At 40.0% G+C, this 51,224-nt stretch carries 39 protein-coding genes and 2 riboswitches; of the genes, 10 read left to right on the forward strand and 29 right to left on the reverse strand.

What is annotated here, in order from left to right; all coding sequences use genetic code 11:
• Window positions 1-257: 257 nt before the first annotated feature.
• Complete coding sequence (locus ACFFHF_RS16010) at window positions 258-902, reverse strand: FMN-dependent NADH-azoreductase (RefSeq protein ID WP_377058568.1); 645 nt, start codon at window positions 900-902, stop codon at window positions 258-260.
• A 190-nt stretch (window positions 903-1,092) separates the two neighbouring features.
• Between ACFFHF_RS16010 and ACFFHF_RS16015 the strand changes: the two genes are divergently transcribed.
• Window positions 1,093-1,434: a winged helix-turn-helix transcriptional regulator gene (locus tag ACFFHF_RS16015; protein WP_377058569.1), complete on the forward strand. Its 342-nt coding sequence runs from the start codon at window positions 1,093-1,095 to the stop codon at window positions 1,432-1,434.
• A 44-nt stretch (window positions 1,435-1,478) separates the two neighbouring features.
• Here ACFFHF_RS16015 and ACFFHF_RS16020 read toward each other — a convergent pair whose 3' ends face one another.
• Together ACFFHF_RS16020 and ACFFHF_RS16025 are read right to left on the reverse strand one after the other, a co-directional pair.
• The gene (locus ACFFHF_RS16020; RefSeq protein WP_377058570.1) at window positions 1,479-2,162 is read right to left on the reverse strand and encodes a helix-turn-helix domain-containing protein; all 684 of its coding nucleotides are present in this window, start codon (window positions 2,160-2,162) and stop codon (window positions 1,479-1,481) included.
• Window positions 2,163-2,443: 281 nt separating this feature from the next.
• Window positions 2,444-5,902, reverse strand: coding sequence for a glycoside hydrolase family 3 protein (locus tag ACFFHF_RS16025; protein WP_377058571.1), 3,459 nt, complete (start codon window positions 5,900-5,902; stop codon window positions 2,444-2,446).
• Between the two features lie 265 nt (window positions 5,903-6,167).
• Here ACFFHF_RS16025 and ACFFHF_RS16030 point away from each other — a divergent pair, with 265 nt between their 5' ends.
• The gene (locus tag ACFFHF_RS16030) at window positions 6,168-7,319 is read left to right on the forward strand and encodes an MFS transporter (protein WP_377058572.1); all 1,152 of its coding nucleotides are present in this window, start codon (window positions 6,168-6,170) and stop codon (window positions 7,317-7,319) included.
• A gap of 1,043 nt (window positions 7,320-8,362) precedes the next feature.
• Complete coding sequence (locus tag ACFFHF_RS16035) at window positions 8,363-10,747, forward strand: beta-glucosidase (RefSeq protein ID WP_377058573.1); 2,385 nt, start codon at window positions 8,363-8,365, stop codon at window positions 10,745-10,747.
• A gap of 134 nt (window positions 10,748-10,881) precedes the next feature.
• Here the strand turns inward: ACFFHF_RS16035 and ACFFHF_RS16040 are convergent, their stop codons facing one another.
• The 8 genes from ACFFHF_RS16040 to ACFFHF_RS16075 all read right to left on the reverse strand — a co-directional run bounded on the left by ACFFHF_RS16040 (window position 10,882) and on the right by ACFFHF_RS16075 (window position 23,363).
• Window positions 10,882-11,778, reverse strand: coding sequence for a carbohydrate kinase family protein (locus tag ACFFHF_RS16040; RefSeq protein ID WP_340905119.1), 897 nt, complete (start codon window positions 11,776-11,778; stop codon window positions 10,882-10,884).
• 124 nt (window positions 11,779-11,902) lie between these two features.
• On the reverse strand, window positions 11,903-13,591 hold the full coding sequence (locus tag ACFFHF_RS16045; RefSeq protein ID WP_377058574.1) for a methyl-accepting chemotaxis protein: 1,689 nt from the start codon (window positions 13,589-13,591) through the stop codon (window positions 11,903-11,905).
• Between the two features lie 131 nt (window positions 13,592-13,722).
• Entirely contained in the window at window positions 13,723-15,465 is a 1,743-nt protein-coding gene (atzF, locus tag ACFFHF_RS16050; RefSeq protein WP_377058575.1) for an allophanate hydrolase, read from the reverse strand.
• Window positions 15,425-19,069, reverse strand: a complete 3,645-nt coding sequence (gene uca / locus ACFFHF_RS16055) for an urea carboxylase (RefSeq protein ID WP_377058576.1) — start codon at window positions 19,067-19,069, stop codon at window positions 15,425-15,427. The genes atzF and uca overlap by 41 nt, the downstream gene beginning before the upstream one ends.
• Window positions 19,070-19,089: 20 nt before the next feature.
• Window positions 19,090-19,740 carry an urea amidolyase associated protein UAAP2 gene (locus ACFFHF_RS16060; protein WP_340905124.1) on the reverse strand — a complete coding sequence of 217 codons (651 nt, stop codon included), beginning with the start codon at window positions 19,738-19,740 and terminating at the stop codon, window positions 19,090-19,092.
• On the reverse strand, window positions 19,740-20,468 hold the full coding sequence (locus tag ACFFHF_RS16065; protein ID WP_340905126.1) for an urea amidolyase associated protein UAAP1: 729 nt from the start codon (window positions 20,466-20,468) through the stop codon (window positions 19,740-19,742). The genes ACFFHF_RS16060 and ACFFHF_RS16065 overlap by 1 nt, the downstream gene beginning before the upstream one ends.
• A gap of 50 nt (window positions 20,469-20,518) precedes the next feature.
• A riboswitch (guanidine-I (ykkC/yxkD leader) is annotated at window positions 20,519-20,613 on the reverse strand.
• An 83-nt stretch (window positions 20,614-20,696) separates the two neighbouring features.
• Window positions 20,697-22,064, reverse strand: a complete 1,368-nt coding sequence (locus ACFFHF_RS16070; RefSeq protein ID WP_340905128.1) for an APC family permease — start codon at window positions 22,062-22,064, stop codon at window positions 20,697-20,699.
• Window positions 22,065-22,134: 70 nt separating this feature from the next.
• Window positions 22,135-22,229: riboswitch (guanidine-I (ykkC/yxkD leader) on the reverse strand.
• Between the two features lie 141 nt (window positions 22,230-22,370).
• Window positions 22,371-23,363, reverse strand: a complete 993-nt coding sequence (locus ACFFHF_RS16075) for a hypothetical protein (RefSeq protein WP_340905129.1) — start codon at window positions 23,361-23,363, stop codon at window positions 22,371-22,373.
• A 191-nt stretch (window positions 23,364-23,554) separates the two neighbouring features.
• On the opposite strand from ACFFHF_RS16075, the gene ACFFHF_RS16080 reads away from it, so the two are divergent.
• Window positions 23,555-25,249, forward strand: coding sequence for a transglutaminase domain-containing protein (locus ACFFHF_RS16080; protein ID WP_340905131.1), 1,695 nt, complete (start codon window positions 23,555-23,557; stop codon window positions 25,247-25,249).
• Window positions 25,250-25,285: 36 nt separating this feature from the next.
• Here ACFFHF_RS16080 and ACFFHF_RS16085 read toward each other — a convergent pair whose 3' ends face one another.
• The 10 genes from ACFFHF_RS16085 to ACFFHF_RS16130 form a co-directional block, all read right to left on the reverse strand.
• On the reverse strand, window positions 25,286-25,636 hold the full coding sequence (locus ACFFHF_RS16085; RefSeq protein ID WP_340905133.1) for a VOC family protein: 351 nt from the start codon (window positions 25,634-25,636) through the stop codon (window positions 25,286-25,288).
• 630 nt (window positions 25,637-26,266) lie between these two features.
• Window positions 26,267-27,475 (reverse strand): glycosyltransferase family 4 protein, encoded by a 1,209-nt coding sequence (locus tag ACFFHF_RS16090; RefSeq protein WP_377058578.1) that lies wholly within the window; start codon window positions 27,473-27,475, stop codon window positions 26,267-26,269.
• Window positions 27,476-27,647: 172 nt separating this feature from the next.
• Complete coding sequence (locus tag ACFFHF_RS16095) at window positions 27,648-28,151, reverse strand: 2Fe-2S iron-sulfur cluster-binding protein (RefSeq protein WP_160549664.1); 504 nt, start codon at window positions 28,149-28,151, stop codon at window positions 27,648-27,650.
• Window positions 28,148-30,406 carry a xanthine dehydrogenase subunit D gene (gene pucD / locus ACFFHF_RS16100; RefSeq protein ID WP_377058579.1) on the reverse strand — a complete coding sequence of 753 codons (2,259 nt, stop codon included), beginning with the start codon at window positions 30,404-30,406 and terminating at the stop codon, window positions 28,148-28,150. The genes ACFFHF_RS16095 and pucD overlap by 4 nt, the downstream gene beginning before the upstream one ends.
• A gap of 24 nt (window positions 30,407-30,430) precedes the next feature.
• On the reverse strand, window positions 30,431-31,282 hold the full coding sequence (locus ACFFHF_RS16105; RefSeq protein WP_377058581.1) for an FAD binding domain-containing protein: 852 nt from the start codon (window positions 31,280-31,282) through the stop codon (window positions 30,431-30,433).
• Window positions 31,279-31,896 (reverse strand): nucleotidyltransferase family protein, encoded by a 618-nt coding sequence (locus tag ACFFHF_RS16110; RefSeq protein ID WP_377058582.1) that lies wholly within the window; start codon window positions 31,894-31,896, stop codon window positions 31,279-31,281. The genes ACFFHF_RS16105 and ACFFHF_RS16110 overlap by 4 nt, the downstream gene beginning before the upstream one ends.
• Window positions 31,856-32,932, reverse strand: coding sequence for an XdhC family protein (locus ACFFHF_RS16115; RefSeq protein WP_377058583.1), 1,077 nt, complete (start codon window positions 32,930-32,932; stop codon window positions 31,856-31,858). Before ACFFHF_RS16115 ends, ACFFHF_RS16110 begins: the two co-directional genes overlap by 41 nt.
• Window positions 32,933-33,667: 735 nt before the next feature.
• Window positions 33,668-34,891, reverse strand: coding sequence for an MFS transporter (locus ACFFHF_RS16120; RefSeq protein ID WP_377058584.1), 1,224 nt, complete (start codon window positions 34,889-34,891; stop codon window positions 33,668-33,670).
• Between the two features lie 15 nt (window positions 34,892-34,906).
• Complete coding sequence (locus ACFFHF_RS16125; RefSeq protein ID WP_377058585.1) at window positions 34,907-35,320, reverse strand: MarR family winged helix-turn-helix transcriptional regulator; 414 nt, start codon at window positions 35,318-35,320, stop codon at window positions 34,907-34,909.
• Between the two features lie 120 nt (window positions 35,321-35,440).
• A complete protein-coding gene (locus ACFFHF_RS16130; protein WP_377058586.1) occupies window positions 35,441-36,259 on the reverse strand; it encodes a methyl-accepting chemotaxis protein in 819 nt (272 codons plus the stop codon).
• 158 nt (window positions 36,260-36,417) lie between these two features.
• Between ACFFHF_RS16130 and ACFFHF_RS16135 the strand changes: the two genes are divergently transcribed.
• A complete protein-coding gene (locus ACFFHF_RS16135) occupies window positions 36,418-37,332 on the forward strand; it encodes an ABC transporter ATP-binding protein (protein WP_377058587.1) in 915 nt (304 codons plus the stop codon).
• The gene (locus tag ACFFHF_RS16140) at window positions 37,319-38,155 is read left to right on the forward strand and encodes an ABC transporter permease subunit (protein ID WP_377058588.1); all 837 of its coding nucleotides are present in this window, start codon (window positions 37,319-37,321) and stop codon (window positions 38,153-38,155) included. Before ACFFHF_RS16135 ends, ACFFHF_RS16140 begins: the two co-directional genes overlap by 14 nt.
• A 35-nt stretch (window positions 38,156-38,190) precedes the next feature.
• Here ACFFHF_RS16140 and ACFFHF_RS16145 read toward each other — a convergent pair whose 3' ends face one another.
• From ACFFHF_RS16145 to ACFFHF_RS16165, 5 genes are all read right to left on the reverse strand, one after another.
• Window positions 38,191-39,252 carry a Ger(x)C family spore germination protein gene (locus ACFFHF_RS16145; protein WP_377058589.1) on the reverse strand — a complete coding sequence of 354 codons (1,062 nt, stop codon included), beginning with the start codon at window positions 39,250-39,252 and terminating at the stop codon, window positions 38,191-38,193.
• Complete coding sequence (locus tag ACFFHF_RS16150) at window positions 39,249-40,343, reverse strand: GerAB/ArcD/ProY family transporter (RefSeq protein ID WP_377058590.1); 1,095 nt, start codon at window positions 40,341-40,343, stop codon at window positions 39,249-39,251. The genes ACFFHF_RS16145 and ACFFHF_RS16150 overlap by 4 nt, the downstream gene beginning before the upstream one ends.
• A gap of 24 nt (window positions 40,344-40,367) precedes the next feature.
• Window positions 40,368-41,855 carry a spore germination protein gene (locus tag ACFFHF_RS16155; protein ID WP_377058591.1) on the reverse strand — a complete coding sequence of 496 codons (1,488 nt, stop codon included), beginning with the start codon at window positions 41,853-41,855 and terminating at the stop codon, window positions 40,368-40,370.
• Window positions 41,856-41,979: 124 nt separating this feature from the next.
• Window positions 41,980-42,978 carry a F510_1955 family glycosylhydrolase gene (locus ACFFHF_RS16160; protein WP_377058592.1) on the reverse strand — a complete coding sequence of 333 codons (999 nt, stop codon included), beginning with the start codon at window positions 42,976-42,978 and terminating at the stop codon, window positions 41,980-41,982.
• 21 nt (window positions 42,979-42,999) lie between these two features.
• Window positions 43,000-44,208, reverse strand: coding sequence for a cell wall-binding repeat-containing protein (locus tag ACFFHF_RS16165; RefSeq protein WP_377058593.1), 1,209 nt, complete (start codon window positions 44,206-44,208; stop codon window positions 43,000-43,002).
• Window positions 44,209-44,405: 197 nt separating this feature from the next.
• Here ACFFHF_RS16165 and ACFFHF_RS16170 point away from each other — a divergent pair, with 197 nt between their 5' ends.
• The 3 genes from ACFFHF_RS16170 to ACFFHF_RS16180 are packed head-to-tail and all read left to right on the forward strand — an operon-like array spanning window position 44,406 to window position 47,048.
• Window positions 44,406-45,806: a sensor histidine kinase gene (locus tag ACFFHF_RS16170; RefSeq protein ID WP_377058594.1), complete on the forward strand. Its 1,401-nt coding sequence runs from the start codon at window positions 44,406-44,408 to the stop codon at window positions 45,804-45,806.
• Window positions 45,778-46,452: a response regulator transcription factor gene (locus ACFFHF_RS16175; RefSeq protein ID WP_377058599.1), complete on the forward strand. Its 675-nt coding sequence runs from the start codon at window positions 45,778-45,780 to the stop codon at window positions 46,450-46,452. Before ACFFHF_RS16170 ends, ACFFHF_RS16175 begins: the two co-directional genes overlap by 29 nt.
• On the forward strand, window positions 46,437-47,048 hold the full coding sequence (locus tag ACFFHF_RS16180) for a TVP38/TMEM64 family protein (RefSeq protein ID WP_377058595.1): 612 nt from the start codon (window positions 46,437-46,439) through the stop codon (window positions 47,046-47,048). Before ACFFHF_RS16175 ends, ACFFHF_RS16180 begins: the two co-directional genes overlap by 16 nt.
• A gap of 56 nt (window positions 47,049-47,104) precedes the next feature.
• Here ACFFHF_RS16180 and tnpA read toward each other — a convergent pair whose 3' ends face one another.
• Both tnpA and ACFFHF_RS16190 read right to left on the reverse strand, forming a co-directional pair.
• Window positions 47,105-47,587 carry an IS200/IS605 family transposase gene (gene tnpA / locus ACFFHF_RS16185; protein WP_160549971.1) on the reverse strand — a complete coding sequence of 161 codons (483 nt, stop codon included), beginning with the start codon at window positions 47,585-47,587 and terminating at the stop codon, window positions 47,105-47,107.
• A 146-nt stretch (window positions 47,588-47,733) separates the two neighbouring features.
• Window positions 47,734-48,573 carry a dimethylarginine dimethylaminohydrolase family protein gene (locus ACFFHF_RS16190; protein ID WP_377058596.1) on the reverse strand — a complete coding sequence of 280 codons (840 nt, stop codon included), beginning with the start codon at window positions 48,571-48,573 and terminating at the stop codon, window positions 47,734-47,736.
• A 217-nt stretch (window positions 48,574-48,790) separates the two neighbouring features.
• On the opposite strand from ACFFHF_RS16190, the gene ACFFHF_RS16195 reads away from it, so the two are divergent.
• The gene (locus ACFFHF_RS16195) at window positions 48,791-49,729 is read left to right on the forward strand and encodes an SDR family NAD(P)-dependent oxidoreductase (protein ID WP_377058597.1); all 939 of its coding nucleotides are present in this window, start codon (window positions 48,791-48,793) and stop codon (window positions 49,727-49,729) included.
• Window positions 49,730-49,770: 41 nt separating this feature from the next.
• Here the strand turns inward: ACFFHF_RS16195 and ACFFHF_RS16200 are convergent, their stop codons facing one another.
• The gene (locus tag ACFFHF_RS16200; RefSeq protein ID WP_377058598.1) at window positions 49,771-51,036 is read right to left on the reverse strand and encodes an L-lactate MFS transporter; all 1,266 of its coding nucleotides are present in this window, start codon (window positions 51,034-51,036) and stop codon (window positions 49,771-49,773) included.
• Window positions 51,037-51,224: the final 188 nt, after the last annotated feature.

Here is a 51,224-nt window from a genome sequence, read left to right on the forward strand (position 1 = left end):
AAAAGTTAAAAAAGATATTCGAGATACCATAAATTTAGGTACCTCTGCTTTCCTATTGCAAAAATTGCATTAATAATATCATTAACACAACTGATCTTGTTTAAACCCATATTTATTTTCACAGAAAAGAATTAATATTCTTTGTTGTCATTAAGAGGGGTTTTCTATTGATAGATTAAGTATTTATACAAAATAAAAGTTTTTTCCATATTAAAAAACCCTTGCATGATTGCAAGGGTCTATGACTTCAACTCTATTTATGCTTTTACCGCTAATTCAACTACACGACGTGCAGATGCTTTTACTTCTTCTAAACCAGCAGCAATGATTTCTTGTGCTTTATCTGGCATTGCATTATGTCCTTCAATAACCACTTCATCAATGATTTGCATTCCGAACACTCCACCGAAAACATTACGCATGTAGTTCACAGCCATTTCCATCGGTGCTGCTTCAGGAGCTGAATAAACTCCTCCTCGTGCATTTAAGAAAATTGCTTTCTTTTCTGGCATTAAGCTTACAAGGTTTCCAGATGCATCATATTTAAATGCAAAACCAGCTGCGTATACATAATCAATAAACGTTTGTAATTTTGCAGGGATCGTTAAATTCCATAATGGAAATGCAAATACAACCACATCTGCGCTTGAAAGTACATCCATTGCTTTTTGTTTCGCAGCTAACAAACGTGATTCAACGTCAGTTAGTTCTCCACCATTTTGAACCTTACCAAATGCATCAAAAAGTTCCTGTCCAAAATATGGTGTATCCTCTTCAAACACATCATATGTAGTAACGTTTACGTCTTTCCCTTCTAATTCGGCCATAAACGTTTCATACATCTTACTAGAAATCGCCTCAGAAGCAGGGCGGTTATTTGCTTTTACTACTAAAACATTCATTAATATTCTCTCCTCTATTTCCTTCTTTGTTAGGCTAGCTACACTAACTACCTAACTATAATTATTATAATCAGAGTCAAATGATTGTTAAGTACGCACTTAAAAGTGGTATAGTATCAAAATGTATACTATTGCTTTAGCGCTCACCTTCACATAGCCAGTTAATTTTTACCTAAAGGAGGAATTGAGATTGGAAATAAAGCCTGAGTTATGTCGTGTCGACGATGCTTTAGGAATTTTAACGGGGAAATGGAAACCCATTATCTTATTACATCTTCTAACAAAAGGAACTCAACGATTTAGTGAGTTAAAGAGAAATATGCCTGGAATCACCCAGAAGATGCTAACAAATCAGTTACGTGATTTAGAAGAAGAAGACATCGTACAACGTGTCGTTTATCCACAAGTCCCCCCAAAGGTGGAGTATTCGATGACGGACTACGGGAAAAGCTTAGAGCCCATATTGAGAGCTATGCATGATTGGGGCGCGAAACACAGTGTGCATAAGAAACAAAAAATGGTTAGTGAATAAATATAACGAGCTGCCACTATAGGTAGCTCTGCTTTTTCTAATCACTAAGCATGTGATTGTCTATCTCGATAATGCCCTGGTGTCATTCCCACATGTCTTTTAAATAACTCCGAGAAGTGGCGATAATTATAATAACCTACTTTTTCACTAACTTCGTTTACCTTCGCTCCGTTCATTAGCAATTTCTTTGCATGTTCAATTCTCAATTTTGTGACATACTTTATGTATGACTCGCCCATTTGTTCCTTAAATAACACACTAAAATAGGTGCTACTCATATTTGAATGATCAGAAACTTCTTGGAGACTAAGCTCTTTATCGTAATTGGATTGAATAAAACGAAGTGCACGCTCAATAGCGATATGTTTAGGCTCGACCTGATTATTCTTCACGCATTGAAAAATTTGTTCCATTTGCTGTTGAAACCAATAACATAAATCGACCGTGGAGTGTAGGTTGGCAACTTCCATATGCGGCAAATATCCTTTATTCCAAAGACTTTCTTTAGCCACTTCCATACTTAGGTAAATAAGTCTAAGCATTTTTCCTTTTACTACTTCAGGATCTAATTTCTGTTCTATCATCGAACAATTAAATTCCTCTATTTTTTGAAAAAAAGTCTCACGTTCAAGCATGCGGAGACTACGTAGAAGTGATTGTTTTCTTTGTGTAAGTTCCTTTTCCGTTAATACCTTACACTCAAGTTCGAAAGCGGATGCCTTAACCATTACATTTTTCAACTCCTTATCCATAGAATTTTACAGAGATTGAATAAAAACGGGTTAAATCGATTTCTGGAATAGTCAAAATCATTTTGGAGGATAACTACTAGATGTTTATTAAAGAAGAACAGTAGGAGATAGATTTCATTTTTCTATACTTTCATTTTACTAAGTTTTTCAAAATTATGAAAACGCTATCTTTTTGGTTGATGTCTGCTTTTTTTAGGACGAAACAAAAAAAGAGACCACAACCGTCTAATCGACAGGCTGTGATCCCTTCTTGTGATTTATTTCTTATTGGGTTTACCACCTTCAAAAGATAAACGATCCATTCGAAGATCTGGTGAATGGAACACGACATATACTGTGTTTGGCCCCTTCGGCAATTTTCCTTCTAGATCAACAGTCACATCTGTGTAGCCCAACTCATTTACAGGAACCCCTGCATTCTCGATGGTGTATGAGTTCTTTCCTGTTTTCGGTACTTCAAATTCTGCAAAAGGTTCGCTAGTAACAGATCCCGAGTGCAAAGTGATTTTTCCTCCTGTCACATCGGAAGCAACACTAGCCGTTACTTGTTTTGAACCTGTTAATACTACTTTTGGTAGAGCTATCCATGAACCATTTTGTTTCGATCGAACGGCATGATATTCTCCAACAACCTTTTCTGCCTTTAAACTTTCAGCTGTTCTTGCTTTGGAGACTTCATGATAAACAACTTCATTTGATGCAAAGGAGTGGTCGAACACATTAAAAGGCTTATTGGTTGGCAAAGCCGCAAGTGACTCCCCATCAATGGCAATTGTACTTTCTGCTTTTACATCTTCAGAAGAAGATCCTATCATCAATAGATAGTTTCCTTCCTCTACAAGGAAATCCCCTGCATTTACATCCCAAACAGCTAAGTCCTGAGGATCGACCTTGAGTGTAACTTTCTTTGTCTCACCAGCTTGCAAGGACACTTTCTCAAAAGCTACGAGTTGTTTTTGAGGAGCATATTCCCCGTAAGCAGATTTTTTATTTTTGGCGTACAACTGAACAACCTCAGAAGTATTTACTTTGCCTTCATTTTTCACCTGTACGGATACCTCAAAAGAAGACTTTTCACTAGCCTTTTTCGGTGCTTTAAAGCCACTATACGTAAAGTTACTATATGATAATCCGTAACCAAATGGGTATGTGACCGGAGCTTTTGTATACATATAGGTTAATTCTTGTTCAATTGGATCGGCGTTTGTCATATCCAATGTAAATCTTGGATCAATATCCTCCAATGTTATGCTTGTATTTCCTTCTGGAATGGAATACTTACTGATTTCTGGGAAGCTAGCCATATCTGCATACCATGTTGAAGAAAGACGACCTGTTGGAGCATAGTCCCCGTATAGTACTTGAGCCAATGCATGTGAATCATACTGACCTCCATATGGTTGATAAACAATGGCTGATACGTTCGGGTTATTTTGAATAGGTTCCATTCCTACTGGGAAGCTAGACTTTACAACAACAACCGTCTTTTTCCCTTCCGCAGCAAAAGCAGCCGACACTTTCTCAACCAACTCGTAATCCGCATCTCCCATATTTAAGTCAGAGCGGTCATTTCCTTCTCCCGCACTATGGCGTGGAATGGCACCTACAAACACAACAGCATAGTCATCCGTTTTCGCACGGTTTACCGCTTCAGCTCCTACTTCTTTTACGACGGTTTGTTCAAACTTCACATCATCATTTCGATTGGTTACATTTTCAGCGTTTCCAATGGTTGATGCTGCAGTTTTTAATTTTCCATCAGTGTCTGTTGTAATCACTCTTCCATTTGAATAATACCAGTTGGTGAAATCACCTGAGAATCCTGTTCTGTATCCACTTGCCACAAGGGATACGGTCTGATCTGCATTTTCCTCCACTCGGATGGTTGGTGGAATCGCACTTGTATTTCCTAACATTTGGGCAAGATCCCAGTCATTATTGGTTAAGTTTAATGCCGTTGCATTTGTATTTTCAACAGATGCATTAGCAGCTGTAGGTGACGTTAACCATTTTCCGTTTAATACCGAACGTAGGCTATACCCTTTTTGGCCCCAATCATACACTTCAAATAATTGAGCAGGGTTATTCCTATCTAATGGTTCAGTTGTAGTTACAAGCTGAGAGCCCTTTGTTATATCAGCTGCACTCTCGTCGGCTGTAACTGTCTGTCCGTTAAGCTTTGATTTTAATGACACTACTTCTACCGCTGGGTCGTATGAAACATTATTGGAACCATTCGCCTTGATAATGGCTAATAGTGGTGAGATTCCAGAGTTGTCAATGTTTGGTGTTGTTCTTGCTGAGTAGGTGGTTTTAAACCTTGAATCTGCATACACACCTGAAACGGACGCTTTCTTGTTTTTCTCGAGAGGCAGTACTCCATCATTCTTTAGAAGAACGATACTTTCTTGAGCAGCCCTTAACGCAACTTCTTGATGTTCAGGATCACTATATGTAGCTAGTTCTTCCCTAACATCTTTCGCCTCTTCGGCAAACGGATAGTTCTTCGGAATTCCGTTTTCATCTACTTCATTAAAAATACCCACTCGAACCATTTGATTCACATGCGGTCGAGCTGCATCGATTAAATCCTCTTTTGTTACACCGTATTTCCCTTCTTCAACTGCGTCAACTACAGCGGCCACATCGTCTAATGCATTTTGAGGATTTGGCCCAGGACGTCCGGCATTCGCATCAGCTAAAATCATTAAGATGGTTGCAGCTGTTCGATCTGTTGCATATTGAGTGTCATAACCATTTCCTTGCGCATTTGCTCCAAAAACGTGGGCATCTCCATTAAAATCTGGAGAGCTGTACACACCGTATTTAGAATGATTATTAGCATGAATTTGATAAGGTGAAAGGATATTCGGGATTCCATTCGTACGTCCAAATGAAGTCATGACCCCTGCAACCGAACCAGAGCTTAGTGCTTTCAAAGGACTTTTCGTCTGATATTCGAAAATAGATCTAGCACCAGCACTATTATTAGCCGTTTGACGGAACCACTGTGCATTATATACGGAGTAATGCTTCGTCCCAACAGCTGCACGCATCCAAAATCCATCTTCACTCTTTTCTTGATCTGTTCCACTCAGACCTGCAGCCATATTATCGATCATCGTAGAAGCCATGTGAACATCTTCAGAAAACCCTTCATCAAAACGACCGCTTAACGGATGAATACGCATATCGCTCACAACCGTAAAGGCAACAGTCGCAGAAGGATCTGTTCCACCGTGAATATTTGACTCCCCTTGCTTCACTTTTAAGGTACTAATTTTTTCACTTCCTACTACTTTACCAATATCCGTAAGAAGTTCTTTGTTCCAGGTTTGTCCCATTCCTACTAACGCAGGGAAATCAGTTGATACCCCCTGAACATTATCTGCAGCTGATAGAGCACCAGGGATCACCTTGCCTTTATTGGCTCCACGCTGTAAGGTGTAATGGTTTCTTGAACCAGTTGCATAAACGGCCGGTCCTTCTAGACCGGTGTATTCAAAATAAGCATCAACATATTCTTCTAGGTGGTCTGGAACTCCGTCAAACAGCGGCATCCCATCAAATACCCCACCCACTTGATGTTTAAATACGATTTTCTCTTCTGCTTGTTTTTCTGGAGCTTTAAACCCAACCATACTCGCGGTTAACGAAGTAATAAGCAATACGGACAGCGACTTTCTCCCAATTCTGGAAAGACGGGATTTTTTCAACACAGCACATCCTCTCAGATATTTTTAAGCGCTTTCACACTTGAAGGGACCGGTCTCCTATAAAAATAGTTTAATCTCTATCTACCATTCAACGATAGTGAGTGATTTTTACGATTGTGTACACATTTTTAAGACAGAGTAAAGTGGATTCATTTTATTTATCATCCTTGATAGGATTTTCCTAATTTTTACTCTGTTAAATGAACAGTATACTTAAAGTATGTCTTTGACCGTAGTGATGTTTTTTTAGATCGAGGTGATTTGGTTGGTTTTAAAAATTGTATTTATCATTACTTTAGGATTTCAGACCGTTATTAATATGACGAGACCTGTCATCACGTTATATGCCTCAGAGCTTGGAGCTTCTCCCCTTGAAATAGGTATCCTTACGGCAGCCTTTGCCTTGTTTCCGCTCCTATTTGCGATTCAAGCTGGTAAACTAGCGGATAAACTCGGAGATCGCATTCCTGTTTTTATCGGATTATTTTCCATTATTGTGGGGATGGCTATTCCATTCTCTTTTCCTAGCATGTGGGCCTTGTTTGTGAGCCAGTTTTTTGTAGGCATCGGAAGTGTATTTATCCCTGTTTCCTTACAGAATGTTCTTGGAAATAGTGCAACAAAGGAGAATCGGGACCACTACTTTAGTATGCTTGGCATGGCAGTAGCAACTGGTGCATTAATCGGACCTATCATCGGGGGATTTGTTACGGAGCATATATCTTATTCGTTTTCTTTTCTGCTTTCCATGCTTATTGGAATCGTCCCAGTGATTTTCACTTTTTTCCTGCCAGTCATGAAAAGGCAAGGTTCTGCTAATCATTATGGAATGCTTTCTTCTATCAAGCTATTACAAAATCCATTATTACAAAAAGCCCTATTTTCAAGTGCGCTAGTATTGTACTCAAGAGATATTTTTGTTGCGTATTTTCCTTTGTATGCGAAAAGCTTCCATATGTCTGACTCGACCATCGGAATCATTATAGCTGTCCAAGGATTAGCGATGATTATTGTGCGCGTATTTTTACCGAAATTAATAGATGTGTTGGGTAGAGACAGGGTCCTGCTTATCTCTATCATTGTTGCTGGAACCTCATTTCTTCTTATGCCTTTTTCAGAGAATATGATTTTTATGGGCATTTTGAGCTCTCTTATGGGATTGGGCTTGGGTTGTGGTCAACCTCTATCCATGACTACGACGTATAATGCGTCGCCTAAATCAAGGACCGGAGAAGTTCTCGGACTACGATTAACAACGAATCGCCTATCACAGCTGATTGCTCCTCTATTATTTGGAGTGATTGGTGCCTCGGCTGGTATCATGTCGGTATTTTTAGTTAGTGGCGTTTTCTTAGTTTCGGGGACATTTTGGATTCGACAGGAGAAGGTAAAGCTTTCAGAGGTAAAAGAAAATTAAACAGATAAAGCAGACACTGTATTGTTAAAGAGTTCCGTTTTGAAGTGCTTTTCTTAAAATATGTACGAAATGACAGAATGGTATCTAATATTTACGAGGCAGATCATAATTGGTGAGTTTCTTTATTATGAATACAAAAACAAAATTTATTTAAAACCTCACTTACCTGTGATACGGTTCACCCTAATGCATCAAAATGAGGTTTTTCGTGGATTTTTAGATTAAACTCACACCTTTATAAAGTAAGATGTTTTGTCCCTTAATCGAGTAACAGCAAAAGTAAACTAAGCGGAGAATTTCCGGTTAGTTGCAGAATGGAGCCTTGTTTTGGGGTAAATAAGGGGAGTTTTTCCGCTAAAGCAAAGCAAAATCTCCTATTTTCGTATTTTTCGAGCCAATAGGCGGAATCTCTCCGTCTATTTAAGCCTTTTTTAAAAAGAATTTCTAATTAAGCGGAATTTCTCCGTCTATTGATCAGCTCGAATTCTTAATCTGATCCCCAACCGATAAGTGCGGGACCCTCTTGAACCTAGATGTGGAAAACAGCAACTTTTTATCGACCGCTTATCAAGATCAATAAAATCGGTACTCAAAACGGCACTGCAAATGACATAAGTTTTGACCCTCTTTTTAATTGTACAATACTTATTGTCCGCCTTAATAATGAGTCAATTGCTAGGTCAATTGTAGAAACGCTAATAAATATAAGAAAGACGTATCCCAATTCTTGTATATTTTAATTAGAGAGTACCCGAAAACGGAACCCTTTACTGTATTGTGCTCTGCTTATTTTCATTTACTTGAAACTCAAAAAGAAATTCCCCATATTATCTTAGTTTTCGGTAAAAATAAGACGATGACTCTGTCGATAAAAAGTGAACGTTGTCGTATGGCCATTTTCAGTAGTTTTTGCCTTGAAAAATTACTAGTAATACTAAAATAATCCTTTTTAAAATCTCTGAAAATTCACACTTTAATTGGTAAAATCGTTTACGGAAGCGTTACCAAAAATGATTTAGCGCCATTTTATGGGGGGATAAAAGATGTTAAAAAAGATGAGGAAACGAAGAAGACAATTAACTTCCATTGCACTAGCAACAGGTATTGCTTTATCCGGATTAAGTTTTCAAACAGGCGTATTTGCTGCAGAGCAAGGAGCTCCGAAGACGGAACAAATAAACCAAAACGAGGTGCCACAATTAGTAGACAAAGCCTCCATTGATGCTGTTATCGCGGCTATGACCGTAGAGGAAAAAGCTAAACTTGTCGTAGGGGTGGGCATGCCTGGAATGACAATACCGAAACTTCCGGTTCAAGGTGCGGTTGGAGGAACACCTGCGATTGAAAGATTAGGAATTCCTGCTATGTATTATGCAGATGGACCGGCTGGGTTGAGAATTAGTCCCACTCGTCCAGGAGAGTCAAAAACGTATTACACTACTGCCTTTCCAATTGCTACCTCGTTAGCATCGACCTGGGATACGAATGTGGTGAATAAGGTTGGGCAAGCGCAAGGGAATGAAGTAAAGGAATATGGTGTCGATGTCTTGCTAGCACCTGCTCTAAACCTTCACCGTAACATATTAACCGGAAGAAACTTTGAATATTTTTCTGAGGATCCGTTGATTTCTGGTAAGATGACTGCTGCTTTGGTTAATGGTGTCCAATCAAATGGTGTTGGTGCTACCATCAAACACTATGCAGCCAATAATCAGGAAACCAATCGTTTTACCATTGATACAATCGTCTCAGAAAGAGCTTTAAGAGAGTTATATTTGAAAGGCTTTGAGATTGCTGTAAAGGAATCTCATCCGAAAGCGGTCATGAGCTCTTATAATCTGCTAAATGGGACACCAGCATCTCAAAACTCAGAATTGCTGACAACTGTCTTAAGAGGAGACTGGGGCTACGATGGCTATGTGATGACTGACTGGTTTGCTGGAACTGATCCTGTTGCCCAGATGAGAGCAGGAAATGATCAAATTATGCCTGGTTTCCCTCAAAGCTCCGAACGAATTGCTAATGCTGTAAAAGACGGAAGCTTAGACGAAAAGCTATTGGATCGAAATGTGAAGAATATCTTAAACTTCGTCGTCGAATCTCCTAGCTTTAAAAACTATAACCATTCTGACAATCCAGACCTGCAAGCCCATGCCGCAGTGGCTCGTCAGGCGGCAGCAGATGGAATGGTTTTATTAAAGAATGATCAAAAGGCACTTCCACTTAAGAAAGAAAACAAAGTGGCGCTATTTGGTACCGCACAGATTGAAACGGTGAAAGGTGGAACGGGTAGTGGAGATGTAAACGCAGCCTATACCGTGTCTATTATAGACGGATTAAAGCATGCAGGATATTCACTCCACGAAGACCTTGTGAATCAATATAGCAACTATATTAGTGTGTTAAGACAAATGGAACAATACAAAATTAAGCCGAGTCCATGGGGTGAGGACTTTGGAAAAGAAATACCTGTCATTCCTGAGATGGTGTTAGATACGAACCAGATTAAAACAATCGAGGATGAATCCGATATTGGTGTCATTGTGATTGGAAGAAATTCTGGTGAAGGTGTGGATCGTCAAAATGTAAAAGGTGATTACCTTCTAACAGATACGGAAAAAGCGATGATTCAAAACGTCTCAAAAGCATATCATGATGCTGGAAAGAAAGTGGCAGTTGTTCTGAATATTGGTGGACCTGTTGAAATAGCAAGTTGGAGAGATCAAGTAGATTCCATCCTTCTAGCATGGCAACCAGGACAGGAAGCAGGAGATGCGGTAGCCGATGTATTAACTGGAGCGGTGAATCCTTCTGGGAAACTCGCAACCACCTTCCCTGTGAAATATGAGGATGTTCCTTCATCTGAAAACTTCCCTGGTACACCAGCAGAGAACCCTACTCAGGTTGTCTATGAGGAAGACATTTATGTTGGTTATCGCTATTACTCAACCTTTGATGTCAAACCTGCCTATGAGTTTGGATATGGTTTGTCTTATACAAACTTTGATTACAGTAATATTCGAGTGAATCAGGGAGGTAAATTTAAAGATCAAATTACCGTATTTGCCAATATAAAGAATATAGGGAAAGTCTCAGGTAAAGAAGCGGTTCAAGCGTATGTCTCTGCTCCAGATGGTAAGCTAGAAAAACCTGAAATTGAATTAAAGGCATTCGGAAAAACAAAAGAATTAAAGCCAAATCAAACTGAACTGTTAAAGTTTGAATTGAATGCAAAAGACCTCGCTTCCTTTGATGAAGAGAAAAATCAATGGATCGTAGAAAAAGGCGTTTACACAGTGAAGGTCGGTGCTTCTTCAGAGAATATTAAAGGGACAGCAACATTCAAAGTCGATAAAGATATTATTGTAGAAGAAGTGAGTAATTCGTTAGTGCCAGAGGTTGAAATTGATAGACTAACTAAAAAGTAAGGGACAAACGCCAATATCGAATCAGGATATTGGCGTTTTTTATTGGTCCTGACATAAGAAGAGATTCTTATATTCTTTTGGTGTTAAGGACATATACTTTTTAAATTCCTCAAGGAGGGATTTTAACGTTTTTATTATAACGAACCAAGCTTCGTTGTAGAAAGCGCTGCTGCCTCATTAGCAATTTGAGTATATCTTTCTAATTGGTCTCTTGTTTTCGGCAAGCCATGAGTATGAAATTCAACTAAGAGGGCTGCCAAGAACGCATCACCAGCTCCTGTTGTGTCCACCACCTTCACATCCATCGCAGGAACACTTACCACAATTTTTTCATGTAAAGCAACTGCTCCTTCTTTTCCTCTCGTGATAAATACAAAAGGAATATTCATGGTTGATATGCTTTCTAGTCCTTGCTCCAATGTGTCCGATCTGGTTAAGAACAATAATTCATCCTCTGCCATCTTTACGATATCTGTCCTTTTCATGTAAGAAAGAATGGTTTTTCTGCATTGCTCTTCACTTTCCCAACGTTTCAATCGGATGTTGGTGTCAAAAGCTACTTGCATATTCATCTCCCAAGCAAAAGCAAGAGCTTGATCCGTCGTTTTTCTTGCTACCGGGTGAAAAAGAGTGCCCGAGCCAAAGTAGAAAACTTTACTTTGGATAAACGGCTGTTTATTAAGTTCTACTGCTGTGAGCCAGTCATCAGGTGTTTCATTCACATAGGAATGAAAATAACGGTCGCCTTGTTCATTTTCATGAATAAATACAGAACACATCTTTTTTGTCTTGCTAAAGGTACTATACGATATATCTACATTCTCTCTTCTTAATTCTTCTGCCACAAACTGGCTCAATTCATCCTCACCTAGTTTACACAAATAAACGGAAGGGATCTCTTGCCTCTTTACTGCAACTGCTACATTAACCGTAGCCCCACCTAAAAAGCGCTGATAATTTGTATTTGTAAGACCAGTAGCAACAAAATCTACAATTGCTTCTCCCAATGAAATAATTCCTTGTTTGTTCAAATAGATGCCTCCTCTACAAGACTCTTTTAGGCATCATATCACAAACAGGATAATAGGAAATAGCCTAGTTAGCATTCATTAACTAGGCTTAAAGTAAAAATATATCCTTTTATCTTGTAGTCGTTTATACCTTAAACTTCCCCACTACTTCTTCTAGATCACTAGACATTTTTGATAAGTTCTCCGCAGAAGCGGCAATTTCCTCCATTGATGCTAACTGTTGTTCAGATGCCGCGGCGACCATCTGTGAACTGTTTGAAGCCTCTTTGGAAATGTTTGAGAGTTCATCAATTATATTCGTTACTTGTTCAGCTCCAGCAGTCATTTGTTGAGAAGAAGCTGCTACTTCTTGAATTTGGTTAGCTACCTCTCTAATAGAATGTAAGATTGCATGAAAGGCAAGACTCGCCTCATTAACTACATGGATTCCCTGATTTACCTCATTAATTCCTTTATTAGTAGATTCTACTGCAAGTGATGTATTTAATTGAATAGAAGAAATTAGAGTCTTGATCTTCGCTGCTGAATCCTTGGATTGCTCCGCTAGTTTTCTTACTTCGTCAGCCACTACCGCAAATCCCTTTCCAGATTCCCCAGCTCGTGCGGCTTCAATAGCTGCGTTAAGAGCTAAAAGATTGGTTTGATCGGCTATAGCTGTAATCACTTCCACAATCTGCCCTACCTGATTAGATAATTCCCCTAGCTCTTGAACCTTAGCACCTGCATCCGCTACTGTGCTCTGTATGGTTTCCATTTGCTTAAGGGTTTTGGTAATAACCAAGTTTCCATTCTCCGCTTTTTCCGAAGTCCCACGAGTTGACTCTTCCACACTTTGAGAAGAATTTGCTACTTTCTGAATACCCATTGTAATTTCGCTTAAAGCCGTTAAGCTTTCCTGTGTACTCACTACTTGTTTATCAGCCCCAGCAGCAATTTCTTGGATCGACATGGTAATTTGGTTGGTTGCCTCTGAGTTTTGCTCGGAGCTTGAGTACAGTTCTTCAGAAGATGCTGCAACTTCTGATGTCGTCTTTTGCACATGTTTGATAATCTGTTGTATATTTCCAATCATCGTATTAAACGCATTAGAGAGTTTTCCAAATTCATCTTTACTGTTAATGAAGAGTCTAGCAGTTAAGTCCCCTTCATTGCTTGAAAGCTCGACTAATTTATTAACCACTATGTGAAGTGGCTTTGTAATCATTCGAGAAATCATTAATGAAACCACTATGCTTAATATAATGGATATGAAAATAACTATTATACTGATCGTTGATCTTTGTTCAATTACTTGCATTCCATCCTGTACTGCTGTTTCCATGATTTCCTCTTGTATCTTTTCAAAATCCTCAAGATTTCTTGAGAAAATCTCTCTAACTTCTTGATAATCACCATTATGAATTTCTAATGTTTTTTCACGATCCGTCCCAGCCAACTCCATCATCTGACTCTCTAAATCAATCAGTTCCTGGTTATTATCATCTATTTCTTTAAATATTTTAACTGCTCGTTCATCGTTAATTAATTTTCTTACGGATGTTATATCATTATTGATTTTTTCAGCATACTCATTATACAACTTTAGCTGTGTCTCACTTTGAGGATCAATAATAATACCCTTTATAGCATCAGCAAGCATTAAATCTTCAAAGCGGATATCTTGCGCTAAATTTAATTTAACTACCTCTTTCTCAGCAAGGTTTTTATAGGAATCCCCTATGCTTTGTAATGAATAGTAAAGCACTAAAAACCCTACAGTGGTGAATACCAACACTGTAGAAAAACCTATTAATAATTTATTTCTGATACTCATACTCTTCTCCTTTATATGTTTTACTATTCTTATCGGTGAATAGTTATACATATTTACCAATGTGTATTTGTTAATTATTTCATATAAAAATACCTTGCGAAACCGCAAGGTATTCTCCTACCTTTGGGACATCAACGTTGATAGCGCCAGCCGCCCAATTGAGTTATATCTTCCCCTTTTAGCATCTCATTTGCCTCACACACAAACCCAGGTACTTCCGTTCCGTCTTCAAGTTGAACTTTTCCCATGCCCAGAGGAGCTGGGATGAGTAAGGTAAATTTACCGAATTCTGAAACAGGCATTTCCCAAAGCTCAAGCTCAATAGAAGCTCCGTCATGATTGGAGCGTATAAGTCCCGGCTTTGCCGGTATGGTATCCAGTTTCACTAGTTTGTAGGTTGGAGCTGTTTTTGCTTCTTTAACAAACGTAGCCTGATGTTCTACCATTTGCTTCTCAAGAGGAAAGCCTCTCATGTGCAACCCACACACCGCTACTAGCGTTGTCGTTTTTTTTGGTTCTGTTTGTTTATTATTTAGCATGAGATCGGCTAGCCCAAGGATGAAATGCTCATTTTGATTTGTTGAGAAAAATGTTATCCCAAATGGTAGGTTCTCTTCAGCATCCAGGGTTGGGATATTAATAGCACTCAGATCTAAAAGATTGCAATGATTCGTGTATAAGCCCATCGCACTGTTAGTCGCAATTGGGTTGCTTCGTACCTCATCTCTTGTCCATGTGCCCCCAGAGGTAGGCATCACCAACACTCCATCTTTAAACTGCTGGTGAGCCTTTTGCTTGAATGCTTGTAATTTATGCATTGCTTGAAAAACGGATGCCGCATCATATTCTGGCTTTGCCCCTGAACGCAAAACGGCCTCAGTTACAGGAAATGCAACACCTTTATTCTCCGAAATGAATGCACCTAAGTCGGACCATCGTTCTGCTACCCATGGACCATCGTATAAAACGCTAGCTGCCTCTGATAAGTAGCCTCCATCAATGTACTCAATAGGAATATTTAGTTTTTCTAATCCTACAATAGCCGCTTTCCAAGCATTTTCATACTTATCTGCGAACGGACCAAAAAAGCTTGGTGGCTCCTTCATTAAATAGATTTTTTCAGGTAACACATTTGCCTGGCGGTTGATATTTTTTGACCATGGATCACACTTATCTAACCCTCTTACCACTTGGTCAACCATCTCTACATCCGACAAGTCGTTTGCAAACACCGTAACACAATCCAAACTCGCACAAGCGGGAACTACCCCTTTCGTTGGCCATGCACCGAGACTTGGCTTAAATCCTATCAATCGATTAAGCGCAGCTGGTACACGTCCGGAGCCTGCCGTATCCGTTCCAAGCGCAAAGGCTACTTGACCTCTGGCAACTGAAACAGCTGAACCTGAACTAGACCCTCCACTAATTAATTCTGGATTCAGAGCGTTCTTTGTTTCGCCATATGGACTTCTAGTTCCGACAAGTCCGGTAGCGAATTGATCGAGATTTGCTTTTCCAACCGGGATGGCCCCAGCGTCGATCAGTCGTCTTACTACTGTCGCATGTTCTACAGGAGTATAAGCAAACTCCGCACAACCCGCTGTTGTTGGTACACCCGCTAGGTCAATATTATCTTTAATCGCAAAGGGGATGCCCCAGAGAGGAGCTTTCTCTGGGTCCATTTTTTTCAAGTTATCTAAGTAAGGCTGGATCCATTCCATCGATGGTGGTGTGATCCAAATATTCATCTCTTTGTCTGCTTCACTTCGTTGGATAATCTCTTGAATCAGCTTTTCTGGTGTTAATTCGTTAGACTTATATTTTTCTCTTAGATTATGAATGGATAGTAGCTTTGGCGTGTTCATCGTTTTCATTGGCTATCCCCCCCTTTTCTTTTGTAATGGAGACAAACAGTTGTCCCGCATGAACTTCATCACCTGGCGATACGTGGACAGATTGAATACGTCCATCAAACGGAGCATGTTGAGGAAATTCCATCTTCATACTCTCCTCAATCATTAATACGTCGCCTTCCTTTACCACATCACCAGGAGAAACCAGCACTTTCCAGACGCTGCCTGGCATCGTACAACGAACCGCTTCTACTCCTTTTGGCAATTCTTCTTCAACCGTTTCAGACACGGATTGTTCCGAAATATACTCAGCAAGACCTAGCTCTTTCCAGCTCTCACGCTCCGCCTTAAAGGCTGCTTCCTGCGTTTGGCGGAACTCTTCCGCACTCTCTTTAATCGAATCTAAAAACGCTAAGTACTCTCCAAGGTTAAAGGTTGTGTTGGTAATATCTACTTCAAAACGACCTCTTAGGAAATCTTCTCTCATCACTGTAAGCTCTTCTGTACTGACAGGATAAAATTGAATTTGGTCAAAGAAACGTAGTAACCATGGCTTTTGCTCTGTAAAACTTTTCGTTTCCCTAACTCGATTCCAAACTTGAACCGTCCGTCCAACAAACTGGTAGCCACCAGGTCCCTCCATTCCATAGATACACATATAGGCGCCACCAATTCCAACGGCATTTTCCGGTGTCCATGTTCGAGCGGGATTATATTTTGTTGTTACCAATCGATGTCTTGGATCGATGGGAGTTGCTACAGGTGCACCCAAGTATACATCGCCAAGACCAAGAACCAAATAGCTCGCATCAAAGACGGTTTTCTTCACATCCTCTATCTGCTCTAAACCATTCACTCTTCTGATAAATTCCAAGTTACTTGGACACCAAGGCGCATCAGGTCGGACATTTTTTTGATAACGATCGATGGCAAGCTGAGTGGCTGGATCATCCCATGAAAGAGGAAGTCGAACCACACGGGACGGTACTTCAATCTCCTCTAACGGTGGTAACTCTCGGTTAATTCCTTCCATTAATGCACAAATAGCTAAAGTTGATATTTGGCCTGCATCAAAATGGACTTGTAGAGAACGAATCCCTGGCGTTAAATCTAAAACCGGAATATCTTCACGAGCTTGAATCGCATCCATCAATGCATGAATTTGAAAACGGAGCAAGAGATCTAACTCCATATCTCCATACTCAATGAGAATATGTTCATCTCCCGCTGCACGAATCGTCATTGGAAAATGACTTTCATTATTTTGAACAAGTATCGGATAACTTGGTGATAACAGCTTCATTTCTCCTGGCAATGTAGGAACTGGATAATCTCCTATATTTTCTAAAAACAATTCTTGTGACTTTCTTAGTTGCTCTGCCTCTTCTAAAGTTAAAAGCTGAAAGCGAACCTTGTCACCAGCATGAAGCTGGCCTAACTTCCAAAACTCGGCTGATGCGGTTGTCACTGGACAAACAAATCCCCCAAGACTCGGACCATCAGGGCCCAGTAAGATCGGCATATCTCCAGTTAAATCTAATGTCCCTATCGCATACGCGTTGTCGTGAATATTAGAAGGATGTAAGCCCGCTTCTCCTCCGTCTTCTCTAGCCCAAAGTGGAGCCGGCCCAATTAAACGTACACCTGTACGAGAGCTATTAAAATGAACTTCCCAGCTTGTTTCTGTCAACTGCGTCAAATACTCTGGCAATAAAAACTCTTCTGTACAATGTGGACCGGGAATAACACCTATTGTCCATTCTTTTGTTAATACAGGCTGTTGTGTAATGACAAGCTCTTTATCAGGAGGTGTTGCACAAGGATGAACACGCAACACATCTCCTGTACGAAGTGCGCGCCCACCGTGTCCACCAAACCCTCCAAGTGTAAAGGTTGAAGCACTCCCTAAATAGAGGGGCATATCGAACCCACCCGCCACTAGTAAATAAGTGCGCATTCCTTGTGTAGCTTCACCAAATGAAAGAATTTGCCCGCGCTTGGCAGTGACCACCTGGTAGGTCGGAACAGGAAGATCATCCAAAGTCGCTTTCATATCTGAGCCGGTTAAGCAAAAAACAATATCTCCACGGAAACGGTAAGAGCCCCCACGTAACGTTAGCTCTAGTCCAGCAGCATGAGAGTCATTCCCTAGCAACTGATTTCCGATTCGGAAAGAGAATGGATCCATCGGTCCACAAGGAGGGACTCCTACATCCCAGTGCCCCACCCGTCCTGGCCAATCTTGCACCGTCGTTTGGATCCCACCATCGAGTACTTCAATGGCACATTCCGCTGGCGAAAATTCCTTTAACATTTGAGTATGCACATGTCCAGAGCGGCATTCTTCTTCCTCTAATAGGGACTGTATATACTGTAAGTTGGTGGTCACACCATAGAGCCTAGTATCCTGTAGCGCTTGACTTAGCTGATTGATGGCTTCTTCACGAGTGTTTGCATGAACAATTATTTTGGCAAGCATGGGGTCATACAAAGAGGTAACGCTCAAACCATCTCTAACCCACGTTTCAATCCGAGCATCCTCTGAAAAGCGAACTTGATCCAACTGACCACCGCTCGGACGAAAATCATTCAGACAGTCTTCTGCATAAATTCGAGCTTGAATACTATGCCCTTTCGGAGCGCCGTACAAAGTATTTAGATCACGAAGCTCACCAGCCGCTTCACGAACCATCCACTCGACTAAATCAAGACCTAACACTTCTTCGGTCACACCGTGTTCTACCTGAAGCCTGGTATTCACTTCAAGAAAGTAAAACTTTTCCGCTTCCGGGTCATACAAATATTCGACCGTTCCTGCACTTCTGTATCCCACTTCCTCAGCCAATCGTTTTGAAGCAGCTAGCATTTCCTCACGAACTGCTGAAGATAAACATGGAGCTGGACTTTCTTCTACCACCTTTTGATTACGGCGCTGAATGGAGCAATCACGTTCTCCTAATGCAACCACTTCACCGTACTCATTGCCAAAGATTTGAACCTCTACGTGGCGTGCTTTTTGAATATATTTTTCTAAAAAGACTCCTCCGTTGTTAAAATTCGTTTCTGCTAGGCGACAGACTGAATCGAAGGCATCCTTTAGCGCAGACTCATCTGCACAAACACGCATTCCAATTCCTCCACCTCCTGCTGTACTTTTAAGCATAACAGGATAACCAATTCGTTCGGCTTCCGCAACGGCGGTTTCTACTTTCGTTATTAAGGTGGTACCTGGTAAAAGAGGAACTCCTGCTTTCACCGCAATTTCACGTGCTGAATGCTTTAATCCAAACAGCTCCATTTGCTCAGGAGTAGGACCAATAAAAGTGATTCCATGTTTCTGACAAGCACGCGCGAAATCAGCATTTTCACTAAGGAACCCATAGCCTGGATGAATGGCTTCCGCTCCTGTTTCAAGTGCCGTTTTTAAAATGAGTTCGGCATTGAGATAGCTATCTTTTGCCACACCTTCACCAATTAATACGGCTTCATCCGCTTGATCAACATGAAGGCTATCTTGGTCTGCTTTTGTATACACCGCAACCGATGAAATGTTTAGTTTTTTTAGCGTTCTTTCAATTCGAACCGCAATTGCTCCACGGTTTGCAATAAGGACTTTATTGAACATGGTTGGAGCTCCTCTCTATGTTATTTATCCCAGATTAGTAGTTGAATAGGTGTTGGATTATAAGCGTTACAAGGATTATTTAATTGTGGACAGTTGCTAATAAGGACAAGCGTTCGACTGACTGCTTTCATTTCTACATAATATCCTGGAGCGGATACACCATCTTCAAAGGTTAATCCACCTTCTGGAGTCACAGGAACATTCATAAAGAAGTTCACGTTTGGTGCTAAATCTCGTTTGTTAAATTGGCTTCCATACTTTGATAGTTGAAGCATAAACGTATCTCGACAGTTATGCATCGGAAGCGTGTCATGAGCATAACGAACGGTGTTACTTTGTGCGGAACAAGCACCACCAAGCGTATCGTGGCGTCCACATGTATCGGCAACAATCTCAACTAGTTCTTTTCCTGACTCGGATACTAGAACGGAACCCGTCGTTAAATACACATTGCCTTGGCGTTGGATTGTATTGATCGCACTATAATGGTCCATTGGATGATCCGCATCGTAAAATAGGGTGTCTGCCGCCTGGTTTCCCTCTAGATCCACTATTCTTAACACCTGTCCTGGTTCAAGAATTTTGGTCCACCCTTCTCCAGCAGGAACGATATAGTTATCAATTGCTTCATCTACCTGTCTTTCACTAACTTTATATTGTAAAGTGGCCATTAGTTTGTTCCTCCTTTTGTTAGTAAACAATAGTCCCATGTGTTCTCAAATGCACGACGATTTTCCGGACGATGGTTCACACAAACATCGTTCTCTTCTACAGGAGCTGCATCAGTGATCGTGATCTCGACAGGAACAGAGGGATAATTGGAACTAGCGTCCAGCGGATTTGGCGTGTTTGATACGATCATCAGAACGTCCATCTCTGTTCTCAGTGTAATGGTGTCCCCTTTTTTGGAATGACCTGGCTTGAAATGAAGTGAACCATCTTCCTTGCAAAATACTTTCGAAAATAAATTAACAACGGGGATTAGATCTCTGTTTGTTAATCCATTTCGGAACAATTCAACCGCAAAGTTTTCTTCCCCACTTCGATACCAATCATTTCTTTGTTCTTGATAGGTGGTCTTCCCATATCGTTCGTCGATCATTAGGCGTGTGGCATAACCTGATATCGTGTCATGCCAGCCTAGAGAATCATCAATCATACTAGCTAATACTCTTCCATTGTCACTCATCAAGACATTTCCAGTCGTTAAGTGAGCGGTATGCTGAGCCTTTAATGTATCCGGCATATTGTAGCGTTCGGATGTGTCATCTGCGTTATATAAAAGGAGAGAAAGATTGGCTCCATCACCGAGAGTCGTAAAGGTTAGTTGTTTTCCACTTTTTATTTTTGTTGACCATTTTCCACCAGCAGGAATTAATTTCGTTAGTATCTTACTCATCATTTAGCCTCCTTTAAAATAAAAACGGATAAAAGCCTAGGAGATCATTCATCTCCCAGGCTTTTATCCTTCCGTGTATACAGCAGATGCTGTACGCTCTCTCTCGGACCTGACGTTATTAACCGGAACCCTAGAAAGCTTTTTCGTTTCCAACAGAATGTGGAAACCTGTATGTTGTTGTACTTAGTATAACTATCAGAAAAGATAGATAACAATGAATGTGTCAGACTATCTAACAATGTTTTTCTTAATTGCTGTTTGTTGAAAAGACAAAGCCATTTTACGTTCCTTAGCTTTTGTCCATTCCGTCTTCAAGAAGAGATAAGTAAATCCGACAGCAACCCAGATGACTCCCGCTGTTAACGTATGTTTATCAAGCAAGGTTAACAGCCAGCCTATAAAACTTGCCCCGACAAGTGGGAAAATTAGATAAATACAAGTGTCTTTTAGGGAGCGTTTTTTCATTTTCACATAGTAATGTGCAATCACTGATAGATTCACAAATATAAATGCGGTTAAGGCACCGAAGCTTACAAACATGACAGCCGTATCTAGACTAATAAACACCGCAGACAATGAAATAAACGCAATCAAAATGATATTAGCAAAAGGTGTTTTGTATTTAGGATGTATGCTTGTAAATATTTTTCCAGGAAGAATGGATTCCTTACCAAGTGCATATAAAAATCGGCTCACACTTGTTACAGAGGAAACACCCTGTGTAAAGGTTGCAATCATAAGAACCATAATAAATAGAGAACTCAATAAATTGCTACCAACTAATTGAACGAGATTATAGGCTGCATTATCAGGATTGGTAAAAGTAAAATCCGGATAGGCAAGTTGAGTCAAATATGAAATTGCCGTGTACATCGTTACCGCTATGATCACAATAAGAAAGATTGCTTTTGGTATCGTCTTTTTTGCATCGATCGTTTCTTCTGCCATCGTTGTCACTGCGTCAAAACCGAGGAAGCAAAAACAGATGAGTGCTGCGCCGGAAAAAACAGCACTTAAAGCAATATGTTCGCCGAAGAAAGGTGTTAAAGAGAAGAGTGAACCAGTACCTGTTCCACCTGCTAAAAGATCCTTTGCGACGAGAATACAAAAGATAACAATAAACCCGATTTGAACAAGTACCGACAACCCACTCACACGAGCAGCAGATTTTATACCAACGATATTAACGATGGCCAAGATGATATTCATGAAGATAATCCAAACAAAAACAGGTATAGAAGGAAATTCTGTATGCATGAAGATACCAAATGTAAGAATTGCAATGATAGGAGAGAAAAGATAATCCAAAAGAAGAGCCCAACCAACAAGAAAGCCTGCCATGGGATGAACTGCCCTCTTCGTATACGTATAGGCAGAACCTGAGACCGGGTAAGCCTTAACCATTAAACTGTAGCTATAAGCTGTGAAAAAGATCGCAATAAATGCCGTTACATAGGCAGCCGCCATCATTCCACTTGATGCCTCATAAGCAACTCCGTATACGGTAAAGAAAATCATCGGTGTCATCCAAGCAAGTCCCATAAATACAACTTGATGCAACTTTAGTGATTTTACTAATCCTGTTCCTTTGTTCATTCTCTAACACCTTCTTTTTTGGATTTCGTGTTATAAAAAAACAAAAGCCCAGGAGAATTTTACAGAAAAATTCTCCCGGGCTTTTGTCCCTCCGTGTCTACAGTTATACTGTACGCTCTCTCTCGGACCAGACATTTTCCAACCGGAACCCTAGAGAGCCATTTTTGTCCCCACTAACGAGAACCTGTATGCTTTTATACTCTGAAGTATAGACGTGTAAAAGCAGGGGTTCAAGGAACATGTCAGATTATATGACATAGAAAAAAGCTACCCAAAATACGGTAGCTTTCAAGGGATCCAATTTTATCATCCAAAACGGTAGTAAACTAATACAATCGTTGCTAGTACAAACAAGAAATTTAAAAATACAAAGATAAATTGATCCAGTTTGGTTTTATGCCATTTGATCGGTGGATTATAGAAAGATACCCCTTCAATGATAAAGATGATTAAAACAATATGAATCATAAAGTGACCGATAATTTCTGTAAAACCAAACAACATGGTTGTCATAATAAAGATAACCGTAACTACAAGACCTAACACTCGGTTTAAAATACCTACCACAAGTAAATAACCTACGATAAATTCAATGAATGCAGCCATCACAATAAAAGTAGCTGGTGCAAAACCAAATGTTGGAACGTGATGGTTCACAATAATGTCCATCGACATACTTGGATACACCCATTTTTCAACGGCCACCCAGCATAGAGATAACCCTGTTCCTAAATATAAAAATGGGAATCCTACATTTTCTAGTTTTGTTTTTCCTACAAGTAAAACTCCAATAATGGCGATATAAAAGCTGTAATCAAGCATGTAGAAAATACCATGTTCGGCAGTAATATAAACAAATAATCCTAAAAGAATAGCTGAACCGACTTTTGTTGCTATATGATGTGGAATCAATAAGAATCCAACACTTACCCAAGCAATAATGGATACCATCTGACTTACTTGTAGTTCGGGTGCAAATAACGTTCCATTGATAATTTGTAAAATAAGAGCGATGGCAGTTCCATATTTTAGCAAATGTCTTGAATATTTTCTGAGACTTGATAATTTGCCATCCCAAACCTTAATTTGCTTCCATTCAGCAAACCTTGGAATAAGTAATGTGAGTACCCCTAAAACAACCGCGGCAAGTAGTGCTAAAGATATAAAAAACGGCGATAATATATTTTCAATGGTTTCTTTTTGCGGCGCTATATCTGTGAACCACTTCACATGTGCTTGTGCAAAATATGGGGTTAAAATAGCTCCAATTAATGTTGTAAAGAAAAAGATTTTCTTCATTATTAGTCCTCCTTGCGAATAACACTATTAACATATTATTAATATACTTTACCGATGATGGTTTGGGTGATAGGAATATTGAACTTTTTGTGAATAAAATCACAATCCATAAATAAGAAGGAATACCCAGAAACCTAACACACCTTGATAACGTAAATACCTTTGTAAATCGTCGTTTTAAAGGAGGATATATGAAAAAGAAAAATCCTGTTATTTTTATTATCATCTGTTTACTAAGTATTATTCTTTTTGTTTCCGGATGCAGCAACTCAGAGGCAAGTCATTCTAAGGAAACTCAAAAAGAAGAAAACAAATACGATAAGCTCGTAAAAGAAAAGAACAAAGAACTCGATCTTCAGCCCATTGAGCTAACTTCATATAGCACGGAAGCAGGAGTCACATTAAAAAAACCCACTTATAAAGAATTCGCCGTCAATCAAAAAGTGATCGTAGAAGGAGCAATCGAGAAGTTTTCAGAGATCAAGTCTGACTATGTTTGGATCAAGGTTCGAGCTAATGAAGAGGGACCTGCTGGAATGGAGCAGGAATATTACGCACCGATTAAGGAAGGAAAGTTTAAGCAAGAGATTTCCCTTTTTAATGGAGAAGGCCAGTATGAAGTAAAAGTGCAGGTGCCTAGCTTAGATCGTGAAGACTATTATTATGAAACAGCATCTTTTACGGTTCATAACGTGAACCCTGACATTGAACGTGATGTTACGTATTCTCCTTTTGGTCAAGAAGCAGAAATACTACTGAATCTTGATCACGGATATGTGACGGAAAAAGAAATTTTTGCATTAAGTGGAGCTGCAGGAACATTATCCGATAACGACACCATCATGATTAAACTAACCAAAGACTCGGATTCCTGGACTCATGTATTGCCGATTGTGGATGGTCAATTTTCCTTTGATGTCCCCCTTTTATATGGAAAAGGCATACATGAACTCGAAGTTCTAGTCCCTGATGAAGAGCGAGAAAAATATTATCAGCCAGCAACCAAAATACTTATTAATAATGAATCTGATCGAACCATGCTACCGATTGATTTTTCAAGTACTTACCTAGAACGAGGTGTCACACTCCAGTATCCACAATTTGGCGGACTCGAATCAGATGGCCTTTTTACGATTAAAGGAACAATTGACCCGAAAGCTTCATTTGGACCCGAAACCACACATATTTATGTGACAACGAAAAAAGGGGAAGACGAAGCACTAGACGTGATTCCTGTAGAAGATTTCTCATTTGATGATTCCTTCTACTTGCGATTTGGATCGGGAACATATGAAGTCATGCTTAGCGTCCCTGAAATCAAGGAAGAGAATAGTGATCGATTTCGATATTTCGGATTTGCCAAATTTGAGGTAGAGTCTACTTCTGAAGATAAGCGAGATTTACTACCATCACGTGGGGTTGAGTCCGATGCTCCAGAAATTAAAGAGTTAGCTGGGCAGTTAACAAACGGTTTAACCACTGACAGGGAAAAAGCAGAAGCCATTTACAAATATGTAGCAAGCAATATCTCCTATGATGTTGAAAAGTACGAAACGAAGAACTATAACTGGGATGATAGTGCCTTAAAAACACTAGAGTTACGGAAGGGGATTTGTCAGGACTACGCTTACCTAACCATTGCCTTATTAAGAGCGAGCAATGTAGAAGCACGATTAATTGAAGGAAATGCCTTTGGAGGATTTTGGCCACAAAAGCATGCTTGGGTTGAGGCAAAGGTTGATGGAAACTGGCTCACCATGGATCCGACCTGGGGCGCGGGTTATATCAAAGACAACGCATTCGTCGCACAGTACACAGCAGAGTACTTTGATCCAAATCCAACAGAATTTGAAAAATCTCATAAGCGTACTGGAGTATCTTATTAACAAGGAAGCACCAGAATTTTCTGGTGCTTGTTCGTGTTACTTTCTCTCAATTAATCCTAGTCCAAGACCTACTGGATCCACTATGTAAGCAAGATAAAACTCTTCAAACTCCATCTTGTCCCTAACCACTAATGCGCCATTTGCAGTTGCTTTAGTAATTGCTTCCTCAATCGAGTCCACCTCTAATTGCAAGCGAATACCGTGAGGATAGTCATGCGGTCCCTTTGCAATTCCACCGTTTATTCCCGATTGCTGATCTTTGGTGGTCGTGACTGTTTGATAATCCCAATGAGGCTCTGAAATCTCCCAACCAAAAACTGTAGAATAAAAACTAGCAGCCTTTTTGGGATCCTGACTATTTAATTCGAATCCTACTAATTTTCCCACTAACTCCACCCCTTTGTCATTTACTTACATTTTAATATAAATTCACCAATTATCATCAAGTTAATTTGGGCTAGCGTCCTTATGAAGGTCGTTTATCTAAATTTTTCTGAGCTAACGTCCTTCATCCACCTAATGAAGAACGTTTCCTTTCATATTACCTGAGCTAACGTCCTTCATCCCCTTTATGAAGTCCGTTTCCTCCCATATTACCTGGGCTAACGTCCTTCATCCCCTTTATGAAGAACGTTTCCTCCCATATTACCTGAGCTAACGTCCTTCATTCACTTTATGAAGTACGTTTCTTTCCATATTGCCTGAGCTAACGTCTTTCATTCACTTTATGAAGAACGTTTCTTTCCATATTGCCTGAGCTAACGTCTTTCATTCACTTTATGAAGAACGTTCCTTCCATATTACCTGAGCTAACGTCCTTCATCCCCTTTATGACGAGCGTTTCTTTCCATATTACCTGAGCTAACGTCCTTCATCCCCTTTATGAAGAACGTTTCCTTCCATATTGCCTGAGCTAACGTCCTTCATGCACCTTATGAAGAACGTTTCCTTCCATATTACCTGGGCTAACGTCCTTCATTCACTTTATGAAGAGCGTTTCCTTCCATTTTTCCCGAGTTAACGACCTTCATTGACACTATTAAAATCGCCATCTCGGGATTTTAATATCGTTCTCCAATAATTAAAAATCTCCTGTTGATAAATTTGTTCCACCTTCCTTGCAAACGAATCAGCAGAGTATTCACATGCGGCTTCCTCTCTTGCATGATGGCTCAATCGACGAGGCAGCTCTTCCTGACTCAGCATTAGGCGAAGTTTTTCATCGAACTCATCAAAGCTTGAATATTGCCACCCATTTACCCCATCTGTAATCACATCATCTAAACAGCTATCCTTCCGGCAAAGGGCAGGCACTCCATTGGCTAATGCCTCCACATACGTCAGTCCTTGTGTTTCACTATTTGATGCACTAACAAACACATCTCCGAGTTGGTAATAAGCAGAAATTTCCGTCGGACAGATCATTCCCACAAATATTACATGATTACGAATTCCCAATGTTTTTGCGTATTGCTCTAGGTTCTCCCGATTGGGTCCATCACCCACAATCAGTAGGGTCACATTCTTTTGCTCTGTTTTTGATAGATAAAATAGTATTTCCTCAAGGTTCTTTTCCTTTGCTAATCGGCCAACCGATAAAAGAACCTTATAATGTTTAGGGATACCCATCTCCATACGAAGAGTTTGCTTTTCATGGTCATCGATGGGTCTGGTTATTTTAGCTAAATTGATCCCTGTAGGCACCACCTGAATGGGTCGAGTCACTCCATATTCGAGCAAAATGGAGCGAACTTTATTCGTAGGAGCTATCACACAGTGTGTGTGGTTTAAGACTTTTCTGGTAAAAAGTGCAACCATGGCTCTGCCCCACTTTTTGTTGGGAGAAAAATAATGCGTATAGTCCTCGTAAACCGTGTGATAGGTATGCACAATCGGAATCCTTAGTTTCCTAGCCATTTGTCGCGCCATTAAAAAGGTACTGAATTCACAGTGAGAGTGAATAATATCCGGCTGCCAGTCAACCAACTCATCAAGAAATTCTGCATCCGTGCGCCAAGCAAATCTTGCGCCAGGGTACAACTTACCCGCTCCAAGTGAGCTAATATAAGTAACATGGTCCTGCGTATACGAACGTTTTGTCATAGATAGAGTTAGGATTCTCACCTCATGACCTAGTTCTCTTAGTTCTTTTTCCAAAGTCATAACAGACGTGACTACCCCATTTATGACAGGCGCGTAGCACTCTGTTGTTAGTAAAATTTTCATATTTAGCCACCTTTGCTCGTTTTTTCATACGGACAAACTTGAGTCTAAATAAAATAAAAAAACACCTTTCATACTATCCATTTAGTATAAAAGAGTGTTTTAAACAAGACTTTGGAGAATTGTTAAATATACTTAAAGATTGTATAAAAAAGAGAGCCCTATTGAAGGACCCTCAAATTTCTTGATTATTACTTGATATCGCCTTTTGGACAGCACGTATTATTCCACCATATCCCGTACATCGACAAAGGTTCCCAGATAGAGCTTCCTGGATTTGCTCGTCTGATGGAGAAGGGTTTGTAGCTAACAAGGCATTTACCGCCATCACCATTCCCGGTGTGCAATAACCACATTGAAAACCACCCTCTTCTAAAAATGCACGTTGAATAGGATCCAGTTCTTCTCCTGCTAATCCTTCAATCGTCACGATAGAAGCGCCGTTTGCCTGATAAGCCATCACTAGGCATGAGTTCACTAACTGATTGTTCATTTGAACCGCACAAGCTCCGCAACGGCCAACTTCACACGAAATTTTCGTACCTGTGAAATTTAATTCCTCCCTCAAAATGGTAACAAGCCTTTTCGTGGGGGGAACCTGTAATACAACATTGCTTCCATTAATGGTTAAAGAGAGCTCCATTTGGGGAGGAGACATGATTTCTGTTTGTTCTTTCATATCCAGCGCTTCTCCCCTCTAGTAGACATTTGCTCTAGTAAAAACTCCCTTGATACAGGTAGTTTGTTAACCCAACACCCCGTTGCATCATGGATCGCCTTCACAATCGCTGGAGCAACGGCAATGGTACCAATCTCACCCACTCCACGCGGACCATATAAATCTCCCTCTTGAAGCTTCTCGATCGCTTCCACATTCATGACAAACGGCACATCTTGAATAGTAGGGATTAGATACGTATCAAAATTATCATTTACGTATGCTCCATTTTCCATCTTTGCTTCTTCCATCAAACTGTAGCCTAGCGCCATAATCCCTCCTCCTTCAATTTGTCCCTGATAACCTAGCAAGCTAACAACAGGACCAGCCGCAATTGCTTGATCTAAATCAAGCACCTTTACCTTCCCTGTTAAAAGGTCAACCTCTACCCGTGCTAACACAGAAGAAAACGCATATAAGAAATGACTTCCATCTACAACCGCATCAGGACTTACGGGAAAGTTAAAGGAAGTTTCTACTTTTAATAATGGTTCATTGAGAGTTTTTTCAGCTAATTCAGCATACGAGACACATAGATTGCCATCATTGAGCCAAACTCCATTCGGTCCCATATTCAGTTCAGCAACGGGTATACCGGTTACACTCGATGCCCTTTCCAATATCTCGCCTCGAAAAGTCTCCTTCATTCTTTGAATGGAATTCCACACCATACTTGTTGCACGAGAGGCTGTGGACGATCCCGATATTGGTACGGAGCCTGTGTCTCCGACAACAATACGAATATCATCTTCCTTGCACTTAAACTCTTCCATAACTAACGTCTCAATCACAGCTAACAAGCCTTGCCCACACTCTTCGAAGCCAAAAGCAGCTTCTATTTTTCCCTCTTTAGTAAAAGAAAGTCGTCCACCTGCTGGATCGATTCGACCGACACCTAATCCTCCACCATGAATGGAAATGGCCACTCCAGTTCCTATTACCTTCCACGGATCTGGCAAATGACTTTCGTTTGTAGTTTCAACCACTTTTTCCTTTATTGCCTCTAAGACATCTTTAGCACCACTTGTAGGAGCGATTTTTTGTCCTAAAGGTCCAGGACTATCCACTTGTCTCAAATTTTTTTCGCGAAATTCAATAGGATCCATCTTCAATTTTTTTGCTAAACGATCGATTTGTCCTTCGAGTGCGAACGTCACCTGATTCCCACCAAATCCTCTAAATTCACCTGCCACACCGTTATTTGTGAAAACGGACAAACCTTCTATTTCTATGTTCGGAATGATGTAAGGACCAGGTGCATGCTCTACAGCAAAATCCAAAACAGCGGGACCTAGTGTGGCATAAGCTCCTGTATCCGCTAAAATCCTTACCTTATGTGAGAGGATTTTTCCCGAATTATCCACACCGGTTTTCATCGTTATTTTCATCGGGTGGCGCTTTAGCCCAGCCCGAACCGATTCTCTTCTCGTTTGATGAATTTTAACAGGACAGTTTGTTGCAAGTGCCAGCAAGGCTCCATACGGCTGTATATTTAATTCATCTTTCCCTCCAAACGATCCACCCATCGGACTCGATACAATCCGAATATCAGACTCATTCATATTTAAAATTCTTGATAGCTGATAACGATCTTTGAACCCATGCTGCGTACCAACATAGACCGTTAATTTTCCGTCAGCTTCAGGGACAATCACTCCACCTTCTGTCTCCATATAAGCATGCATTTGTCTTGGAAGTTCATAGGTTTCCTCTATAATATAGGAGCATGACTGAAATCCTTCCTCCACATCTCCTTTTGAATAATAGGCACGGTGGAGTAGATTTCCATCGGGATGAAGTTTTGGTGCATCAGGATGCAGGGCTTTTTCAGGATCAACAATGACCGGAAGCTTCTTATATTCCACCTGAATGAGTTGCAACGCTTCATCAGCTATTTCTATCGTGTCTGCGGCCACAGCTGCGATCGCATCCCCAACATACCGTACTCGATTCTCACATAGTACTGGCTGGTCAGGAAATATGAGTCCAAACCCGTTTAACCCTGGAACGTCCTCATAGGTGACAATCGCTCTTACCCCAGGAAGCTGCTTCGCCTGGTCAACGGAAATCGATTGTATTTCTGCATGAGGCTCCATACTTCTTAAGATTTTTCCATTTAGCATCCCTGGAAACGATAAGTCGGTTAAATATTTTAGTGCACCAGTTACTTTTCCAGGACCGTCAGGACGTATTTTCTTTTTCTTCGTTTCTATCACTATGAGCCCCCCTCCTTTATCTAGCTAACCCCTTGCAATCTCTGAAACGATCCAATTGGCGGCTACTGATTTTTTATAAGTTGCAGTAGAATAAGAATCTGTAGAAGGAGTAAATTCTTCTTCTATTTTTTCGAATATCTTCTGTAATTGATCGTTCGTCAGTGACGAACCTTCTAATAGTTTTTCAGATTGATATAATCGTTGAGGCTGAGTGGTACTACCACTTACAGCGAGTCGAACGGCTGATATCTCCCTTTTTTCATGAAGATGGAAGGTTCCTGCCACCGTCACAACACTCGGAGTAAACGCCTCACGATGACAAAGCTTCTTATAAAAAAACCGATTCGTTGGATCGTCTGGCACATAGGCAGAGATAATAAGCGATTGATTGTTACTTTTTATATAATCATATATCGGTTGATGTTGAACTGAGTTACCGTCATATACGGAAAGGTCGGCTTCCAATACAAGCAAGGCCGGAATAAGATCCCCAAACCCATTTGCGATGTTACCTCCGATCGTCGCTCTGTTTCGGACAGCGGGTGCCGCAATATTTCTGGCGGCCTCCACAAGAAGAGGATGGATGAGTTCCTTGTTTTGACGACAGAAATCCAAAGGAATGGCAGCACCTAGACGAGTATACGACTCGCCATTTACAAGTTCCTTTCCCCAGCCTTTCATCTCTTTAATACCATCTAAACTAATTAAATGAGAAGGAGCATAGAATCCTTTCGCCCAATGTGTTTGCATTAGAGTTCCACCTGCAATAAACGAAGCGGTTTCCCCTAACTTTTCCATTAGACCCCAAGCCTCCGCGAGTGAGGTAGGCATCCATACTTCCGTATCAATTAGTGAAGTGGTTCCTTGTCTAATCATCTCCATTCACCTCCAAGTACTCTTTCATAATCTTCTTTCGTATCAATATCATAAAAGTCACGAGCTTCTGAGAACTCTACAAACAATCCTTCTAATTCCTGAAAAATCTTTCTTGCCCCTACATCTCCCTGTAGTTTCATCAACTTAGGGATTACCCGTGGGGAAAAGATGACTGGTGGTCTAGGGGTTTCTTCGAAAGAGGCGGCAACAAAATCCCCCTGATGAGCATGATTATAAACAGTGATTAACTGTTCTATGATTGATCTAGACAAAAAAGGCTGATCACCTAGAAGAACCATGATTCCTTTTGGGTTCATACTCATGGCTGCATGTAAGCCACGTTGCAAGGAATGGGCCTGCCCTTTCTCTGCGTCATCACAAACCACAGGAGACCATTGACTAGAATAAGGAGAACAAAAGAGAGAGGGATCAATCCAGTCGAGGGAGTCTGCTATTTTTGAAACAACAAGGACATGTTCTAGGGAGGAAGATAATGCCGTTCGTAGGGCAGAGCTACCGATGGTACAAGTAGAGAGTGGAAGAGAAAGCTTGTTTCCCCCCATTCTGCTACTCTTACCCGCAGCAAGATATATGGCGATGATTCCATTTTTCATAAGTGATTCCCTCTTTGCTTTTTTTCCGTTGTTGCTGAATTAACTCAGCGACAATACTAACCGCAATTTCCTCGGGTCCCTCCGCTCCAATGGATAAACCAATTGGACTTTTCACGTGGGGTGGAATGATATTTCCTTCTAGCAATCGCTGTGTCCTGTTTTTAGACCCAAGTACACCTAAATACCTGATTTCTTTGGTAAGTAAGTATTGTAAATATTCTTTGTCTCTCTGAAAATTGTGTGAAACGACGATGGCAGAATCTGTAGGGAAAAAAGTTAATTTTTCTAAGCTCTCCATCGGAAATCCAACAATCAGTTGATCTGCCTTCGGAAACACTTCTTTATTGCATAACGCCGGACGCCAATCTGATACAATCACTGAAAATCCAGTTTTATTAGCTAAATCTACTAATGGAATAACATCCTCCCCTGCTCCGAAAATCATCAGTCGTGGTTTTGGTTCAAAGGTATGGGTATATATATTTGAAGCTAACTCGGTAGAAAAGAGTGTCCCGCTTTTTTGGGGCATCAAATGATAATTCTTTAACAGACTTTTGGCTGATAAAATATTGCTACCAGTCCAGCTTCCAAAGATTGTTCCATCATCGGTCATAAACAGGCAAGAGGATGCGGATAAATGTTCGTCTAGTTGTTTGATCATCGTTACTCTATTGCCAAGTTCGAGATGATTTTTTAAAATAATCAGATGTTCTAGAAGCTGATCGTCAATTGGTTCGAGTAAGACTGTAATGATTCCATTGCAGCCTGCCCCTTGCCCCCATGAAAGATCATCTTCCGCTTGCATATGATAAACAATGGTTTGGGGCTCACTTGTTCCAAACCATTCTTTTACTCGTAACTCGAGATCGGTTTCTAGACAGCCTGCACTGAGGATGCCAGTCCTTGATCCATTTTGATGGAACAACATCGATGTTCCTTCTTTTCTATAGGCGGAGCCCTCCACTCGGATGATCGTTGCAAGAACCCCCTCATTAGAAGTTGAAATCTTCTGTAGAATGTCATGGATTGCTTCCATCCGTGCCCCTCCTTGAATTTTCGTATAATTCAGTGTATTTATGAATCATACCAAATTAAAAAAGGGAAATGTATAATATTGTAAGGTAACCTGACATAGAAAGTTAAAATGGGGAAGCATTTGAAAACAAAGAAGATCTCTTGTTAAGAGCTGGGATACGAACTCTGGTTGCGCTTTCGGCTCTTGCTCCTGTCTGAATGAACCATTGATTCAGACTCAAGGCTTGTTTTCGGGCCCAGTGCTGTCTCAATTCACCTTTGATTCGGACTTTGGTGGCGCTTTCGGCTCTTGCTCCTGTCCGAATGAACCCTTGATTCGGACTCTACCATTGTTTTCAAGCCCAGTGCTGTCTCAATTCACCTTTGATTCGGACTTTGGTGGCGCTTTCGGCTCTTGCTCCTGTCCGAATGAACCCTTGATTCGGACTCTACCATTGTTTTCATGCCCAGTGCTGTCTCAATTCACCTTTGATTCGGACTTTGGTGGCGCTTTCGGCTCTTGCTCCTGTCCGAATGAACCCTTGATTCGGAATCTACCATTGTTTTCAAGCCCAGTGCTGTCTCAATCCACCCTTGATTCGGACTCAATAATAAATTTCAAGCACAATCCTGTCACAATCCACCTCTCACCCAGACAAAACCACCGTTCACATAACCTCTTTTGCGAAAATCAGCCACACAAAAAGGACTCGGATAAAAATCCAAGTCCACTCTTCCAAAATAACAACGAGCCAAACTAATTAGCCCGCTTATTCAATTCCGTATGATAAGTTGCTTCCGCATTCTTGCTGATGGACTTTCTTAGATTAAAGTAAATGTATACAGCCATTCCTGCCAGCACATAAAACGATCCGTAAAAGTATAGTTGGTTAAATGAAAGCCCAGATGCTAGTAGTCCAACGAGATAGGATCCAAATCCAATCCCCATATCAAATACAGATAAAAAGGTGGCGGTTGCCATGGCTCTGCGTTTCGGTGGTGCAGACTGTATGGCGATGGTTTGGAAGGTTGGAAACAAAGTGCCCCAACCAAGGCCAATAAAAGCAGCTGCAAGCAAAAAGATGAAACCTGATGATGCTTGACTCAGAATGAATAAACCAATGGAGAAAAGAACAATCCCAGGGAAGACAATGATATTTGCTCCAAATTGATCAAACCATCTTCCAGTAAAAGGACGCGACACTAAAAGAACAATAGCATAAACGACGAAGAAAAAGCTTGCGACATGTCCTAAATGGATCTCATTTGCATACACAGAGATGAATGAAATGATTGATGAATAGATAATGGCAAAGAAAGCACCCGTTATGGCAATCGGTAATGCGCTTTTCTCAAAGAGTGAACCTGTTGTAAACTTCGTCGGTCCCTTTGAAGCTTCTCTCTGCACCTTTGTTTTTGATAAAGAGAAACCTGCAACAAGTCCACCTAATGAAGCAACGAGAGCAATCATAAGCATCATGGTAATCCCACCACTTTGCATGGAAGTCAACCCGAGATAAGGACCAATGACCATTGCTAGTGCCGAGGACAAGATAAAGTACCCCATCCCTTCCCCTCTTCTTTTTTCAGGGATAATATCCGCTACGATTGAAACTGCAGCAGTCGTTGCCATCCCAAAGCTTAACCCGTGAACCAATCTTACGGTTAAAAGTTGTGGAACACTATTCGAAAAGAAATACAAAAGGGTGGTAGCAAGAAATAATACTAATGAAGTGATTAAAATGATTCTTCCGCCATATTTTTCGATTAGTTTTCCGGAAAACGGGCGAATAATAATCGCAGCTAGAAGAAATGCCGTAGTAAGTAAACCAGCTGAGGATTTCGATGCTCCTAAGTCGTTAACGATGTAAACGGGTAATGTTACTAAAAGAAAATAGAAGCTCATAAATAAAAAGAAATTGCTGGCTGAAACTGAAATAAAGTTTCTAGTCCACAATTTTGTTTGTTTAGTATCATCCAAGATGTTCACAACTCCCTATAATTTTTTTAACCATGTAGTCACCAGGACTCGCAGTTCCTTTTGATCATGTTCTGAAAGGCCGCTAACGATTTGATTATTCACATTCATAACGGCTTGCTCCCAAACCGGATAGCTCGTGATTGCTTTTTCGGAGAGTCCAATGTACTTTTTACGTCGGTCTTCCCCTTCCGCCTGCTCAACAAGCCCCAGCTTTTGAAGCTTCTGAATGGTTCTTGTCATTGGTGGAGCTTCAATGGCTAAATAATGGCATAGCTCCTTTTGGGTCATAGATCCTTTTTCCTTAAGCACAAATAAAACGGACCATTGAGAGCTGTAGATTTCAAACGGTTCTAAAGCCGCATTTACTCTTTTAGTCAGGTTCCTTGAAAGTTGGTGGATACTATGAAATAGTTCGTGATTCTCCTCCATATAAATACCTCTCCTTACCTATCATATAATTACAATATCACAAATTAGTTACCTAGGTAAGTAATTTACAATAAAAAGGGCACCCGCGAAAGACGAAGTGCCTGTTTGAATCGTTCATTTTTATAATTTATTAGCAAATTCTCCGAGCTTCTTTGAAAGTTTTTCAATTTCCTCAACCAAGGAAGAAATCTCATGAATGGACTGCGCTTGTTCATCACCAACTGTGGCAATTTTTTCAATCGATTTTCCCATATGGTTCGTTGCTTTTTGAATTTGTGAGGTGATTTCACTGACTTTTTGTGTGGACGATACGGTTTCTTTCGAAAATTTTCTAATCTCGTTTGCCACTACTTCAAATCCTTTACCATGCTGTCCTGCTCTAGCCGCTTCAATCGCTGCATTCAAACCGAGTAAGTTCGTCTGATCCGCAACTTTCTTGATCATTGACAAAACGACATCCGTTTCTTTCACATTCTCTCCTGCTTGGCTCGACTGTTCGAGGAGCTCCTTTGATAGTCGGACTAAGGATTCAGATCCTGTCGAAACTGCATTAATTTGTTCCGTAGCGAGCGACAAGGATTTAGATATTTTCTCAGCAATGGCTCTTAGTTCACTCTGTTTTCTAATTTGAACGGCTATGCCTCCAATGACCTTGTTATTCTCATCATGAAGGGGAAGAGCGGTACCTGTAAATTCAAATCCATAAAAATCTTTTGGTACTTCAGCTTGCAACCTTTTATTTTGTCGAATGGCCACGGAAAGGGGTTCTTCTCGATGAATTTTTTGTCCTACTTTAATGTTTAAATCAATATTATCACCTGGAAAATAGGCAATAAATTCTTCAAGATTACAGACAGCCATCGATAAATCAGCAGGAATGGCTGCTTTAAATACTGGGATGTATTCAACTAATTGTTGTAATGAGTTTATTTTATTCAAAACGTGCTCTCCTGTTCGTTTTCTTCTACTTTATAAATGGTATAATTACCTTATTAATGGAAATTCACCACTACTAGAATAAATCTAGTTACTTTTTTTTACAAGTGGTTATTTATATAAAACCTATTTTTATAGGTTTATTTAAAGGGGGAAAAAGATTGGCTCCAATTATTCAAGTAGAAGGAATTCAAAAACAATTCGATGCTCGGCCCGTCTTACATGATGTATCTTTCACCGTTAATAAAGGCGATATTGTTGGGTTGCTGGGACCCAATGGCAGTGGAAAGACAACCATCATTCGATTATTAAATGGTGTTATCGAAGCCACAGCGGGAAAGATACTCGTCAACAATTGGGATCCACATTCACAAGGTCATGAAATTCGAAAAATCAGCGGTATACTTACAGATGGTGCAGGTCTTTATCACGAAATGAGTGGTGTTGATAATCTTAGGTTTTTCGGAAAACTTTATGGAGTAAATGATGAAACGAGGATTCAACAATTACTCGAGGACTTTCAACTGGCCGACCATCAGCAGAAAAAAGTGGGTACCTATAGCACAGGAATGAAACGCAGATTAGGAATCATAAAAGCCATCTTACATAACCCGACCATCTTGTTCTTAGATGAACCAACCAATGGATTGGATCCAGAAGGTATTCAAATGGTTCTTCAGAATATTCATACACTAAACAAACAATACGGAACCACGATCTTCCTCTGCTCTCATATTCTGCACCTGATTGAAAGCGTTTGTACACAATATTTATTTTTGGATCATGGCACCATTATTGAGTCAGGTACCAAGTCAGAATTGGAAACAAAATACATCAAAGAAATCTCTGTAAAAATTGAAACAAATGCCGTAGTAAATGAATTAAATCCTCTTTATAAAGTGGTCAAACAGGACGGCTCTTACATCACCTTTATCCTGCAAACAAAAGAGCAACTTCCAAGATTATTAGAGGAGATATTGAAGAAGCAATTCTGGATTCACCATGTAGAGATTCAAAATAGAGATTTAGAGAGCTTGTATTTTCAGATTAGAGGTGTGAAAAATGAAGATAGATAGGCATGTAGTGTGGACAATAGCCATGAAAGATATTAAAGGCATAACAAGTAATAAACAAGTGCTCATCGGTCTAATTATCCTGCCGTTAATTTTTGCGGTCATTTTTCCTGCTGCATTTATTTTACTTATTCATTTTGTTTCTCTCACCTCTTCTGATATTGAGATCATGACAAACACTATTCTTTCTGGTCTGCCTAACGGCGGTATTAAAGATACGATTAACGCGTTACCATCCTTTAACCATCAAATCATTTATGTTGTCGTAAACTATTTGTTAGGTTCCATGTTTCTTCTTATTCCCGTAATCAATTCAATGATGATTGCTCTTAATAGTTTTGTTGGGGAAAAGGAGAGAGGCACCCTAGAGAGCTTGCTATTTGCACCAATCACAGTAAAAGAACTGTTTATAGGAAAGGTACTATCCGCTTTTGTGCCCACCATGGTGTTAACAATCGGCAGCTTTGTCCTGTTTGGTGTGATTACGACTGCTATTACATATCCAATCTTTAACGGTTTTATTTTTCCAAATACCAACTGGATATTACTCGTATTTTGGTTATCGCCCATCATTACATTATTTACGATCTTAATAGAAGTATTAGTGTCTGCAAGGTCAAAAAGCTTTCAGGAAGCTCAGCAAATTGGTGGACTGGTCATCCTTCCAATCGTTGGATTATTCGTTGGTCAAGCGACAGGAATGCTCATTATTAGCCCGATCATCCTTCTTTTGGTTGGCCTTTTCTTATTGATGATTAACGTGCTACTGCTCTTCCTAATATCTAAATACAATAACCGAAACACCTTATTTGAAAGCCAAGTGTAAAAAAAGAGAATAGGTACAGACATATGTACCTTTTCTTATTCAATTACTCCGGTTTCTGTAATTAACACTTTACTCGATACTTCAAAAGTAGCATTTGGATAGACTGCATTCCACTTTTCCGGATCAAAATTTCTTGTTTGAGTTTTTGCTAAAACGCCGATGCCAATGGGGTCGATACCTTTATCCCGAAAACGATTCAGTAACTCTTCTGTTCGTTTATTTATTTGCTCTTCCAATGACTTTCCAGCTAAATCGATGACCTTTGGATCAAGGGTTTCACCTGAAAATTCTCTTATATGAGCTTCTAGTTTGACACGCAGTTTTACCTTCGGCTGGGTTAAAGGGTCCTCAATTTCATACTTTCTTTTCGTGGTAATATTGTATGTAGTGACATAATCCTCCCCTACTTTAAAGGTATAGGAACCATTCCTAAAATTCTCCATAAGTGCTTTAAAAAAAAACATATCACTATCATTTAGATAATCTACAGCTTTATCTCCTTTGAATAAGGCAATTCCAATAATCTTCACTTTATTTCCTGTCAATTTCACATAGGGAAGAAAAGCATCCTTTACTTTTGAATAATACGAATACATAAATAAATGTAAGTTCGACCGGGGCAACTCTCGGTGCCTCATATTATGTTCGAATAAGGTATTTAAATACGCTCCTGTTCCAAGGTTTCCAAGATTCTTCTCCAATACCTCATCCGCTTTGCCATCAACAACAGCCATATATAAACGATCACCAATGGCCGCATCACGTTCAATTGTATCCGATATTTCGTATACTCCTCTTTCCGCTAATTCTTTACCGAATAGAACGACTTCAATCCCCCCATTTTCTAATGGGTCCGCTGATTTCATTTGTGATTGTCGGTTAATTTCTTTGCTTACTTTAGCCACACTCATAAAGGATTCATTGGATATACTTTTATCCGCTTTATAAACTGGGATCACAATGGTGCCTTTTACTTCTCCATCTTCTCTAGCATCATAGCCAACCGCACTCATAATATTGATATCATCGATGATTTTTTGCTCTACACAACCTGTTAGAAACATAAAGGAAATCAGTAAAAAAATAACTTTCCTCATGCGGATTTCCGCCCTTTCATACGATAAAAAATAATACTAAAAAGAAATAAAAAAGGAATATAACCATAAATTAAATAAAAACCTATTTCAGCAGTAAAATCACTTATCATTTCAATCTGCTCACGGGTTTTTAAAACACAACTACCTGCACAAACGAGTAATAATAGGACGACTAATAGGGTTCGTTGTTTCTTTTTAAAGACTCGTTTTGCCCCCCGGCTTGCAGACCACATTGCTAAACAAAGATTCGGTAAAATTACAAATAACCAAGAAGAAATGGCAACGTATTCAATTCGTTCAACAAATGGAAGTTGAACGATTTTTAACATGGTAAGTGTTGCCCATATATTTCTTATTAATTGTTCCTCTGAAAAGTAAGCAATACTTACGATCATAACGAGAAGATAAATAAAAATGGTCGATTCTGAACCTAAATGAGCCCATTTTTGCGACTTTTTAGGTTCTTTAAAAAATGGATAATAAAATAACAATGTCTCAAATCCTAACACACTTAAGCTTACATCTTTTGTCGATTTCAATATGTCTATCATGGAGTGATCGAAAATAGGCAGTAAATTTTCAAAAAACGCATACTTCAAGGGATAAAACAAGGAAAACAGTAGATATCCTGGCATTACAACTCCTAAAACGGCTATCCCTGTAACGGTCCGTAGGCCTCCATTGACTATGTAAAAAACAATGATCAATATCACAATCGAGAATAGGCTAATTCTAATTCCTGGAAACATCCATACCTGAACTACTTCTATATAAGACCTTAATATAGTCAGTGTTAATAAACAAAAGTATAAGACTAACAAAGTAGAAAAGGCCGAGCCTATCCATTTACCAAAAAAAGCTCGATGTACATCAGTAATATCTCCGTCTTGCTTATTTAGAATTTGATACATCATCCATATGACTACATGAACTCCGATTCCTCCTAAGATAAAAGACATCCACGCATCATTTCCGACTGCTTTCGTGAGCACTCGTTGGAAACCTAAGATTCCTACTCCTATTTGGATCGCTTGTACCAGGTAAAAAGAAAAAAATGGTGACACTTTTAATCGGTCTGGGATGGTAGTCACAAAGGAACAGCTCCTTTTAACGAACTATTCATCAATATCTCGATGAACTTTTTCATCTTTTGGTGAAAAGCGCTTTTTCTGTTCGGGATGATTGTGAACAGGTCTTCGACTTAGCTTGGAAAACGGCAGTCGAATAATCGTATCCTTTAAATCTCTAACCCTTGTTGGATAAAAGGGCTCTAAATATGGTCTCCCTAATGAGGTTAACTGCAATAAATGTCCTGCAAGAAATGAAAAACAGAGAACAATTCCAATTAAGCCCCAAGCATGTGCAAAGAATAAGAACGGAAATCTGATCAAACGTATTGTGTTACCGAATTGATAGGTTGGAGTGGTAAATGAAGCCAAGGCGGCCAAGGCAACCATAATTAACAAAACATTACTAGTTAACCCCGCTTCAACCGACGCAGTCCCGATAACGATCCCGCCTACGATACCAATGGTTTGACCTACCTTCGTTGGAAGTCTTGCTCCAGCTTCCCTGAGTAATTCAATGGTCAACTCAAGAAACAGAGCTTCTAATATCGGAGGTAAGGGAATCGCTCTTCTAGACGTAATTAATGTTGCCAGTAAATCCTTTGGAATTAATTCATAATGATACGTCAAAGTCGCGACGTATATAGGTGTAATCAATATAGAGAAGGCAATGGATGCAATTCTGACAATCCGAATGAAGGAAGCAGCATACCAATTTAATAAATAGTCCTCAAATGTAGAGATGGACTCATTAAACGTAGTAGGACCGATCAATGCATGTGGTGATCGATCGACTAATATGGCTAACTTGCCCTCAGCTAATGCGGTCGCCACCCGATCAGGTCTTTCCGTATCAAGAATTTGTGGAAAGGGGGATCGCTGGTTATCCGCAATAATTTGTGAAATATATGCTGTATCGCCAATCGCATCAAAATCGATTTCATTCAAACGCTGCTTGAGCGTATTTACATTTTCTTCATCTGCAATACCTTCTATATATAAGTAGGCCACTCCAGTATTTGATAAATCACCGATTGTAATTTTTTCAACTCTTAGGCTATCAATCGGCAATCTTTTTCGAATAAGGTAAATATTTGTATCTAACGATTCAACAAAAGATTCTTTCGGACCCACCACACTAAATTCAACTTCAGGTGGAGAAATGGACCGATTTTCATTTTTCATTGCAGGAATCAATACACCATGATGATCTGAATCTGTAAAGTAAATATACACATATCCTGAAGGAAGCTTCTCAGTCAGATCTTTTGGGCTAGTAACATCAATAATTTCCTCAATCGGAATCTTTGATTTTAGCTCCTCCAAGTCACTGATTTGTAGCAAATTCGGTAGGATATATTGATGAATTACTTCCGCATCCACGATACTTGAAAAATAGGAAATAACATACGGAACCTTGCCATGCTCTTTCTTATAAAACACAAAATCAGTTGATTTCCTTAGAGAATCAAACGCTTCCCTTATGGTCGTTATTTCTGGTTTTTTCTCAGATTTTTTGTTACTCCCTTTTTTCATCAAACTACTCACCGAACTTTCACAAAGTAAAAATTATGCTAGGATTATTATCCTTTAAGAGGGAAAAATTATACTTTCTTTACATAAAAAAGACGTAGAGAATAGGTTCTCTACGTCGGACCCGTTATTGTAAATTTCCTGATTTCGCCAGAATATTCCAGCTTTCACCGTGATCAGTAGTTTGGTAAATGTCATTATTAAAACTGACGAATGTGATTTCATGCTCGTTTTTTGGATTGATTGCTGCATACATGACAGCGTCTTCCTTCATCTTCGGCAAGGCAATTCCCTCTTCATTATCATCGGTTAAGTTTCTTATTACAAATGAAGGCTGACCATCATATTCACCGTACAGGAGGCTATTCTCTGTAAAATAAACAATTGTCCCCTGTGTTCCAGTTGTTAGTAACTCAAAGGATTCCCCCTGGTCTTTAGATAAGTAAATTCCGTCTTCACCCGCAGCAGCCAATATATTTTTATCTGTTGGATGTACAGCCAATCCGATGAGTTCTCCTTTTAAACCACTTGCTGCAACTTCCTTCCAATTAGCTCCCTCGTCTTCACTCACATAAAATGCATCAGCCTCCATAACGGAGTTTTTATGTGGACTCATCACAAAGATCTGATGATTGTTATAACCAACCGCCATCAGATGGAAATCCACTTCGGCTTCAAAGCCAAGACTTTGTAAGGTTTGACCATGATCCACACTTTTCATAATGCCAATCGGATTGGGCAGCTTTGAATCTGTTCCCGGATGACCGCTAGAATAAAAACCATCATTGGTGGCGTTAAAACCCATATAATCATTGTTTTCCCTCTTCGTTTTTAACCATGTTCCATTCTCATATATCTTTAACCCGTCATGTGCGGCAAAAAAGGGAGCCGCTTGTCCTCCCACATAACCCAGCCCGTGGATATGATCCATTTTTCCAATGAACGGTTCAAAAAAGTCATGTGATGCGAGCGAGGCTGACGTTGAATCTTCGGTTTCATCCTGTGAATCTGACCCCTGAGTTTCGGTTTGATTTGTTGATTCCTCTAGTTGTTCTGTCTCGTTTTCTTGGCTGCACGCTGTTAATATTAAAAGGCTAATTGCAGCCACTAGTAAAAATTTTTTCATCTGAAAAAGGTCCTCCTCCTTTTAATGTGAACCATGTCCTCCGCTTCCATCTGCTGGAGATATCTCTAACATACTATCAATCATTCCTTGTGTATCCATGGAAACTTCTTTTAAATTCGCTAAAATATAAGCGTGGTTGTATGGCCCCACGGTTGGGTCATCTGTAAACTTTGGTTGAAGAGCACCTAAATATTCATGTACTTCAGTTGTGGCTTCTCCATTCTCCAACCAAAGAAGTGGTGCATGCTTTCCTAAATGGGCAAAAGGTGCTCCAGCGATGGCAAACTCAGGTTGAGCTGTTGTTGTAAAAGCAAACCCATGTCCCGGCTCCGTCACACCCCAGCCAAAACCTGTTTTTTCATCCTTAAACTTAGCAAATGCAATGGATGCTTCCACTGGAGTTTCTCCATCAATACGAGTCACATTTCCATACTCTTGTAAGTTAGCAACAACCTCTTCAGAAATCACTTCTTCAGGTGCCAACACATACATATTTGCTTTATTTCCACGGGATTGTAATGCTTCCACAGTCGCTTGTGGGATGTCATCCTTTGAAACAAATAAAACAGGTTCTGGCATATGAGCAATCCAGTTTGAGGCAATCAGTGAGTATAACTTTGCATCGTCCTCAAGAGAAACGATAATCACACTTTGAGGTAACTCCCCAGCCGTTTCTGCATACTTCTTATCCACTGCTAATGCAAATTCAGCTGGATCGTTTCCGGTAATTTGCTCCACCTTATAATCTTCTAATGCGCCAAGAACCTTCTCGCTAGCATCTCCCATGACCATCACTTCTGTTCCATTGACATTTCCAGTTGGGCTCAGGCGATTAATTTCATGTAATGTTTCTTCAGAAAGCTCTTGATTGTAAAATAATACGGGCCCATTATTCGGATGGTGGATTAAATCCGAACCAGCAAGAGCGATTTGCCATTGGTCAGCAGGTGCTAAAATAACGGTTCCAGGTCGATTATCATTCCCTGTTGCTGGCCATATCGTTTGCGAAACCATAATGGCTGCTTCTTCCAATGTATCAGCATCCAGTCTCGTTACATTTTTCGTGCTTGTAACTAGAAGCTCACTCGTTACTTTACCATTAGTTTCGGTAACCTCCGTATGCTCTCCATGCTCACTTTCTGCTTCCTTTCCTTCTTCACCATTTGAGGTACAAGCAGCTAAAAATGTTAGTAGCAATATACTTATCATACTTGCAAATAGCTTTTTCATTTTTGGAACTCTCCTTTTTCTACAAATTCATAGTGGAAACAAGTTTTACTTTACCAATACTTTGTGCAGATTTTATGCATAAAGTTTGATCCTTTTTTGTCATCTCATAGTTTTGCCTTTTTTTCTCATTCATAAAGTAAGATTTCCATAGTTATTTTGATTACAATATAAGTATGACAGGAAAAGGAGCTTTCACTTTGAAAAAGCTATCAATCAAATTAGGTGCGATTTTCTTTTTATGTATTTTAGGACTTGAATCGTTTATGTTCTTCTTTCTTCACTCAGCTTTAGTCGAATCACGGATACAAGAAGAACTCAATGCCCTTCAAGCTCGCGGGAATTCTCACCGTGCCATTTTAGAGAACCATTTTACCCCAGATACGATTGCTCATGTTGCTTTAATGGAAACAGAATCCACGACAGATGTAGCGGTAACCGATGCTGACTTACAAATCCTTGGGTCCTCGAGTAAGAATAAACAGCTCATAGAAAACGTAAAGCTGCCTTCAAATGAGATTCCTCAAGGAGGACTCATTATCGAGAATGACTGGGAGACAGAACCATTCATTTCTACCGTTAGCTCGTTAGAAAATGAAGGAGAAATCATTGGCTATGTGTTCATGTTTCAAGACACAGAAACCGTCCATTCATTAATCAAGCGATTAAACCAGCATTTTGTCCTTGCTGGGTTCTTAACGGTTGCTCTAACGTTATTTATTATCGCTTTACTTTCGAAGGCAATCACCAAACCTCTTATTAAAATGAAGGATGCTACCTTTCAAATCAGCCAAGGTAACTACTCCATCTCTTTACCTGAAACAGGGAAAGATGAACTTGGCGATCTCGCAAAATCGATTGAATCACTAGCACATGATCTGACCTTTTTAACGCAAGAGAGAAATGACTTTCTGGCAAGCATATCGCATGAACTACGAACACCGATCACTTATATAAAAGGGTATACCGAAATTATCCTGAAACGGGATCTTTCTGAGGTAGAAAAACAGAACTATCTATCGATTATTCTTGAAGAAACGAACCGATTAAATGATTTAATCAAGCAATTATTCGACTTAGCCAAAATGGACCAAAATTCCTTTCTGATTGAAAAAACGGAAGTCAACCTAAAGGAGATTCTTGAAAAAGTGGAAGTCAAACTAGCCCCAGCATTTAAGGAGAGGGAAATGACTCTTCACATCACTTGCCAAAAGGATTTCTTTTTACATGCTGACCCAATTCGAATGGAACAGATTTTTTTAAACTTGTTGGATAATTCGATGAAATATTCTGGAGCTGGCGGGATAACAAACGTGTCGGTTGAACTAAAGAAAAGCCAGCTTTTTGTGACGATTCGTGATACTGGTAACGGCATTCCTGAAGAGGATTTACCACATATTTTTAATCGCTTTTACCGGGTAGATAAATCGCGGACTCGATTGCTAGGTGGGGCAGGTCTCGGGCTTTCCATTGTCAAAGAATTAGTAAATAAACATAATGGAACAATTACGGTGAAAAGCCAAATCCAAGAAGGAACGGAATTTCAAATGATGTTTAGGGGAGCGTGGAGTGATGAAAACGATCTTACTGGTGGACGATGAGCAACGAATGTTGGATTTATTAACCCTTTATCTAGAGCCAAAAGGGTACAAATGTGTACCACACACTTCTGCTTTAGAGGCACTTAACTATCTATTATCCTATCAGGTTGACCTCGTTCTTCTTGATATCATGATGCCTGAGATGGATGGTTGGACTCTTTGTGCAGAAATCAGGAAAAAATGGAATCTTCCTATTATCATGTTAACGGCACGCACAGATAAGACCGATGTGGTGAAGGGACTTGATATTGGAGCGGATGATTATATCTCGAAGCCATTTGATGAAGACGAACTACTTGCTCGAATTGGGGCAGTATTAAGAAGACAGAAGTCGACAAGCCCACTTCTAACGTTTAAAGGGCTCATATTAAATCTAGAATCCTTTGATCTGCATTATGAAAAAACACCGATTTCATTAACCCCAAAGGAATTTTCCATGATGGAGCTATTTTTAACTCATCCTAATCGGGTATTTACACGTGACCATTTAATCACCAGCATTTGGGGACATGGAGTCACCACTGAGGACAGAACGATTGACTCCCATGTCCGGAATCTCCGAGAAAAATTAAGAAAAGCCCATTTCCCTGCTGATGAGCACTTACAAACCGTTTGGGGAGTAGGGTATAAATGGCAGAACGGATAATGGACCCAATACTTTTTATTTTTGCAAGTGTGATTGGAAATGTGCTCATCGCTGTAGCAGGTGTTATTCCGAGTGCCTTTTTGACGGCAGCGAATATTTCAATCCTCGGTTTTGAGGTTGGGTTAGTTGTTTCTATTATTGGAGAAGCACTTGGAGCCATCGTGAGCTTTTGGCTATATAGAAAAGGATTTTCACAGGTGAAGGAGAAGGTGCAGGTCAAATGGAGATGGGTTCGACTCCTTCTAGACTGGTTGTATGAATCAAAAGGTCTTGAAGCTGTTGCCATCGTTCTTATGCTCCGGCTGTTGCCGTTTGTTCCATCTGGTTTCGTGACATTGACTGCTGCGATCGGCAAGATGAATATCGTCGCTTTTGGAATAGTGAGTACCCTTGGAAAAATCCCTTCTTTGTTTATCGAAGCTTATGGTGTTCACCAGGTTCTGAAATTTGACACCAACCTTCAACTCATCTTGGTCGCTGTTGTTATCATGTTATTTGTGATTGGTTTTTTCATAATAAAAACCACCCGTGATAACGGGTGGTTTTCTCTGCGGCTGAAAGCCTTTGTTACTGACCAAACCCTAAAGGGCTACTGAAGGGTTCGCCAAGTGTACTACTTCTACTGGCCAGACCTCAAAGGCCTTCTTCCCTTTTAACCTCGTTTCTTTTTCCTTACTTCTTCACCCGTGAATGGATCAATGTATTCCATCATTGTTAATTGTTCTGCGACTATATCATCTTGTATTTGATTACGTATATATTCTTCAATTACCTTTTTATTTCTTCCAACTGTATCTACATAATATCCTGTGCACCAAAATTTACGATTACCGTACTTGTATTTCAGGTTTGCATGTCGGTCAAATATCATTAAACTACTCTTTCCCTTTAAATAACCTACAAATGCAGATACACTTAGTTTTGGTGGGATGCTCACTAACATATGTACATGATCCTTACATGCTGTAGCTTCAATAATCTCTACACCTTTTCTTTCACATAATGTGCGTAGTATTTCTCCAATATCCTTTTTGATTTTCCCATAGATAATCTGTCTTCTATACTTTGGTGCAAAGACGATGTGATACTTACAATTCCAGGTAGTGTGTGCTAAACTATTATTGTCTTTAGACATGGGACTTCCTCCGTGCTGGTATTTTGGTTGGCGAACCAAAAATATTTTAGCACCATGGGGAAGTTTTTTTAATACCACGCTGAAAGCTTTTTGGAACCCCGGGCCTAGCCCGGGGTTTTCGTTTCCATAAAAAGGCGTCCCCGCGATTAATTCGAGGACGCTCTTATTATTGGAAAGCTACAACAGCGGAATGATCCACCTGATTTAATAATCTCTGAAAAATCAATTTCGATGACTTCGTAGCCATGGTGCCGGAGAGACTGGTTCACTCCGACATTTTTTGAATGACTAAATACCCTTTTGTTTCCAATCGAAAGAATATTGGTTCCAAGTGACTCCTGTTCCTTTGTTGACACTTCAATTAAGTTATATCTTGAGCGGAGATACTCCTCTTTTTCTTTCGGAAACTCCCCAGGATAAATGAGCGCCTCGGTTGGAGACAAGATATTGAAAATACAATCTAAATGAAGAAACTTATCACTAAAAGGCAGATCAATGATGTTGAAATCGGGGAGCAAGCTTTTAATATGCTGAATAGCTGCCTCAGTCGTGCGATTGCTTACTCCCATGTAAATGGTATCTTGGTCAATAAGCACGTCTCCACCTTCAATATGATCTTCAAAAAGGTCTTTATGCTGAATATCATGCTGGTTTAACCACTGAATAATGTTCTCCTCTTCCCCAACACGTGGCGGATGAGCCATTTTTGCAATAAAAATTTCTTCTCCCAGTGTGAATGCAATATCTCTCGTATACACCGCTTCCGTCATTCCTTCTTTAGGAGTGAGATACTCAACCTCCACTCCATAATCCCTTAGCGCACGAACAAACTCGCCATGCTGACTCATGGCCTTATCGATATGTATGGAAACCTTCTTCGTGTTTTGATTTTCTACATTTCTTATTTTCCCAGACCCCATGTATTTCGGGTGACAAACGATCATCTTTTTTAGCGGATCGTACTCTGTGTAGCAGGATGGTTTCATGGTTGTTTCAGCCTCCTTCCTATAGTTACTATCTCCCTTTATTGATGCCTGATTCGTTTAATGGTTTCTCTTACTTTGTTTTCCTAGATGAAATTTCGATAAAATTATTTTACCTATAACTGAAAAACACACCGGCTAATAATAAATTTCCCCTCTTCTTTTCAGTTGTTTGATTCCATATATTGATAGTAATTAGTTTCTCTACAGGGGGTTCGATATGAACGATAAAATTGTCATCATTACAGGGGCAAATTCGGGGATTGGCAAAGCAGCCGCATTAAAATTTGCGACAGAAGGATATCGAGTAATCATGGCTTGCCGCAATATGGAGAATAGTGCAGCCGTACAAAAAGAAATCATTAACACCACCAAAAATACCCATGTAGATCTGTTGAAGCTTGATATTTCTTCTTTTGATTCCATTCGTACATTTTGTGCAACTTTTAAAGATACATACCCACGCTTGGACATCCTGATCAATAATGCAGCCTACTTAAACCATGGTGAAAAAGAGTATAAACTTAGTCCTGAGCATATCGAATTGTCGTTCGCGACGAATACATTCGGTCCTTTTTTACTGACTCGTTTATTAGCGGATCACTTGGCAAAATCTCAGGACCCTAGGGTGCTTAATGCTTGTACAACAAACATCAAAAACTTCTTCAACCCTAATAGGAAAATCGAGTTTGATAATTTGCGAGGAGAAATGCGCGGCACTCGCTCGTATAGTGTTTATAAAATGTACGGGGACTCGAAAATGGCCCTGCTGATGTTAACCATCAAAATGGCAGAAGAACTTAAAAGCCAGGGAATCAAAGTCAATGCCCTTCAAATTAACCGTGTAAAACTATCAAAAGAGACGATTCATAAAATGAAGTCCTATTGGAGAATACTTGCCTGGACACAAAATCTCACTAATCCTTTACCATCGGGCATGGCCGATAATTACTTCCACATTTGCACCTCAGAAGAATTCAAGAATGTTACCGGCCAACTGATCAACCATAAGAGAGAGTTTGTTGAACCATCAACGTCCGAAAAAGGCTTCACACAAGTAAAGAATATACTTGGTTCAAGCAGATATCCTAGATATGCGACAAATCCTCAAAATGTGGAACAAATATGGAGCTTGAGCACCACGCTCACGGAAGAATAAAAATGGGGTTCATGCGTATCTTTTAGCATGAACCCTTCCTTTTATCCAGCCTTTTTTACAGACTTTATTAGAGCTTGAGACTTTAACTTATGAATATCCTCACGAATGAATAGAGAAAGAACGAGTGCAACTACAAATAATCCCGAAAAGAAGGATAAGCTCCCTGCATAACTTCCAGTCGTATCCTTAATCCAAGCGGCAAACAGTGGACCTGCTAAACCAGCAGCTGCCCATGCGGTTAAAATATACCCATGAATCGCACCTAACTGCTTTGTTCCAAACAGGTCGCCGATATAAGCAGGAATCGAAGCGAAGCCCCCACCATAACAAGTATAAACAACGATCAGCATACCCATAAACAACCATTGAATCGACACTTGTGGCAAGAAAAAGAAGATAACGATTTGCAGTACAAAAAAGGCGGTATACGTGTTAGGTCTCCCAATATAATCGGATAAAGAAGCCCAGCCAATTCGTCCGAGACCATTAAAGATTCCAATCGCACCAACTAACGCAGCCGCTGTGGCCATATCAATCCCAATTGCTTCCATCGCTAACGGCTTGGCCACTGCTAAAATCGCAATTCCACAGGTAATGTTAATGAATAACATGAACCATAAATACCAGAAGCGCTTGGTCTTAACAGCTTGATTCGCTGTTAATTGTGATAAATCCAACGTAGCCTTAGCTTTTCCAGTAGCAATCTTCTCTTTAAACCCCTCTGGCAACCAGCCTTCTTCTGGTTTTTCAAGATATAAAGAAGAGACCACCATGATGAGAAAATAAGAGATTCCTAGAATATAAAAGGTGTTAGCCACTCCAACAGAGGTGATTAATGAGTTCATGATCGGGCTAGCAATCGCTGCTGCAAAGCCAAATCCCATAATCGCTAATCCTGTTGCTAGACCTCTTCTATCAGGAAACCATTTTACGAGAGTGGATACAGGAGCAATATAACCAACTCCAAGCCCAATTCCTCCAAGAGCCCCATAAAAGAAGTACAATAAGAACTTGGATTCCATATCAACGGCAAACCCAGCCCCTGTCATCCCCATTCCGAAGAATACCGCTGCTAGTAGCCCAGCTTTTTTCGGTCCATATTTCTCCACAAAATGCCCTAAAAAGGCCGCTGATAATCCTAAAAATAAAATAGCAATACTAAAGGTTAAAGCCACTTCAGAATCAGACCAACCAAACATCTCTTTTAACGGCGCAGTAAAGTTACTCCATGCATACACGGAGCCAATCGAAATATGAATCCCCACTGCTGATAATGCGATCAACCACCTGTTCTTCCTCACTAACATCTCTCCTTATTAAATTCTAAAAACGTTATGAATGGATCATAACGGATTTTACTTATCTTAGTGTTACTGACGTTTTATTTTGGCAAGAAATTGTCAGAAGCATTTGTCCACAATCTGACGGAAATATTGACCGAAAGAAAGGGGAAGCCCACAACTTTCTTTAGCTTCCCCTTTATCTAAATATCAAC

Origin of the sequence: Robertmurraya beringensis (assembly GCF_042433785.1) — a bacterium.
Taxonomy (GTDB): Bacteria; Bacillota; Bacilli; order Bacillales; family Cytobacillaceae; genus Robertmurraya_A; species Robertmurraya_A beringensis.

Excerpts from the sequence above, each read along its gene's own strand:
- ACFFHF_RS16010 (WP_377058568.1), bottom strand. The coding sequence starts at position 902 with ATGAATGTTTTAGTAGTAAAAGCAAATAACCGCCCTGCTTCTGAGGCG.
- ACFFHF_RS16020 (WP_377058570.1), bottom strand. The coding sequence starts at position 2,162 with ATGGTTAAGGCATCCGCTTTCGAACTTGAGTGTAAGGTATTAACGGAA.
- ACFFHF_RS16035 (WP_377058573.1), top strand. The coding sequence starts at position 8,363 with ATGTTAAAAAAGATGAGGAAACGAAGAAGACAATTAACTTCCATTGCA.
- ACFFHF_RS16045 (WP_377058574.1), bottom strand. The coding sequence starts at position 13,591 with ATGAGTATCAGAAATAAATTATTAATAGGTTTTTCTACAGTGTTGGTA.
- atzF (WP_377058575.1), bottom strand. The coding sequence starts at position 15,465 with ATGAAAACGATGAACACGCCAAAGCTACTATCCATTCATAATCTAAGA.
- uca (WP_377058576.1), bottom strand. The coding sequence starts at position 19,069 with ATGTTCAATAAAGTCCTTATTGCAAACCGTGGAGCAATTGCGGTTCGA.
- ACFFHF_RS16060 (WP_340905124.1), bottom strand. The coding sequence starts at position 19,740 with ATGGCCACTTTACAATATAAAGTTAGTGAAAGACAGGTAGATGAAGCA.
- ACFFHF_RS16065 (WP_340905126.1), bottom strand. The coding sequence starts at position 20,468 with ATGAGTAAGATACTAACGAAATTAATTCCTGCTGGTGGAAAATGGTCA.
- ACFFHF_RS16070 (WP_340905128.1), bottom strand. The coding sequence starts at position 22,064 with ATGAACAAAGGAACAGGATTAGTAAAATCACTAAAGTTGCATCAAGTT.
- ACFFHF_RS16075 (WP_340905129.1), bottom strand. The coding sequence starts at position 23,363 with ATGAAGAAAATCTTTTTCTTTACAACATTAATTGGAGCTATTTTAACC.
- ACFFHF_RS16080 (WP_340905131.1), top strand. The coding sequence starts at position 23,555 with ATGAAAAAGAAAAATCCTGTTATTTTTATTATCATCTGTTTACTAAGT.
- ACFFHF_RS16090 (WP_377058578.1), bottom strand. The coding sequence starts at position 27,475 with ATGAAAATTTTACTAACAACAGAGTGCTACGCGCCTGTCATAAATGGG.
- ACFFHF_RS16095 (WP_160549664.1), bottom strand. The coding sequence starts at position 28,151 with ATGAAAGAACAAACAGAAATCATGTCTCCTCCCCAAATGGAGCTCTCT.
- ACFFHF_RS16105 (WP_377058581.1), bottom strand. The coding sequence starts at position 31,282 with ATGATTAGACAAGGAACCACTTCACTAATTGATACGGAAGTATGGATG.
- ACFFHF_RS16110 (WP_377058582.1), bottom strand. The coding sequence starts at position 31,896 with ATGAAAAATGGAATCATCGCCATATATCTTGCTGCGGGTAAGAGTAGC.
- ACFFHF_RS16115 (WP_377058583.1), bottom strand. The coding sequence starts at position 32,932 with ATGGAAGCAATCCATGACATTCTACAGAAGATTTCAACTTCTAATGAG.
- ACFFHF_RS16125 (WP_377058585.1), bottom strand. The coding sequence starts at position 35,320 with ATGGAGGAGAATCACGAACTATTTCATAGTATCCACCAACTTTCAAGG.
- ACFFHF_RS16140 (WP_377058588.1), top strand. The coding sequence starts at position 37,319 with ATGAAGATAGATAGGCATGTAGTGTGGACAATAGCCATGAAAGATATT.
- ACFFHF_RS16145 (WP_377058589.1), bottom strand. The coding sequence starts at position 39,252 with ATGAGGAAAGTTATTTTTTTACTGATTTCCTTTATGTTTCTAACAGGT.
- ACFFHF_RS16155 (WP_377058591.1), bottom strand. The coding sequence starts at position 41,855 with ATGAAAAAAGGGAGTAACAAAAAATCTGAGAAAAAACCAGAAATAACG.
- ACFFHF_RS16160 (WP_377058592.1), bottom strand. The coding sequence starts at position 42,978 with ATGAAAAAATTTTTACTAGTGGCTGCAATTAGCCTTTTAATATTAACA.
- ACFFHF_RS16165 (WP_377058593.1), bottom strand. The coding sequence starts at position 44,208 with ATGAAAAAGCTATTTGCAAGTATGATAAGTATATTGCTACTAACATTT.
- ACFFHF_RS16175 (WP_377058599.1), top strand. The coding sequence starts at position 45,778 with ATGAAAACGATCTTACTGGTGGACGATGAGCAACGAATGTTGGATTTA.
- ACFFHF_RS16180 (WP_377058595.1), top strand. The coding sequence starts at position 46,437 with ATGGCAGAACGGATAATGGACCCAATACTTTTTATTTTTGCAAGTGTG.
- tnpA (WP_160549971.1), bottom strand. The coding sequence starts at position 47,587 with ATGTCTAAAGACAATAATAGTTTAGCACACACTACCTGGAATTGTAAG.
- ACFFHF_RS16190 (WP_377058596.1), bottom strand. The coding sequence starts at position 48,573 with ATGAAACCATCCTGCTACACAGAGTACGATCCGCTAAAAAAGATGATC.
- ACFFHF_RS16195 (WP_377058597.1), top strand. The coding sequence starts at position 48,791 with ATGAACGATAAAATTGTCATCATTACAGGGGCAAATTCGGGGATTGGC.
- ACFFHF_RS16200 (WP_377058598.1), bottom strand. The coding sequence starts at position 51,036 with ATGTTAGTGAGGAAGAACAGGTGGTTGATCGCATTATCAGCAGTGGGG.